This window comes from Arthrobacter sp. BL-252-APC-1A, assembly GCF_009696625.1.
Classification (GTDB): domain Bacteria; phylum Actinomycetota; class Actinomycetes; order Actinomycetales; family Micrococcaceae; genus Arthrobacter_B.
The window spans coordinates 222,839-279,687 of the sequence record NZ_VULS01000005.1 but is presented as its reverse complement, the minus strand read 5'-3'; the positions used below and the strand labels follow the sequence as shown (position 1 = coordinate 279,687).

Genomic DNA, 56,849 nt, shown 5'->3' with positions numbered 1-56,849 from the left:
CGATGTCCTCCGCAGCGCAGTACCTGGTCACCGCAGTGCCGGTTCTCCACGGACAGCAGGGCCTGCTGGCGGCAGCCGGGGTGATCATCCTGATGCTGGTCAACCTCCGGGGCGTGAAGGAAGCCGGTTCCCTTTTCGCTGTTCCCACATATCTCTTCCTGGTCTCGGTACTGGGAATGTGTGCCGTTGGATTGTTCCAGGCCGCAACCGGCAGCTTGGCACAGGCGCCCTCGGCGGGGTTTGAGCTGCGGCCGGAAGCGGGGCTCGACGCCGGCCTCACCGGCCTTGCCGGCGCCTTCCTGCTGCTGCGGGCTTTCTCCTCCGGAGCCGCCGCCCTTACCGGCGTGGAAGCGATCAGTAACGGGGTTCCGACCTTCCGCCAGCCCAAGAGCCGCAATGCCGCCACCACACTGCTGCTCCTTGGTGGCCTGGCGGCAGCCATGCTCGCCGGCATCCTGGCCCTGGCCAGTCTCACAAAGGTCCATTTTGTGCAGGATCCTGCAACGCAGCTGCTTCAAAACGGCGTTCCTGTGCAGGACTACATCCAGCATCCGGTCATCAGCCAGCTGGCCGAGACCGTCTTTGGTGACGGGTCTCTCTTCTTCTACGTGGTGATTGCCGCCACCGGGCTGATTCTGGTATTTGCTTCAAACACTGCCTTCAACGGTTTCCCCATCCTGGCGTCGGTCCTGGCAAAGGACGGCTATCTTCCCCGCCAAATGCGCACCCGCGGTGACCGGCTGGCTTTCAGCAACGGAATCATCGTGCTCGGCCTGGCGGCCCTGGCGCTGATCCTGGTCTTCAACGCCGATGTGACGCGGCTGATCCAGCTCTACATCGTGGGGGTCTTTGTTTCCTTCACGGCCAGCCAGCTGGGCATGATCCGGCACTGGACCGCGAAGCTGCGCACTGAGCGCAAGCCGGAGGTCCGCCGGCGAATGCAGCGGTCCCGGATCATCAATTCCTGCGGTTTTGGCATGACGGCACTGGTGCTGGTGATCGTAGTGGTCACCAAGTTTGAGCATGGTGCGTGGATCGCCCTGCTAGCCATGGCATTCCTGTACGTGGTGATGGACAGCATTCGCAGGCACTATGCCGCTGTGGCCGAGGAGCTGCAGGTGGAAGACAGCCCTGAGGCCCTCGCCCTGCCCAGCCGGGTCAACGCCGTCATCCTGGTCTCGAAAGTCCACAAGCCGGTGCTCCGGGCCCTGGCGTACGCGCGGGCCTCGCGTCCTTCCAGCCTCAACGCCATCATTGTCGACCTGGATCCCGAAGAGACCCAGAAGACGGTGGAGGACTGGGAACGGCTGCGCATCCCGGTCCCCCTGACGGTGCTCTCCTCCCCTTACCGCGAAACTGTGTCTCCCGTCCTGGCGTACCTGCGTGAGGCACGCCGCTCCTCCCCCCGCGAACTCTTCGTGGTCTACATCCCCGAGTACGTCGTCGGCCGCTGGTGGGAACAGCTGGTACACAACCAGACGGCCCTGCGCATCAAGGCCCGCCTGCACTTCGAGCCCGGAATCATGGTGGCGAGTGTGCCGTGGCAGCTGGCGTCGAGCAAGGATGCAGCAGCCGCGTCCCGCCAGGCTGCGCGGGATACCCAGGGTACGCAGCCCGGGCACGGCACGCAGGGGCCCGGCGCCTCGTAGCGCGCGTGCCGTGCAGCACCCGCGAGCCTCAGCTCTGCAGGATTCCGCCGCGCTGTGCGGCCGCAGCTACAGCGGCGGAGGTGTCCTCTTCGATCAGTTCCGCGTTGATGGCGGTGGCAGCAGCCAGTCCTGCGGACGCTGCACCGATGACCTGAGTCATGGGGGCTGTCAGGTTTCCTGCGGCAAAGATCCCCGGGACGGATGTCACGCCGCTGGAATCCGCTGCCACGGCAGTCCCGACGGCGAGGTCGCCAAAATGCTGTTCCTCCGCTTCCAGACCCACTCCGGAGAGGTAGTCCGCCCGGGCGCGCAGCCGCGTCAGCACCACCAGTGCCTGCCGGGACACAAACTTGCCGGAGGCCAGGCGCACGCCGGTCAGGCCGGCATCGCCCTCAACTGCGGCAACGGCACCGTCCACAACCCGGATGCCGCGGGCAGCCAGCTGCCGGGACTGCTCTGTATCCGGTTCACCCGCATCGTTGAGGAAAAGCACAATGTCTTCGCACCACTGCCGCCACATCAGCGCCTGGTGCACCGCGGTGTCCAGGTGCGTGGCCAGTACGCCAAGCCGCTTCCCCCCGGCTTCCCATCCGTGGCAATACGGGCAGTGCAGCACATCCGTGCCCCAGTGCGCCGCCAGGCCCGGAATGTCCGGCAGTTCGTCGGACGCTCCACTGGCGGCGAGGACACGCCGGCTGGTCAGCACAGTGCCGTCCTGCAGCCCAATCCTGAAGGAACCGTCCCCTGCACGCAGGACGGATTCCACGGTCCCGTCCACGATGGTCCCTCCGTAACCCTCAACCTCCCCGCGGCCCACCGCATACAGCTCTGCGGGAGAGGCACCTTCCCTGCCCAGGTAGTTGTGCACACCCGACGCCGGGGCGTTCCGCGGCTCGCCTGCATCCACGACCGCTACCCTCCTCCTGGCCCGGGACAGGGCCAGTGCGCCGCTCAGCCCGGCGGCGGAACCGCCCACCACAACGACGTCGTAATCCACCTTGCCGCCCCCGTTGCCGGTCATAGTCCCGTCCTTCACAATCTGCCTCCGAAAACCTGCCTCCGGCCCGGTGCCGGATCTCCTGCCTGCAAGTTTTCTGCGCCGCCGCCGGGGACACAACCGGTTTTGCTGTTATGGCAAGATCGGGTTTATGAACCAGGACGTAAGGACAGTCGTGGACGGGATCGGGCCACGGCTGCGTTCGCTGCGTACCTCACGCGGGCACACCCTCACTGCGGTGTCCTCGGCAACCGGCATTTCGCTGAGTACACTCTCCCGGCTGGAAAGCGGCCAGCGCCGGGCCACGCTGGAGCTGCTGCTCCCCCTCGCCGGAGCCTACGGCGTTTCCCTGGATGAGCTGGTGGGCGGTCCGCGGACCGGGGACCCGCGGGTCAATATGCGTACGACGCGTCACCGTGGCGCAACAGTGATCTCGCTAACGGAGAAGGCCAGCGGGATCGGTGCCTTCAAATACATCCTTCCGGCGGTGAAAAGGCCTGCCACACCTACTCCGCAGGCGCATGACGGTTACGAGTGGCTTTATGTTCTCAGCGGCCGGCTGCGCCTGGTGCTGGGCGCCACGGAACTGAGCCTGGGTGCGGGCGAAGCCGCTGAGTTCGACACCAGGGTTCCGCACTGGATGGGGAACGCAGGCCAGGACGCCGTCGAGTTCCTGGCGCTTTTCGGGCCGCAGGGCGAAAAAGCCCATGTTAGGGCCAGGCCGTCAGATCCGCGCCCGCGGCCGGAGCCTTCCTGACCCGCTACGCTCCGGGCGTTCCGCGGCCGGCCAGGACGGAGCGGTAGGCGTATTCGGTCAGACGGCCGTCCTGCACCGCCTGCTCAACCGCGGCGAAGGACCGCGGACCCTGATCAGTGCTGTACGGGAAATGAATCAGCTCGGCGATCAGTTCCCACTCCTCGCTGATGGAGTCGATGAGATCAGCCGGCGTTTCGTCCTCTCCGGCGGGCAGGGCCGTCCAGGAGTCAGCCGGAACCCGGTACGCCTGCAGCCGGTCAAGGTCTGCCTCCAGTTCCGCCAGGGACGCATATTCAGTCTGGGCCTCGGGCGGCACGGAGCCGTCCGGTGTTGCCAGCTGGCTGACGAACGTGGTCTCGGACGAAGGGTAGATGGAAGTCGGTACCGGTTCGCCCTCTTCCAGGTAGGCCGGCAGCTGGGACGGCATCCAGTACCAGGCATCGCCCTGGTCGGCTCCCCCGGGCTGGTCCCTTTCGCTGATCCAGCCGCGGCCGGCCAGCAGTGCCTCTGCCTCGTCGCTGAAGTATGCGGTCTCCCCGCGCAGCATGGCGTTGACCTCATGCTCGGCGCGGCGGGCCTGCTTCTTCTTGGAAACGGCCTTCTTGCGGGGCTTGGACTTGGGCACGGGAGCTCCTGGGGTGGTGGAAACGGGAAGGCGTACGCGGGCGGTGCAGGCTAGAAGCCGGAGCCGCCCTCGACCGCCATGTTGGAGAAGCGCGAGTAGTGGCCCTGGAAGCCGACCACGATGGTCTTCGTGGGGCCGTTACGGTGCTTGGCCACGATCACGTCGGCCTCACCGGCGCGTGGGGACTCCTTGTCGTAAATATCCTCACGGTGCAGCAGGATCACCATGTCGGCGTCCTGCTCGATGGAGCCGGATTCACGGAGGTCGGAGACCATGGGCTTCTTGTCGGTGCGCTGCTCAGAACCACGGTTCAGCTGCGAGAGGGCGATTACCGGAACTTCAAGCTCCTTGGCCAGCAGTTTCAGTGCACGGGAAAACTCGGAGACTTCCTGCTGGCGGGACTCCACGCGCTTGCCGGAGGACATCAGCTGCAGGTAGTCCAGGACCACGAGCTTGAGGTCATGCCGCTGCTTCAGTCGACGGCACTTGGCGCGGATTTCCATCAGGGACATGTTCGGGCTGTCGTCGATGAAGAGCGGCGCATCGTTCATGCGGCCCATTGTGGTGGCGATCTTGCCCCACTGCTCATCCTTGATGGTGCCCTTGCGCAGGTCCTGCAGACCAATTGTGGCCTCGGCTGAGAGCAGGCGCATGGCGATTTCGTTGCGGCCCATTTCCAGGGAGAAGAAGACCGTGGTCATGTTGTGCTTGATGGCCGCGGAGCGCGCAAAGTCCAAGGCGAACGTGGACTTGCCGACGGCGGGACGGGCGGCAATGACGATCATCTGGCCGCCGTGCAGGCCCTGGGTGAGTTCGTCCAGTTCATAGAAACCGGTGGGCACACCGGTCATGCCTTCACCGCGGTGGCCGGCGGACTCAATTTCGTCCACCGTTCCCTCAATAATGTCCTTCAGCGGTACGTAGTCTTCCGCAGTTCGGCGCTCAGCCACGGCGTAGACCTCAGCCTGGGCCGCATTGACCAGGTCGTCCACTTCTCCGTCATTGGAGTAGCCAAGCTGCACGATCTTGGTGCCAGCATCAACCAGGCGGCGGAGGACTGCGCGCTCCCGGACGATCTCGGCGTAGAAGCCGGCGTTGGCTGCGGTGGGCACCGACTGGATGAGCGTGTGCAGGTACGCGGGGCCGCCGATGCGGCTGATTTCTCCGCGCTTGGTGAGCTCATCGGAGACCGTCACGGCGTCGGCGGGCTCGCCGCGGCCGTAAAGGTCGATGATGGCTTCGTAGATGGCTTCGTGCGCCGGGCGGTAGAAGTCGACGCCGCGGAGGACTTCCACGCAGTCGGCGATCGCGTCCTTGGAGAGCATCATGCCGCCCAGCACCGACTGCTCGGCGACCAGATCCTGCGGCGGAGTCCGGCCGAAATCAGAGGTGCGGGTTGATTCAGCGGAATCCGCATGTGCAAGCGACACGGGGCCACCCTTTCCAAAAAACGTTCTATCTCCGGTCCCGTCAGGCAGATCCGGAGGTGTGTATGGCTGGCTACGTTCTAGCCGACGGCACTGACAATGGGGCTTCTGCCCGCCGTGCCCCCGCCGATACCATTCCCGGTGCGCCGATGAGGGAGTCCACCGCAACCGTAGCCCCGTGAGGCCCCCTCAACAAACGAGTTATCCACAGGCCTTGTGGATAGCCTGTTCATAAGTGGGCGTGTCTTGTGCACAGGCTGGGCATAAGGCTGTGGATAACAAATTAGTTTCTGCCATAATATGGCTCTGACTAGGCAAAACACCCGTCCACACCTGTGCACAGCGAACTATTTTCCCCAACATTCAGCCACAGCCTTCAGGTTGACAGATCACGGGAATGGGCATACGGAGACCATTATCCACAGCAGATATCCACATACCTGTGAACTACTGGGGACTACTTGTGTTGGTAAGCCCGCTTGGGATTATGAGACCCGAAAAATGTCCTTCACCAGGTCTAAAGGTGTGCCGAACGCAACAGCGCCCCCCGCCGGAAACGGCGGGGGGCGCTGTGTATCACGCAGTGCGCGGCGTACTAGCTGGCAACGACCTCGAGGTCGATGACGGCAGCGACGTCGTCGTGCAGGCGGACGTTGGCCTGGAAAGAACCAACCGACTTGATGTGAGTCGGCAGTTCAACCTTGCGCTTGTCGATGCTGCCGAGGCCGGCAGCTTCAACAGCAGCGGCAACGTCAGCGGGCTTGACCGTGCCGAAGAGGCGTCCGGACTCGCCGGCCTTGACGGTCAGCTTGACCGGCTTGGCGGAGAGTGCAGCAGCCTGCTTCTGGGCATCTTCCAGCGAAGCGTGCTCGCGCGCAGCGCGGGCAGCCTTGATGGACTCAACCTGCTTCTCGCCACCCTTGGTCCAGGTGAGAGCGAAGCCGCGGGGTACCAGGTAGTTACGTGCGTAACCGTCCTTCACCTCAACAACGTCGCCTGCAGCACCGAGACCGGTGACTTCGTGGGTCAGAATGAGCTTTGCCATGAGTTAGGTTCCTTTCCTTTAGCCGCGGCCAGCGCCGGAGTAAGGCAGGAGTGCAACTTCACGGGCGTTCTTGATTGCCTGTGCGATCTTGCGCTGTTCCTGCACGGTTACGCCAGTTACGCGACGAGCGCGGATCTTTCCGCGGTCGGAAATGAACTTGCGCAGCAATGCTACGTCCTTGTAGTCGATGACAGTGATGTCAGCGGCCTTCAAGGGATTGGACTTTGGTTTGGGCTTGCGAAGTTCAGCCTTAGCCATCGTGGAGCTCCTTATGTCTAGTGGAGCCCGTGGATCAATTCCACGGGATGGGCTCGACGGCGGTTGCCGTCAGAGGTTGTGCCTTGCGGCACAGGGGTATTGCTTAGAAGGGCGGATCGTTGGAATCCGGGCCGGCTCCCCAGCCGCCTGAGTTGCCGCCTGCAGGGGCACCCCAGGGATCGTCCGCAGGTGCGGACTGCTGCTGCTGGCCGCCCCAACCGGAGTTGGAGTTGCCGCCGAAGCCGCCGCCGGCGTTCCCGCCGAAGCCACCGCCGCCACCGCCGGAGCGCTGGGTGCGGGTGACCTTCGCGGACGCGTAACGAAGCGAGGGGCCGATTTCGTCGACCTCAAGCTCCATGACGGTACGCTTTTCGCCCTCTTTGGTCTCGTACGAACGTGACTTCAGGCGGCCCTGGCAGACGACTCGGGTTCCCTTGGTCAGGGACTCGGCGACGTTTTCCGCAGCTTCACGCCAAACCGACGCACGGAGGAACAGCGTTTCGCCGTCCTTCCATTCGTTGGACTGCCGGTCGAAGGTGCGCGGCGTCGAGGCAATGGTGAAGTTCGCCACTGCTGAACCGGACGGGGTGAACCGGAGTTCCGGATCATTCGTCAGGTTGCCGACCACGGTGATCGTTGTCTCGCCTGCCATTTATGCCTCCTGGTGTCTCGGCCCGTTTCCCCGGGCCTTTCGTTGACGAATAAAAGGTGGACCGAAATTACTCGGCAACAACCTTCTGGTCTTCGGGGCGGATGATCTTGGTGCGCAGGATGGTCTCGTTGAGACCAAGCTGGCGGTCAAGCTCAGCAGCAGCTGCAGGGCTGGCGGTGAAGTTAACCACCGCGTAGATGCCTTCGGACTTCTTCTTGATGTCGTAGGCCAGGCGGCGACGACCCCAGATGTCCACCTTGTCGATGGTTCCACCCTCGTTGCGGACAACGTTGAGGAACTTGTCGAGCGAAGGCTCCACGGTACGCTCTTCGACCTCGGGGTCGATGATTACCATCAGTTCATAAGCACGCATTTGTGAACCCACCTCCTTTGGGCTATACGGTCACGGTCTTTCCGTAACAGGAGGTTCTTTAGCGTTGTCTTTGCTCCGGCGCAGCGAGGGGAGTCCCCTCACGCCGAAAGCCTGCCAGCCGGAGCTGACAGCACAGACTCCACTATCCTATCCGATTTTTCCGTACCGCCCGGCCACTGTGGACAGCACCCCTTGTGTCAGCGGACGAAGAACACTTCCGCGGCACGGGACAGCCAGGCAGGATCCTGCACGCCGGCCATCTCGCGGGCGGAGTGCATCGAAAGCAGCGGAATGCCGACGTCGATGGTGCGGATTCCCAACCGGGTTGCCGTGAGCGGGCCAATGGTTGAACCGCAGGGAATTGCGTTGTTGGACACGAATTCCTGGTAGGGAACTTCGGCCTCCCGGCAAAGTCCTGCCCAGTACGCCGCCCCGGGAGCGTCGGTGGTGTAGCGCTGGTTGGCGTTGATCTTGAGCAGCGGCCCACCGTTCAGGACAGGCCGGTTGGCGGGGTCGTGCCGTTCGGCATAGTTGGGATGCACCGCGTGCCCGGCATCGGCAGAAATGCAGAAGGAAGCAGTAAAGGCCCGCTGTGCCTGCATTGCATCCGCTCCGAGTCCCGTGCTGACCCGGGCCAGCACGTCTTCAAGGAACGGGCCGGCCGCGCCGGAGCGCGATCCGCTGCCGACTTCCTCATGGTCGAAAGCGGCCAGGACGGCAATGGATCCGGCGGTCTTGGTTTCCGCAGCAGCTTCCAGGGCGCGCAGTCCGGCGTGGACGGATGACAGGTTGTCCAGCCGCCCCGAGGCCAGGAACTCACTGTCGGCGCCGAACACCCGTGCGGGCTGGGTGTCGGCGGCAACGACGTCGTACCCCCCGATTTCACCGCGGTCCACGCCTGCGCTGGCGGCGAGCAGGCCCAGCAGGTCAGCGGCAGACGGGTCACCGAGACCCCACACCGGGTTCATGTGCTGCTGCTTGTCCAGCTTCAGGCCTTCGTTCACGGCGCGGTCCAGGTGAATGGCCAGCTGCGGGAAACGCAGCAGCGGACCGGTGGCAACCAGGTGCTCGACGCCGTCGAGCGTCACCAGCCGTCCGGCGAGCTCCAGTTCACGGTCCAGCCAGGAGTTCAGCAGCGGTCCGCCGTAAACCTCCACGCCGGCCTGCAGCCAGCCGAACTTTCCGGTAGTCGGCGAAGGCTTGAGCTTGAAGGTTGGCGAGTCAGTGTGGGTGCCGAAGATGTTGAACCCCGTGCCGGCAGCGGCTCCTTCGGGAACGATCCAGGCGATGAACGCGCCGTCACGGACCACGACGTACCGGCCGGGGGCTGCGGGCCAGTCCTGGTCCTCGGACAGCTCCGTGAATCCGGCAGCTGCAAGCCGGTCTGCAGCGGTGCGCGCCGCGTGGAAGCTGGAGGGTGAAGCGGCAACATAATCGCCGAGGTCTTTTACGTGAGCCAGTGCGTCAGACATGCTCTGATTCAACCAGAGCCGGCGGCGGGCGCGTAACCGCTGCCTCGCACAAAAAAGGATCCCCCGGGCAGTGCTGCCCGGGGGATCCTGCGGGAGGTGTTCGGTGAAGGCGTCCGCGGCCGTTCTTCCGCTTCTGCCTTCACCGAAGTGTGGGGGTGCTACACGTCGCGGCGCTTGGTGACGATCAGCGCCACGATCAGGAGCAGGACGGCCCAGCCGCCCAGGACCAGTCCGCCTTCGAGCTGGTTCAGCGCGCCGTCAGCAATATTCGTTGCCACCAGCTGGGAACCGGCGCTGCTCGGCAGGAACCGCGCGGCGTCCGGAATCCAGTCCGCCAGGCCGGAGATCAGCTGGATGATCACCGGCAGCACGAACAGCACGCCAATAATGGTGACGACCCCGCCGGCTGTGCTGCGAAGCAGCGACCCGGTGGCTACACCCATGATCGCGATGCCGGCCAGGAGTGTTCCGGTGTTGATGATGCTGGGCAGCACCCACGGAGCGTCCAGGCCGAAGTCCAGGTTTTCCGGTGCCAGCAGCGGCTGGCTGATCAGGAAACTGGCAAAGGCTCCGGCGACTCCGATGACGAAGGCAACGAGTGCGGTGATGATCGCCTTGGCGAGCAGCGCCGGCGTGCGGGTGGGAACAGCCACCATGGTGGAGCGGATCATTCCGGTGCTGTACTCGGAGGCCACGAGGACCACGGCGAGGGCAGCGATCAGCAGCTGGCCGAAGAGCGCACCCGATGCAGGGGTGTCATAGACCATGGCCTGCAGGTCCATGCCGTTCCCAACACCCATGGCCGGTCCCATGCTGGGATCATCCGCGAGCATCTGGGCGGTTGTGGCCCAGCTCCAAGCCACCAGCGCGGCCAGGCCGACCATGACCACGAGGGTGACGGAGAGCAGGATGACGGTGGAGGGCAGGGTGGTTACCTTGATCCATTCCGAGCGCATGACCCTGGCAAAGTTGACGCCGCTGCCGTCAGTGCGGACCGCCCGGCGGGAGGTCGCGGGTGCGGATGTGGTGCTCATGCTCGGGTTCCTTCCACAACAGGCTCGGCGGAAGCCGGTTCCTGGCTAAATCCGTGTGACTTGTATTCGACGTCGTCCCTGGTGAGTTCCATGTAGGCGTCCTCAAGGGAAACCTGGATGGGCGTCAGTTCGGTGAGCAGGATCCTGCGGTCCAGCGCGATTTCGGCAATGGACCGTGAATCGGCGCCGCTGACTTCAAACAGTCCGTCTTCAACGCGGGTGATTTCAGCACCCCGCCCTTCCAGGACGGGCAGGAGGTCCGCAGCGTGGTCGGTGCGCACCCGGGTGCGCTGCCGTCCGCCGCCGTCGATGATGTCCTGAATCGGCGCGTTGGCGATGATGCGGCCGCGGCCAATCACGATCAGGTGATCCGCTGTAACAGCCATTTCACTCATCAGGTGTGAGGAAAGGAAAACCGTCCGGCCCTCGGAAGCGAGCCCCCGGGCAAGATTCCTGACCCAGAGCACGCCCTCGGGATCCAGGCCGTTGACCGGCTCGTCCAGGATCAGCGTATTGGGGTCCCCCAGCAGCGCAACGGCGATGCCCAGGCGCTGGCCCATACCCAGCGAGAACCCGCCGACGCGCTTCCTGGCAACCGGTTCCAGACCGGTTAGCTCAATGACTTCGTTGACGCGCTTGTTGGAGATGCCGTGCGTAGCGGCCATGGCCCGCAGGTGGTTGTAGGCCGACCGGCGGGTGTGCACTGCCTTTGCGTCCAGCAGCGCACCTGCCTCGTGGAGCGGAGCCTTGTGCTTGGCATAGGGCTTGCCGTTGATGGTGACGGTTCCGGCAGTGGGACGGTCAAGTCCCACAATCATCCGCATGGTGGTGGACTTGCCGGCGCCGTTCGGACCCAGGAACCCGGTCACTTTCCCGGGTTCGACAGTAAAGGAAACGTTGTCGACCGCGGTCTTGCTGCCGTAGCGCTTGGAGAGGCCGTGTGCCTCGATCATGGTGATCCTCATCTAGGAGCGTACAAATTCGTGGGGGTGACTCCACACTATGCGCACCATGTGCTGCAGCGGACCGTTCCTAGGGATGATTCAGGCTAATTCAGGAGTCCCCCTTAGGGATGACTCAGGGATTTCCCTGACGCCAAAGGGGATGAGGCCCTAAACATCGCGCTTCCTGAGGACGAGGATGGCCGCGGCCAGGAGCACCACTGCCCATCCCGCGAGGATCAGTCCGCCCTCCACCTGATTGAACTGACCGGGCTGGACCTGCGTGGCTACCAGCTGGCCCGCGGCGCTGCTTGGCAGGAAACGGGCGGCGTCTTCCACCCAGTCCGCCAGGCCGGTGAGCAGGCCGGCGATGATGGGCAGGACAAACAGCGCGCCCACCAGGGTCACCACTCCCCCGGCCGTGTTGCGCAGGAGTGCGCCAATACCCACTCCCATGATGGCAATCAGGGCCAGGACCGTCCCTGTGTTGATGATGGAGGGCAGCACCCCGTCTGCTTCCAGACCGAAGTCCAAATCGGAGCCCCCAAGGATTGGCTGCGCCAGCAGATAGGTGGTGAAGGCCGCCAGCACACCGACCAGGAAGGAGATGACGGCTATCACCAGCGTCTTGGCCAGCAGTGCGGGAATACGGGTGGGCACCGCCACCATGGTGGACCGGATCATTCCGGTGGTGTATTCGGACCCGATCAGCACCACCGCCAGTGCAGCGATCAGCAGCTGACCGAATGGAAGGCCCGCGGATGGAACGTCATACGCAGCGGTCTGCAGAGACTGGCCGATTCCCTCGGGCGGGCCTGACTCCGGATCGCTGGCCAGCTGGACTATCCCCCAGGCGACCAGTGCACCCAGGCCGACCATCACTGCGAAACTCACCGCCAGGAGGATGACGGTCGAAGGCACGGTCGCCGTCTTGATCCACTCAGAGCGCAGCACACGGCCAAAGGTGACCGGACGGCCGGCCCAGGATCGCTGTGACCGGGACCCAGGGGCTGCAGCTGTGCTCATTCGCTTTGTCCTTCGTTGGCCGGGAACGCCTGCGCGCCGATCTGCTGCGACTGGTATTCGACCTCGCCGCCGGTTAGTTCCATGTAGGCATCTTCAAGGGTTTCCTGCTGCGGGATCAGGCCGGTGATAAGGATCCCCCGGGCGAAGGCCGCCTCAGCGATGCTCCGGGCGGACAGCCCGAGGACCGTCACCTCGTCCGCCGCCTCCCGGCGTATTTCCACCCCCGCAGCGGCTACAGCGGCTGCCAGGCCGTCGGCGTCGTCCGTTCGCACCAGGACGCGTTCGGCCTGGCCGCCGGTGAGGACTGTCTCGATGGGCGCGTCGGCCAGGATACGGCCGCGGCCGATCACGATCAGGTGATCAGCCGTGACGGCCATCTCGCTCATCAGGTGGGAGGAGATGAACACCGTACGGCCTTCGGCGGCGAGGCCCTTGACCAGGTAGCGCACCCACTTCACGCCTTCCGGGTCCAGGCCGTTGACCGGCTCATCCAGGATCAGGGTCTGCGGGTCCCCCAGCAGGGCCGCGGCAATGCCGAGGCGCTGTCCCATACCGAGTGAGAAACCGCCCACCCGCTTCCTGGCCACCGGACCCAGGCCGGTCAGCTCGATGACCTCGTTGACGCGTTTGGTGGAAATGCCTTCGGTCGCGGCCAGGGCGCGCAGATGGTTGTATGCCGACCGTCTCGGGTGCACGGCCTTTGCCTCCAGCAGCGCACCGACCTCGTGCAGCGGCATCCGGTGCCTGGCGTACGGTTTCCCGTTGACCGTCACTGTTCCTGAAGTCGGATGGTCCAGACCGACAATAAGCCGCATGGTGGTCGATTTTCCGGCACCGTTGGGCCCGAGGAACCCGGTCACCCTTCCCGGCTGGACCGAAAAGCTCACCCCGTCCACGGCAGTCTTGCCGCCGTACCGCTTGGCGAGTTCGCGCGCCTCGATCATTGGGTTTCCTTACGTTCGCGGGCGGGGTCCTACCGTGAGCTCACTGCCTCAAACTTCCGCACGGCAAGGGGAACAAAAACAAGAAGCAGGGCCGCAGATCCGATCAGCACGGTCGCAATTGCGTGCTGCATGGGCCACGTGTCTGGGACCGGAGCCGAACCCAGGTTGCCGAACAGCTGCCGCACAGCCTGCACCAGGGCCGAAACAGGGTTCCATTCAGCGAAGATCCGCAGCGGCTCGGGCAGGGTGGAACTCTGCACGAACGCGTTGGAAATGAACGTGATGGGGAACAGGATGATGAACGAGGCGTTGTTGATCGCTTCCGGTGAACGGACGGACATGCCCAGCAGCGCCATGACCCAGCTGAAGGCATAGGAGAAAAGCAGCAGCAGTCCGACGCCGGCGAGGAAGCTCGCAAACGACGTGTTGACCCGCCAGCCCACCAGCAGGCCCGTGGCCATCATGATCGTCACCGAAATCGTGTTGAGCACCAGGTCGGAATTGGTGCGTCCGATCAGGACGGCGGACGGGCTCATGGGAAGGGTGCGGAACCTGTCGATGATGCCTTCCTTGAGGTCCTGGGCCATCGCGGACCCGGAAAAGGTGGACCCGAAGACCACGGTCTGGGCGAAAATCCCGGCCATCAGGTACTGGGTGTAATCCGTTCCCTGAACCTGGATGGATCCGCCGTAGACCTGGCTGAACAGCAGGACGAACATGATGGGCTGTAGCACTGCGAAGGCGAGCATGTCCGGTGAGCGGCGGATCTTTATCAGGTTCCGCTTGGTGACTGTCCAGCCGTCCGAAGCCCAGCGTCCAATGGCGGATCCCTCGGTGGGGGCCAGATCCAGGGCCCCGGCTGCGGCGGTCACTGTGCGCTCCCTGCGTCTGCTTTTTCCTGGTCCGCTTCGGCCATGTGTCCGGTGAGCTTGAGGAACACGTCGTCGAGGGTGGGGCGGCGGATCCCGGCGTCGTGCAGTTCGATGCCTGCAGCGGCCAGGTCTGCCAGAACGTGCTGCAGTGCCGAGGGACCTTCAGTCACTGCCACCTCCAGGCTGCGTCCGTCACTGGCGGTCTGGACTTCTCCGCTGCCGTACCGGGCAAGCACGTCACGGGCCACACCGGCGTCGAATCCTTCAACCAGTGCCACTGCCACACGGTGTCCGCCGATCATGGCCTTGAGCTGGTCGGATGTTCCCTCGGCGATGACTTTGCCGCCGTCGATCACCGCGACGCTGTCTGCCAGCTGGTCGGCTTCTTCCAGGTACTGGGTGGTCAGCAGCAGGGTGGTTCCGGCGGCAACCAGGGATTTGATGACATCCCAGAGCGCCAGCCGGCTGCGGGGGTCCAGCCCTGTGGTCGGTTCGTCCAGGAACAGCACCCGGGGTTCGTTGACCAGGGCACCGGCGAGGTCCAGCCGGCGCCGCATACCGCCGGAGTACCCCTTGACGGGGCGGTTGCCGGCATCGGCCAGGTCGAACTGTTCAATCAGCTCAGCCGCCCGGCGGCGGGCTGCCGGGGCCGGCAGGTGGTAGAGCCTGCCCACCATGCGCAGATTCTCAATACCGGTCAGGTTCTCATCCACGGCCGAGTACTGTCCGGAAACGCCAATGATCCGGCGCACGTCCTTGGGACGCTGCAGGACATCGAACCGGTCGATCACGGCTGTGCCGGCATCGGGTCTGATCAGGGTGGTCAGGACCTTTACCGCGGTGGTCTTGCCGGCTCCGTTAGGACCCAGCAGGGCTTTGACGGTGCCTTGGGGAACTGCGATGTCCAGTCCGTCCAGGGCATACACCGGACCGGACTTTGACTTGTAAACCTTGGTCAGGCCGCGGGCCTGGATCAGGGGATCCCTGCGGCCTTCGGACACAGGATTAAGCGGGGAAGAATTGTTGGGGGGAAAGGACATGCGCTCAGGTTAGGACTGAGCGGACGCGCTGGATAGGCCTTTTCCGGACAGCTTCAGTCCGCAACTGTGCGGGGAGGAGGAACTTGGCTGGAATTGCCCGCTAGGCGGCAGGATTCCCTGTACCCAGGTCCTCCGGCTTCCGCTCGGCGGCGACCGGCGCAAAAAGGATGGACATGAGCATTGCCGCGCCCACAACCAGCAGCGCGTTGCGCAGGCCCCACTGCTCACCAAGGAAACCAAGCAGCGGAGGGCCGACGAAGAACGCCGTGTAGCCAAGGGTGGAAACAACCGAAACCCGGCCCGCAGCATGGGCCGGATCGTCACCGGCGGCGGACATGCCCATAGGGAAGCCCAGTGCGGCGCCAATCCCCCACAGGATGACGCCGATCCCGGCGAGCCAGAGGCTGGGCGCAAACACAAAGAGAATCAGACCCGCCAGTGAAGCGCCCATGCACAGCCGAAGCGCCCGCACCCGGCCCATCCGGTCGATCAGCCTGGCGCCGAACCAGCGCGTAGCGGTCATGGCTGCCACGAAGGTCCCGAACATCACCGCACCAGCGGTTTCAGAGGCGTCCAGCCCATCCACCGTTGCCTTCGCCACCCAGTCGTTGGCGGCACCTTCAGTGAGGGCGGCACCTAGAACAACGACGCCGATCAGCAGCGTGCGTCCTTCCTTCCAGGCTCCGAAGCTGGAGGGCTTGGGGGCGCCGTCGTCGTCGTGGGCGTGCAGCATCTCCGGGGAATCCGGCAGGAAGGCCTTCGGCACCAGGATTACGAGCACAACTGCCAGCACCACAATTCCGAGCAGGTGGACTGGGAGGCTGACTCCCAGTGCGGAAAGCCCGGCGCCAATCATGGCTCCGATGAAGGCTCCGCCGCTGAAGGCTCCGTGGAACTTTGGCATCAGCGTCCGCCTCAGCCCGCGTTCAACCTCTGTCCCTTCCAGGTTCATGGCAACGTCCCACAACCCGATTCCGGCGCCAAAGAGCAGCAGGCCGCCGGCTGTGAGGGGAATCGATGCCCAGGCCAGCCCGGCAGCGATCACAAGGGCAGCGGCGGATGCCAGCAGTCCCCCGGTGCGGACGGCATTTGCTGTCCCCACCCGCTGTGCCAGGGCACCTGCCAGGGGAAGGGCCGCAACTGATCCAACGGCTGAGAAGAGGAGCAGCAGCCCTACACCGGCGGAGCCGATGTCCAGGGCCTGCGCTGCTGCCGGGATCCGCGCTGCCCAGCTGGCAAAGATCAGGCCGTTCAGGGCGAAGATGGCGAAGACAGCCAGCAGGGCCCGGTCCAGGGTTTTCGTGTTCACTCCCTCATTCTGGAGCCCCGGGGCCGCCGGAGGGAAATGCCGTCCGGCGTGGCGCCTAGCGTGCCCGTTCGACCCGCTTTTCGTCCCAGACGGGTTCTTCGGACTCATAGACGCGCCCGTCGGAGCCGAACACCAGGAACCGGTCAAAGCTGCGGGCGAACCAGCGGTCGTGCGTCACGGCCAGCACGGTTCCCTCGAATGCCTCGATGGCCTTCTCCAGCGCCTCGGCAGAGTGCAGGTCAAGGTTGTCCGTCGGTTCGTCGAGCAGCAGCAGGGTGGCACCCGAGAGTTCCAGCAGCAGGATCTGCAGGCGGGCCTGCTGTCCGCCGGAGAGCGAGTCGTACTTCTGTTCCCCTGAGGAGGCCAGGCCGTAGCGGTCCAGTGCCCCCGCAGCCGCCTCCCGGCCCAGGCCGGAGCGGTGCTCGTCGCCGCGGTGCAGGATGTCCAGCAGCGTCTTGCCCAGCAGGTCAGGGCGAAGCATGGTCTGCGCGAAAAAGCCGGGACGGATCCGGGCACCGAGCTTGACCGAACCCTCATGGGGCACCGGAGCGATCTCCACCTCGGAAACCGGCTCGTGTTCCTTGTCCGGATCGCTGCCGCCGAGGGCCAGGAGGCGCAGGAAGTGTGACTTGCCGGAGCCGTTGGATCCCAGAACGCCAACCCGGTCGCCAAACCAGATTTCGGTGCTGAACGGCTTCATCAGGCCGGTCAGCTCCAGCTTCTGGGCCACGACGGCGCGCTTGGCGGTGCGGCCGCCGCGCAGCCGCATCTTGACGTTCTGCTCGATCGGCAGCGCTTCGGGCGGTCCGGCTTCCAGGAACTTGGCGAGCCGGGTCTGGGCTGCGTGGTACCGGTTGGCCATGTCGGACCGGAACGCCGCCTTGTTCTTGTACATGTTGACGAGTTCCTTGAGCTTTACGTGCTCCTCGTCCCAGCGGCGGCGCAGTTCTTCAAAGCGTGCATTGCGGTCTTCCCGGGCCTTGATGTAGCTGCCGAATCCGCCGCCGTGGATCCAGGCAGACGCCCCGTTGATCCCCGGTTCAAGGGTGACGATGCGGGTCGCAGCGTTGGCGAGCAGCTCCCGGTCGTGGGAAACGAACAGGACGGAGTTTCTGGATTCGGCGAGCTTGGCCTCGAGCCAGCGCTTGCCTGGCACGTCCAGGTAGTTGTCCGGCTCATCGAGCAGCAGCAGCTCGTCAGGTCCGGAGAACAGCGCTTCCAGGACCAGGCGTTTCTGCTCACCGCCGGAGAGCGTGCTGGCCTGGCGGTACTGGGCAGCGTCAAAGGGCATGCCCAGGGCGGCGGTGGTCACTTCGTCCCAGACCGTCTCCTGCTCGTAGCCGCCTACGTCGCCCCAGTCCGCAATGGCCTGGGCATAACGCATCTGGGTGGGCTCGTCGTCGTTCTCCATCATGGCCTCTTCGGCCTCATCCACGGCCCTGGCAGCGGCCGCGATGGCCGGCGGAGCGGCAGAGACCAGCAGGTCCCGCACGGTGCTCCCGTCCCGGACCTGGCCGACGAACTGGCGCATGATCCCCATGTTCCCCGACCGGGAAACGGTGCCCTCATCCGGCTTAATATCCTCGGCGATGATGCGCAGCAAAGTGGTCTTACCCGTGCCGTTCGGTCCGATCAGGGCCGTTTTATGGCCCTCGCCCACCTTGAAGCTGACGCCGCTGAGCAGCTGCCTGCCGTCGGAGAGGAAGTAGTCGATGCCGGATACGTCTAAATGAGCCACGCTTCCATCCTCCCATCGCGGGGATGGACTTCCGCCGGCGTGACGGCGGTCCGCCGCGGGCATAGGCTTTTGTGTTGGCAATTACCGCAGAAATACCGCAGAAAACCAGGAGAAAAAGATGATCTTCATCGTCGTTAAGTTCAAGGTCAAGCCTGAGTGGACCGATCGGTGGCCCGAGCTCACCCCGGCCTTCACCGCTGCCACCCGCGCGGAAGACGGCAACCTCTGGTTCGACTGGTCCCGGAGCCTGGAAGATCCGAACGAGTTTGTGCTCGTGGAAGCGTTCAAGGACGACGCCGCGGCTGCCCACGTCAACAGCGACCACTTCCAGCAGGCCATGAAGGACATGCAGCCCGCCCTGGTCGAGACCCCGCGCATCATCAATACGCTCATCGACGGCCAGGAATGGTCACGGATGGGCGAACTGGAAGTTAAGTAACACCAGCCGGAGCGCGCCCGTTATTCCTCGAGGGAGAATCCGGCGCGCTCCAGCAGTTCGCGCAGGTCCACGACGGTCTGTTCGTCGATGTCCTTGCCGCGCGGCGGAGTCAGGTAGTCCGTTTGGCCGGCGATGGTCACCTCGTATTTACCGTTGTGCTCACGGGTGGTGTCGGCGACGGTGTCCAGCAGTGAACGGACCCGCTTCCATTCGATGTTGTGGGAGACGGGGTGGCGCAGGATCTGGTTCAGTGTGTCCCGGTGGTGGTTGTTCAGGTGTTCTGGTGTGTCCGTCATGGGAACCTCCTCCTTCAAGTTCCCCATGGCGTGCGCTTCAGTGCAAGGGTTCAGGGCCGGAAGTCCAGCCCTGGGGTGTCCCCGGCCAGTTCGAGTTCCGAACCGAAGCTGATGCTCACCAGGTCAATGCGGTTCTCCCAGCGCCCTGCTCCGCTGACGTCCTCCTGATACACCGCACGGGCCTTGCCACCGGTCGCATACACCGCGAGTCCGGTTTCGGGCGTTCCAACGATCCGGTACTGCGGCGCCTTCTCCAGGCTCCATTCCAGGTTCCGGTACCGCTCCGGCCCGAAAGCGGTATAGGCGGCATTGGGGCAGGCAGCGGGCGCTGCTTCGTGCCCTGCAAGGCAATCCGAGAGATAAGCCTCTGCCTGCAGCTGTACTTCGGGCGCCAGCTCACCCGTAACTGCGGGCCGGAGGCGCACACCTTCCGGGCCGCCCGCCATTCCCGGCTCCACGGTCACCGTCTGGCCCGGTCCATAGCTGAGATAACGCTGCGGCGGGCCCTGGATGAGGTAGGAACCCGGCAGCAGCAGCACTTCGGCATGGCTGGTGTCCGGCGGGAGTGCAAGCTCTGCACCGTTGATCAGGATTGTTTCCGTCCCGGCGGGAACGTCCACCTGCACCGTCCGCGCGGCGGTCGGTTCAAGCTGCCAGACGGTGAAGATCCAGGCTCGGATCCCGGTATCCCTGAGCCGGAACTCAACGGGTTTGGTCTCGCCGTTCTGCACCACAGCCGCCTGCACGACGGCGCGGCCGTCGCGGATTTCCTGTCCCAGGATCGAGAACCCTGTGATCCTGTGGCCGGCTTCGCGGTACACCGCTTCTTCCTGCGGCACGAGCGCCTCAACAGCCGGCAGCAGGGAGTGGGCGGCGGAGTGGTCCCCCGATGCCAAAGCAGCCAAATAGTCTTCGACTTTTGCCTTGGGGCCCAGGACGTCCTCGCTGACAAACCGGTAGCCCAGTGCGGCTGCCGCCGCGAGCACCGCTGCCCCGGCCGCTGCCAGAAACGCTGCCCTGCGGCCGCGCGGTGATCCAACGCTCCGACGACGGCGGCCGCGGCCGCGCCCTGCGCCTGGGCGGACAGGCCCGGGCGCCGCGCCGGCAGGCGGCGTGGCAGAGCCTGGACGTCCCGGACGTGGTTGGACTGTAACCGTCATGAAAGATCCCCCGGTCGTGCTGTGGCGGGACGTTTCCATGCCACTGTCTTTGGATGCCGAGTCCCAAGATACAGTTCTCTTCCCCTCCGGGCCGTTGGTGACGCCGTGCGGCGCGGACCCGGAACCAACCCGTAACCTCGCAGCAAACCGCCGGCGGGCCTCCCGCTCAGGAGGATCCCGCAGCGGGTCCCAGCGCGGGGACCTGGAGGCCAAAGACATCCTTCAGCGCCAGGCGCGCAGCGTGGTACCCACCCATCCCGTGGACGCCGGGGCCGGGCGGGGTGGAGGCTGAGCACAGGTAGACGCCGGGCAGGGGGGTTTGCCAGGGGCTGGGCGAGAGGACCGGCCGGCGAAGCATTTGCCCCAGTGTGACGGCCCCGGCACCAAAATCCCCGCCCACATAGTTTTCGTTGTACGCGGCGAGGCCCTGCGCCGTCGTAGTCCGGGTCTCAAGGACCACGTCCCGGAACCCGGGAGCGAAGCGCTCAATCTGGGCTGTGATTTCGCCGGCCATGTCCCGGTTGGAGCCCGCCGGAACATGGCAGTACGTCCAGAGGATGTGATGCCCCGCCGGTGCGCGGGTTGAATCAAAGCTGCTGGGCTGGGAAAGAAGCACGTAGGGCTCCCCGGGATGCCGGCCGGCTGCCACCTCCGCCTCGGCCGCAGCAGTTTCGGTCCGTGTTCCGCCCAGGTGCACTGTTCCTGCAGCGGCGACCGCGGGGTTCTTCCACGGAACCGGCCCGGACAGGATGAAGTCCACCTTGCAGGCCGCGTTGCCGTACCGGAACTGGCGCAGCGTCTTTTCATAGCGTGCCGGCAGCCGCCCCCCGGCCATGCGCAGCAGACCGGCAGGGGCGGTATCGAGAATCACCGCGCGTGAGCCGGAGACCTCGGCCAGGGAATCCACTCTCACCCCGGTCTCGAGCTCTCCGCCGTGGGCGAGGAGGTCCTCAACCATCGCATCCGCAATCGCCTGCGAGCCGCCAACCGGAACCGGCCAGCCAACGGTGTGGGCCAGCAGGGCAAGCAGCAGTCCCCCGCCGGCTGAAGGCAGCGAGGGCAGCTGCCCCACCGGGTGGGCCATCACCCCGGTCAGCAGGGCAGGGGCGGCCTCCCCGCTGAACCTGCGGTTCCAGGCCGCGGTTCCCTGGTCCAGTGCTGCCAGTCCAAAACGCAGCGCTGAGAGAGGTTCCCGCGGAACCTTCAGCAGCGGGTCCATCAGCGTCCGGGTGATCGCTTCGCTGTGCCGGACCAGCGGGCCCATGAGCCTTTTATAGGCGTTGCCGTCGGGGCCAAGGTCCTGGATGGTTCGTTCCAGGCTCCGGTAGGCAACCGCAGCCTGCCCGCCGTCCAGCGGCTGCGCGTACGACGCTTCGGGGACCTCCAACCGGATCCGGTCAGCCAGGCCGAAATCCCGGAAGAAGGGCGATGCCAGTCCCATTGGATGGACTGCGGAGCAAATGTCATGCCGGTAACCGGGACGCATCAGTTCGCTGGTGCGGGATCCCCCGCCCGCGGTGGGTGCAGCTTCCAGGACGCGCACGGACAACCCGGCGCGGGCCATGGTGACGGCTGCAGCCAGGCCGTTCGGCCCGGAACCCACCACGGTTACGTCAGTCACGGCCGGCCTTGGCATCCGGACGCCGAATCCGCGCTGCGGCGCGGCGGAGGAGACCGGGGGCGTCCCGGCGTACCCGAAGGGCTGTTGCGAGTGCGCGGTAGCGGAGCGGATGCAGCGGAATGTCGTAGGTCGTGGGAACCGTGACCACGGTCTTCGAGAAATTGCGTTTGAACGTGGTGACGTTCGCCAGCGAGGGATAGTTCTCGCTCTCAATGCCGGTCAGGCCGCAGGCTGTGTTCCCCGCGTCCTTGAGGATCTTGAACGCTTCCCAGAGAAGCAGGTAAGGCGCGTTGGTCTTCCGGGCATCGCGTGAGCTGGCAGCGAAGTAGTACACCGCGTAGCCGCGGTATTCCGTGGTGATCAGCCAGGAGACCGGCTTGCCGTCCACATAGGCCACCATGAGGCGCAGATGGTCTCCGAGTTCGGTGAGCAGGGTTTCATAGAACGCGGAATCGAAGCTGGAGAACCCGTCGCGGGCTGCAGTCTCCTGCATGATCGGGAAGAGCTCGGTGCGGAAAACGTCCGCCCACTGCTCCCGCTCCACAGCGCGCACTTCCACGCCCAGCTTCTCCGCCTTGCGGATAAGGTTCCGGGCATTAGGCCGGAACGCCGCGAAAATCTTGTCCGTATCCGGCGTCAGGTCCACTACGATTTCGCGCTCGTACCAGCCGTGTTCCAGCGGCCCGGCGACCGGCGGCTGGACATGCTCCACCTGCATCCGGACGTACAGCGGATCCACGGCGGGGTCGGCCCTGAACTGCTCCTGCACGGTGGCGACCAGCCGGGCTTCCGCCTCGGGCGTCCGTTCGGTAAACCAGGTGGGTCCGTTTACCACTACGAGGGACGGGCGCAGGCGCCGCCGTGAACGCAGGTAACTGGCGGTCGCAACCAGCTTGCCGCCGTCGTAATAGGCCCAGATTCCGTAGGGATCGCGGCCCAGTCTGGTCTCGAAATCCGCCCAGTAGGGCGTTTGTTCCAGCGGAATGACGACGCCGGGGTGCCCGGCGGCGAGGGACTCAAAGTCCTCGCGCGACAGCTGCTGAAAACGGTAGGGAGCGGGGGTCACTGTGCTTCTTTCGCCGGGGCTGCGTCCGTTTCCAAGGGTACCCGAGGGCGGCGGCCGAGCCTGAGCCGCCAGCGGTCTGGCGCCTGGTTGAACGGTCCGCCCTGCGGATCGTCGATGCCCATGCGGCGGACCGGATCGGTGCGGGGGTCCCAGATATCCAGGGCCACCCTGAACATCAGGTACATGGTTGCGCCCATGTGCCCCGCTACTGACAACACGAACCAGCCTGAATCAAGGTTGTTCTCCGGGGGTCCGCCGCCAAGGATTGCGGCGAGGTAGAGCCAGATTGCCCACCAGTGCATTACCTCGAAGAACTGCCAGATCAGAAAGTCCCGCCAGCGCGGCCGGGCCAGTGCCAGCAGCGGCACGAGCCAGAGCACGAACTGCGGTGAGTAGACCTTATTGGTGAGGATGAACGCGGCCACGATCAGGAAGACCAGCTGGGCCATTCGCGGACGGCGGGGCGCCGCGAGGGCCAGCAGGGCAATCCCGGCGCAGGCCAGGGCGAAGAGGAAGTACGCCCAAAAGCCGATGAATGCGGCATCTGCCTCAAATTCCGGGAAGGTAATGTTCCAGGCTTGCCAGACACTTGAATTCCCCGCGCCCCGGTCCCGGGAAAACTCGTAAAAGTACTTCCAGCCCTCGAAGTCGCGGAGCGCAAAGGGAACATTCACCGCCAGCCAGGTCAGGGCAGTGGCTGCGAACGTGACGACGGCGGGACGCCACTTGAAGGTTCGGATCGCCAGGACGAGCACGGCACCGAGGATCAGCACTGGATAGAGTTTCAGCGCCGTTCCCAGGCCTATCAGCACCCCGGCCAGTGCCGGTTTGCTGCGGGCGAAGGCCAGCATGCCCAGGGCAGCGAGCATCACGGCCCAGATGTCCCAGTTGATGAACATGGACAGGATCATTGCCGGTGCCACGGCCACCATGGCCGCATCCCAGGGGCGGCGGTTGGCCATCCGCATGGTGGCGATCACCGTGACGATCCAGGCCGCGGTGGCAAACACTGCATTGAGGTCGAAGTAGAGCAGCCAGCGGGATTCCGCCTCCGCGGGGACCAGCCAGGCCACAAACCCGGCGAGCAGTCCCAGCAGCACCGGGTACTCGAATTCAGATCCGGCGCTGATGAAGGGATAGATCCCCTCTCCCAGCCCCCGGGCACCGAACAGGGCCGGCCAGTCCGAATAGCACGCCTGGTAGAACTGGTTGGACCAGCCGTTTGCCCGGCAGGGGGTCTTCGCCAGCAGCGCCAGCAGGGCCGCCCCCGTGGTCATCAGGATCAGAACGCGTTCCACCGTGAAGAAACCCGGGGACACCATTCCCGGGGCCGTGAACTTCCCCATGGGACCGCCGAGTCCCTCCGTGAAGCGGCTCAGCAGCCGGTCGTTTCGGCTTGGCACAACAATCCGCATCGGCCGGCGGCGGGGCGTGGAATCCATGCCTACCAGTATGCCGGTGGGCCCCCGCGCGGCCACGTCCGACTGGCTGAAACTGTGCTCAGGATGCCTGCAGGGTGCCGCCGCCGGCCAGCTGGTAGTCCTGTCCGTTGAGGTAGCCGTTTCCATCTGCCCCGGGATCGTAGGTGAGGGTGTGGCCGTTGCCCGTGATGTTGGTGATCTCGTTGCCCGTAACCAGCGCACCCTGCACCGAAGTGGCGGAGGAATCCGCGGCGAGTTCCACCATGCTGGTGTTGTCCAGTTCCAGGCCCACGTTGCTCAGCGTCCCGGTGACCCGGCTGTTGGCTGTCAGTGACACGGACAACGTGCTCCCGGCGTCGGCGGTCAACTGTCCTTCCAGCACCGTTTCCTGCAGCGAGGCCGAAGCACTGCCGTTGCTGGACACGCTGATCAACGCACCGGATCCGGGGTCCAGTTTGGGTGCATTGCTGAGGTTGATGGTGGCACTCACTCCGTCTACGAAAACGGCGTTGCCGTCCTTGGCGGTCAGTGTTCCGCCGGACATGGTGAAAGTTCCGCCTCCGGTGCTGCCCGGCGTACTGGAGTACAGATAGGCACCGTGCGTGCCGCCGGTCAGATCGGAACTGGTGGTGCGCACCGAGTTGGCGCCCTCCACAACGGCAGCCTCCGCCAGCGCCGAAGATCCGGTCAGGCCGCACACGGAGATGATCCCCGTGGAGTAGATGACGGCGGACAGATCACCGCTTGCCGTGGCGTTCCCTCCGCTGACCTGGATGTCTCCCCCGCCGCGGTCAGTGGCGATCACGCTGGAGTGGTCACTGGCGGTGGACAGCTGCGGGCTCACGGCCGTGAGGCTCCCGCCGTCGGTAACATCCAGGGCGTGGGAGAAACTGCCCTGGGTCTTCACGCTCACGTCCTGCAGGGACGCCGAGGAACCCGTGCCGGTCGCAAACACCCCGTTGGCGCCGCTGCCGGCGGTTTCGACGGTGGTCCCGTTCATGGCCAGGGATCCGCCCCCGGAGATGAGCACGGCGGCATTGAGCCCGGAAAAGCTGGATGAATCGGTGCTGGAGCTGTCCCCCGACTTGCTGATGGTGGACGCACCCACTGCGCGCTGCTGCCCGCTGCCCACCTCGAGGGCGGACTTGTCCGGGTCCGCGGCGGAGAAATCACCGCTTTCCGGACTGGGTGTGGCAGAGGGCTCCGGCAGCTCACACTCGTCGGCGAGCTGTGATGCAGAGCCGGATTCCGCCGTCGGGCTCGGGGATGAGCTTTCCGTACCGCTGTCCTGGGTGCAGGCCGTGAGTCCTCCGCCCACAAGAAGCCCGGCTGCTGCCAGGGCGGCGGCAGCTCGGCCGCGGAAGGTTGCTGGCAGGGATTTCATGGCGCACTCCTAGCGGAGGGTCGGGCTCCGGCACTGTCTTTCCAGCGTAGGCACCGTGGCCCGCCCTGCCATCTGCCTGCCGGGAAAACCCGCTGCCGCAGGGCCAGTCTGGCCGGTGTCTGCACTGCGCCGCGCAACTGCGGACGGTGCCTGAGCATTGACGGCCGGACAAAGTAGACTAGGTCAGTTGCCTGCGCCGCCTGCGGCGGCACACTGACGCGTCAGCGGCGGGCGGCGGCACAGGAATGTCTTCAAAGGAGAACCGTGGCAAATAACCCGATCCGGGTAGCAATCGTTGGTGTTGGTAACTGCGCTGCATCGCTGGTGCAGGGCGTCCACTACTACCGCGACGCAGACCCGACAGCAACCGTCCCAGGCCTGATGCACGTCCAGTTCGGCGACTACCACGTCAATGACGTGCAGTTCGCGGCCGCATTCGATGTCGACGCCAAGAAAGTTGGCCTCGACCTTGCCGACGCCATTGGTGCCAGCGAGAACAACACCATCAAGATTGCCGACGTCCCCGCGACCGGTATCAAGGTGCTGCGCGGCCACACCCTGGACGGACTCGGCAAGTACTACCGCGAGACGATCAGCGAGTCCGATGAGGCTCCGGTGGACGTGGTTGCCGAGCTCAAGGCTGCAAAGATCGACGTCATGGTCTGCTACCTGCCCGTTGGCTCCGAACAGGCCGCAAAGTTCTACGCCCAGTGCGCCATCGACGCGGGCGTGGCTTTCGTCAACGCACTGCCCGTCTTCATTGCCGGTACCAAGGAGTGGGCGGACAAGTTCACCGCGGCCGGTGTGCCGATTGTTGGTGACGACATCAAGAGCCAGATCGGTGCCACCATTACCCACCGTGTGATGGCGAAGCTGTTCGAAGACCGCGGCGTCACACTGGACCGCACCTACCAGCTGAACGTCGGCGGCAACATGGACTTCAAGAACATGCTGGAGCGTGAGCGGCTGGAGTCGAAGAAGATCTCCAAGACCCAGGCTGTGACGTCGAACGTTACCGCCGAGCTGGCTGCCAACGACGTCCACATTGGCCCGTCCGACTACGTCGCCTGGCTGGATGACCGCAAGTGGGCCTTCGTCCGCCTGGAGGGCCGCAACTTCGGTGATGCTCCGGTGTCCCTCGAGTACAAGCTTGAAGTCTGGGACTCCCCCAACTCCGCGGGTGTGATCATCGATGCCGTCCGTGCAGCGAAGATCGCCCTGGACCGCGGCGTCGGCGGCCCTATCCTGTCGGCCTCCAGCTACTTCATGAAGTCCCCGCCGGAGCAGTACAACGATGACATCGCCCACGAAAAGGTGGAGCAGTTCATCCGCGGAGAAGTCGAGCGCTAAGCCCTTCCCTTCCCCCAAGAATCGAGATAGCAGAAAGTGCACGTCCCAGCGCTGGGACGTGCACTTTCTGCTATCTCGTTGGGGCAGGCAGGCTAGAAGAGGCCCGACGGCGTGCCGTCCGGCGCGACTCCCATGCGGAGCGCAGCGGGTTCCTTCGGCAGCCCCGGCATCGTCATCACCGCACCGGTCAGCGCCACGATGAAGCCGGCGCCAGTCTTCGGCACCAGGTCCCTCACATGGACGGTGAACCCTTCCGGCGCCCCCAGCTTCGCGGCGTCGTCGGAAAACGAGTACTGGGTCTTGGCCATGCAGACCGGGAAGTTCTCCCACCCGTTTGCCTTGATTTCCTCCAGCCTGCGCAGCGCTGGCACGGAGAACTCGACGTCGTCGGCTCCGTAGATCTCCCGGACCACCGTGCGGATCTTGTCCTCCACACTCATTTGCAGCGGGTACAGCGGCCGGACGTCCACAGGCTTCTTCAGCGCTGAGAGCACCTTTGCTGCCAGGTCATCGCCCCCGGGGCCTCCCCCGCCGTGCGCCCAGACGTCCGCTACAGCGGCGTCCACTCCTTCGCGGGCGCACCACTGCAGCAGCCAGTCGATTTCCTCTTCCGTGTCCGTGGTGAAGCGGTTGATCGCGACGACCGGTGAGAAACCGAATTTACCGAGGTTCCGCACGTGCCGCCGAAGGTTCGCCGTGCCGGCTTCCAGTCCGGTCAGGTTTGGTTCATCCAGCCGCTCCCGGGGCACCCCGCCGTGCATTTTCAGCGCACGGACGGTTGCGACCACCACGACGGCGTCCGGGGCCACATCTGCCACCCGCGACTTAATGTCCAGGTACTTCTCCGCCCCAAGGTCGGCACCGAATCCGGCCTCGGTAACAACGACGTCGGCCAGGTTCCGGCCCAGCGTGGTCGCTATCACCGAGTTGCAGCCGTGGGCGATGTTTGCGAAGGGGCCGCCGTGGACCAGCGCCGGGGTTCCCGCGATGGTCTGCACCAGGTTCGGCTTGAGGGCATCCTTCAGCAGCAGTGCCAGCGCCCCCTGGACACCCAGATCCGCTACGGTCACCGGCTGCCGCTCCCACGTGTAACCGACGGTGATCTGCGCCAGCCTGGTGGTGAGGTCCTCTATGTCCGTGGCCAGGCAGAAGATTGCCATGATTTCCGAAGCCACGGTGATGTCGAAGCCATCTTCGCGGACAGTTCCCTGGCCCGGCCCGCCAAGGCCCACCACAATGTGCCGCAGCGAGCGGTCGTTCATGTCCATGACCCGCCGGAAGGTGATGCGGCGGGGGTCGATACCCAGTGCGTTTCCCTGGAAAATGTGGTTGTCCGTCAGCGCGGCCAGGGCATTGTTGGCGGACGTGATGGCATGGAAATCCCCGGTGAAGTGGAGGTTGATTTCTTCCATCGGGATCACCTGCGAGTAGCCGCCGCCGGTGGCGCCCCCCTTCATGCCAAGCACGGGACCCAGGGATGGCTCACGCAGGGCAATGACCGTCTTCTGCCCGGCACGCGCCAGCGCGTCCCCCAGCCCAACGGTCACCGTTGACTTGCCTTCGCCGGCAGGCGTCGGGCTCATGGCGGTCACCAGCACCACCTTGCCCGGCTTCGAACTCTTAGGCACCAGAGCCGGGTTTACCTTCGCCTTGTAGCGGCCGTAGAGTTCCAGCGCGTCTTCAGGGATGCCTGCAGAATGCGCAATGTCGGTGATGGGCTGCAGCGTCGCAGCCCGGGAAATGTCGAGGTCATTGGCCATAGCTCCACGCTGGCACCACCCCCGGCCCCCGTCAATCCGGCACACCCGCCTTACGGCAGCGAGTTTTTAGTTGCCGACGGGGTGGACCGCCGGCTGCTCCGCTGCGTGGCGGTAGGTCTGCGTGGTGAGGGTGGCGGTGCGCTCCCAGCCGAAGGAACGGGCCTGCGCTGCGGCGTTTCGACCCAGGTCGCTGCGCCAGGCGCGGTGATCGAAGAGTGTTTCGAGTTCAGCGGCCCACAGGGACGGATCGTGCCCCTGGACGAGCACACCGGTGCGCCCGGAGCTGACTGCCTTGGGCAGCCCGCCGACGTCGGCTGCCAGGACAGGGGTTCCGCATGCCTGTGCTTCCAGGGCTACAAGTCCGAAGGACTCACTGAAGGAAGGAACTGCCACTACGTCCGCTGACCGGAACCAGCCGGCAAGTCCGTTAGCTTCCACCGGCGGGTGCAGCTGGACGGTGCCGCGCAGTCCCAGCTCGCGGACCGAGGCATCCAGGTCCAGGATCTCGGAGCCGCTGGGCGCACCAAGAATACTCACCCGCAAGGGGATGTCGGGACGGGAGGCACGAAGGCGCGCAGCGGCTTCGACAAGCACCTGGGGACCTTTCATCCACTGGATCCGCCCGGCAAAAACCACGTGGAACTCCCCGCGGCGGACGCCGTGCCGTGCCCTGGCCTCAGTGCGGCCTGCGGGCGAGAAGATGTCAAGGTCCACACCGGGGGCGACTACGTCAATCGACTGGGGATCGGCCCCGTACCAAGCCACGAGCTCATCGGCCTCGGTGGTGGTGTTTGCGATGAGGCGGGCCGCCGCGTGCACAACGTCCTGTTCGCCCTGGATCCGGACCTGGGGTTCGGGAGCCTGGCCGGGCTGAAGCTGAAGGTTCTTGACCCGCGCCATGGTGTGCATGGTGTGAACCAGCGGAACGTCCCAGTGGCGCGCCAGGCTAGTGCCGGCAACGCCGGAAACCCAGTAGTGCGAATGGATCACGTCATACCGGATCCCGCCGTGCAGGGCTGAGCGTGCCACTCCCTCGGCCAGTTCGCCGGCCAGTCGGGGAAGCCGTTCCTTGGCCACCTTTCGACGGGGACCGGCGACTACATGGTGGACGGTGACGCCTGGAGCCAGTTCGACGGCGCGGGGCTGGTCCGGTGCGCAGGCACGCGTGAAGATGTCCACTTCAACGCCCATTTTTGCCATTTGGACGGCTACGGATCGGACGTACACGTTCATGCCGCCCGCGTCGCCGGAACCAGGCTGTTCGAGCGGCGAGGTATGCAGCGAGAGCATGGCCACCCGGTTGACCTGGGGCACAGCACTCCCTTCGTCGCTGGCCTGTGTTCCCTACCTATCGACCATACAACGCGAACGGGGCCCGCTTTGTTTCCTTATCCCCGGTCTGCTGCGGAAATCCGCGGCAGACCGGGGAAGGGTGTGCAGTCTCTCACTGCCCTTTGCCCGGGGGAAAGGAGTAATGGCTCAGCAGGCTCAGCTGGCGCTGCTCCTGCTCGTCAACCAGGGCACCGCTGGAGGCCACCCTGGCAGCCAGGGCCCGGCGCAGCAGCTGGAATGCTCCGGAGGCCAGGGTCCGAACGGATACGCCTCCGCGTGAGTTGGTGGAAGACGCCGTGGACTCCCTGTCCGGAGATGACGGCGGTTCCCTCTCGGCTGAGGAAGAAGGTGGTGCGTACGCGCCCACGGAGGGCAGCTTGAAAGAAGGCATGACAAAACTCCTGGAATGGATGTCTGAAAAAGCACAGGGAAAAGGCGGCAACTGTGCTGATAAATGGGGTGCCTAATGGCAATAAATAGAAACCGGTGACCAGACCGTCCACGAATGCTGAATTATGCCCGTGGAATTAATGGGCAGGCATCGCGGGTTAGGCGCCAAAGGGAATCAGTTAGATGCCGGTGTGGTCCGCAGCGGGCCACGGCAGCTTCGAGGCGTGCACTGGCCCAGGGCTCGCGAATGAATCCGGGAACCTGAGCCGGCTGCGTCCCCTAGATGCTCCGTGGTGGACGGAAGCAAAGAATCCTAGGCCTGAAGGCCTGTTCCACCCGGGAACCGTCGAAGGGAGATGGCTGCGGGGACCACTGTCCACCGGATCATATCCGTGTTATCACACACCACAGTCCACCTCCTGGTTCGTTTAGCTCTAATCCCCGGGGTTGGAGTCATCCAAGTCCGCAGGGGCTGTGAGCGCCGCAACTTTGCGCGCTAAAAAAATATAACCCGAACTGCCAGCTGCTGCCAAGCCTTTTCCGGAACTACTTTAAAAAACCTGCTACATATTCCATTTCAGTATGGCCGGCGTGTGCTTGTCCCAGCCCAGGACGCACACAGCTGCTGTCCCAAGCACCAGGTGGCGTCCGGCGTCGGGGGCCAGCCCAAGCCAACGGGCCGCGAGTATCCGCAGGAAGTGTCCGTGCGCGACCAGGAGCGCACGCTCCAGCGGCACCGCATCGGGATCGCGGTCCATGGCAGTTCCGCAGCCTGCCTGCACGCTGGAAATAATGCGGTCTGCGCGGGCAGCTACTTGGGCAAGGGTTTCGCCGCCCGGAACGCCGTCGTTCCAGATGATGTACCCGGGGTTCTCTTCCCGGACTTCGGTGCTGCGCCGGCCCTCGTTCTTGCCGTAGTCCCATTCATGGGCGTGCGGGAGGACTTCAGGGCTGGGGTGTCCCAGCAGCTCCGCAGTGCGCCTGGCACGGATGAGGGGTGAACTGAATACGCGGTCGAACCGGACGTCGCCGATCTTTTCCCGTGCCGCGGTGGCCTGGGCTTCGCCCTCCATGGTCAGCGGAATGTCGGTGAGGCCGGTGTAGTTGCCCTCCCTGGACCACTCGGTCTCACCGTGGCGGACCAGCCAAAACGTGGGCAGCCGCGTTCCGGCCGGCGTCAGGTCAGGTACTGCCGGGCCCAGATTCTCCGTGCTCATGAACATCCCTTCTTTAGCGGAGCGGACTTAGGGAAGCTCTTCGGCTTCACGGCTTTCAGGCTGCTGCTGCCACCATTCGCGCAGTTTCGCCTCGGCCTCACCGGGAGTCCCGGGTCCGTTCTCCATTCGTTCTTCGAGCAGGAAACGGTAGGCACGTCCCACCACCGGACCGGGACGGATCCCCAGCAAAGCCATTATCTGGCTGCCGTCGAGGTCCGGGCGGATCGAGGCCAGCTCTTCCTGCTCTGCCAGTTTCTCAATCCGCGCTTCGAGGTCATCGTAGGCGAAGGCCAGCCGCTCAGCCTTGCGCCGGTTGCGGGTTGTAACGTCCGACCGGGTCAGGCGGTGAAGGCGCTGAAGCAGCGGTCCGGCGTCCGTAACGTAGCGGCGGACGGCAGAATCACTCCACCCGGCATCGCCGTAACCGTAGAACCGCATGTGCAGCTCCACCAGCCTGGACACAGCCTTGATCGTGTCATTGTCGAAACGCAGCGCCTTCATGCGCTTGGCGGTGAGCTTGGCCCCAACCACGTCATGGTGCAGGAAGCTGACCGCCCCGGTCCCTTCGAAGCGCCGCGTGGCGGGCTTTCCGACGTCGTGCATCAGTGCCGCGAAGCGGAGCACAAAGTCAGGGGAAGGCACAGGTCCGTCCGGGCCGGTCTCCAGGCCGCAGGCCTGCCTGAGCACGGTCAGCGAGTGCTGGTAGACGTCCTTGTGCCGGTGGTGTTCGTCGATTTCCAGGCGCAGGGCAGCAACCTCAGGCAGAACGTAGTCCGCCAGGCCGCTTTCCACGAGCAGGTCAACGCCGTCTGCCGGAGACTTGCCGTTGATGAGCTTTACCAGCTCATCCCGGACGCGCTCTGCGGAGATAATCTCAATCCGCCCCGCCATGTCCTTCATGGCCGCGAAGACTTCGGGGGCCACCGTGACACCCAGCTGGGAAGCGAACCGCGCAGCCCGCATCATCCGCAGCGGGTCATCCGAGAAGGATGACGCCGGTGCCCCGGGGGTGCGCACCATTCCCGCGTTCAGGTCCCGCAGGCCGCCGAATGGGTCAACGAGCTCCATTTGCGGCAGGCGCAGGGCCATGGCGTTCATGGTGAAGTCACGCCGGTAGAGGTCATCCTCCAGCCGTTCGCCAAAGGCGACGGCCGGCTTCCGGGAGTCCGGGTCGTACGCGTCAGCACGGTAGGTCGTGATCTCGATCTGGAATCCGTCCTTGCGCATTCCGATCGTGCCGAACTCCCTGCCTATCTCCCAGTATGTGTCGCACCAGCGGCGAACCACGGAGATGATGTCGTCCGGACGGGCATTGGTGGTGAAGTCCAGGTCCGGAGAGACCCGGCCCAGGAACAGGTCGCGCACGGGTCCGCCCACCAGGGAGAGTTCAAAACCGGCAGCTTGGAAGAGCTCTCCCAGCTGCGGGATCACGTCAGGAAGCTTGGTGGTGGGGAATGAACTGTCGGAAAGGTGCGCCATAGTGCTTTAAGCGTGCCAGATAAACCAGCCCCCGCGGACAATACGTCCCCTCCGGCGCACGGACACGCCGGGGTTGCCGCGGCACTGCGGGCTACAGCTCCCGCCGGTCATCATCGGCTGGCAAAGATAGTTACAGTGGGGGTATGGCCCATCCCGTCCCGAGTGCGCCCAAGCGGACCCCATTGACAGCGTCAATGGGCAGCTCGGCCGCGCATTCGGCGCACGCCGCCCTGCCCACGGTGGAAGAGGTCTCCGCCGGCGGAATTGTGGTCAACTGCACTGATCCGGAACTGCCCGTGGCCATCATCGCCCGCTTCAACCGGGGCGGCCGCCTGGAATGGTGCCTCCCGAAGGGCCACCCGGAGCACGCAGAGGACAATGAGCAGGCAGCTGTCCGCGAGATCGCCGAGGAAACCGGAATCGACGGCAGGATCCTGGCTCCGCTGGGAAGTATTGACTACTGGTTTACGGTCAGCGGACACCGGGTACACAAGACAGTGCACCACTACCTGCTGGAGGCAGTGGGCGGGGAGCTCACGATCGAAAACGATCCGGACCACGAAGCCGTGGACGTTGCCTGGGTTCCGCTGGCGGTCCTGGGCAGGCGCCTGTCATTCCCGAACGAACGCCGCATAGCGGACCTGGCCCGCGAAGTCCTCCCGAAATACCGCTGAGCCCCTGCGGCGCCCGGTGCTGCGGTTTCAAGGAAATGGGTCCTTAGGTGAGAGCATAAGGACATAATGGCCGTCCAGAATCCTGCTCCCAGTACTGCCCGCTCAAGCGCCGTCATGGCAGCGGGAACCATGGTTTCCCGTGTGCTCGGGCTGGTCCGCACCTCCCTCCTGGCCGTTGCGATCGGCGGCTCGTTCGGGGTCACTGACCTCTTCGGCATCGCGAACGTCCTGCCCAACTTCATTTACCTCCTGGTGGCAGGCGGCGTCTTTAACGCGGTACTGGTCCCGCAGATCATCAAGGCCAGCAAGCGTGAAGACCGCGGCGCGGAATACGTGTCCCGAATCATGACTCTGAGCCTCGTCTTCCTGGCTGTCATAGCCCTGGTAGTCACTGTGGCGGCACCGCTGATCCTGTCCGTCGTCGTCGAGCTGGACGAGCAGCAGCTGGCGCTCACCACAGTTTTTGCCTACTGGCTTTTTCCGCAGATTTTCTTCTACGGCGCGTATGCGGTGATTGGCCAGGTCCTGAACGCCAACGGGCGGTTTGGTGCCTATATGTGGGCGCCTGTGGTCAACAACGTCGTCGCCATCAGCGGGCTCATCCTGTTCATCAACCTGATCGGCAGGGAGAGCACCGAGAGGTTTTCACCTGACAACTGGACGAACTCGGCTACCGTCATCCTCGCGGGCAGCACCACCCTGGGCGTGGCGCTGCAGGCTCTGGTCCTGCTGTTCCCGCTGAAGAAACTCGGACTGGGGCTGCGGCCCACGTTTGGGTTCCGCGGAGTGGGCCTCGGAGAGACTGCCCGGGTAGCCAAGTGGACCATCATCACCATGCTGGTGGGCAACGGCGCCTACCTCGTCTACACAAACGTCGCGTCCATTGCCACCAAAGCCCGCCCGGCCTACCTGGCAATGGATCCGCCCCAGCTCATCGCCGGCCAGGTCAACCTGGAAACCGCCGCAATGCTGTACATCATTCCGCATTCGGTAATCACGCTTTCACTCGCCACCGTCCTCTTTAACCGCATGTCCCATGCGTACGTGGAGAGGAACCTCGACGCCGTTCGGGCCACCATTTCGCGCGGGCTGCGTGTCATTGGTGTGGCCACTGTGTTCTCAGCTGCCGTGATGGTTGTCCTGGCCGGCCCGATTGGCATGTGGTTCGGGGGCGGGTCCAACGCCACGGCAGCAATCCAGGGGCAGGTACTGATCCTGCTCGCGGTCAGTTCACCGTTCCTCAGCGCCACGTTCCTGATGAACCGTGCGTTCTATGCCAGCGAAGATGCAAAGACCCCCATGGTCATGCAGCTCATCCTCGCTGCCCTGGGAATCAGCCTTGCACTGGTCGCATCGTCGCTGCCGGCGAACCACATCGTGTATGGCCTGGCTGTGGCCTACTCGATTGGGAACATCGCCGCCGTAGTGCTCAGCCATATTTTCCTCACCCGTAAACTTGGCCACTACGGAGCGGCCAGGGTGTTTGATGTCCACGTCCGGCTCACTGTGGCGGCACTTGCCGCGGCCGCCGCCGGTGCGGCCGCGCTGGCTGTGCTGGGCGGCTACAGCCCGGACGGCTTTGCCTGGAGTTCCCTCATCAGCGCCACGGTAGTGCTGGTTGTCTGCGCTGCCCTGATGGCCGGGGTCTATTTTGTAATGCTGCGACTGCTCAAAGTGCGCGAACTCGACGAGCTGCTTGAACCCGTCCTGGCGAAGCTTGCGCGCCGGGCCTAACACGACCAACTCAGGTTTTGCCGCCCGCCGCGGGTAGCATGGGTACAAAGTGGGCAGTACTGGGTGGGTCTCGGCCTGCGGGTACTGTTTAACCGCACCGGCCGCCCTACCGGCGCCGGTAGCAACATTTCGTTTGCAGTCATAGCCGTTTCCACGGGAGGAACACGTGCCACAGCCGGTAAATGCTGGTTCAGTGCTGGGCGGCCGCTACAAGGTCACCGCCCAGGTCCTGGCTTCAGCAGAGAATGACCTCGTCCTCGACGGCGTGGACCAGGTACTCAACCGTGCCGTGAGCATCCTTGTCGCCGCACCGCAGAACGCCAGCCAGGTAAGCGCCAGCGCGCGCGAAATTGCCATTGGCGAACGCCATTCGACCGTGCAGATCCTTGATCTGGGCGTCAGCGACGGCCGTACCTACCTCGTCACCTCCAATGGCAACGCCGCGGACCTGCTCGACCTGGTGATCGAGCGGGACGCCCCCTACGTGGAACCGTTCTTCACGGACACGCTGGGCTCGGAGATTTTCGGAGAACCCCGTTCCCGCGAGCCTGAGACGGTCCAGGAAGACCGTTACGTGGAAGAGTACGAACCGCGCGAACGCAAGCCGCTGCTCTCCAACCTTCCCAAGCCGCACCTGCCGCGCTTCGGCCGCGGTGCTGCCGCCGGTGCCGCCGGTGCCGCCGGTGCCGCCGGTGCCGCCGGTGCTGCCGGTGCTGCCGGTGCAACTGCCACCGGTGAACGTGAGCTTGAATTCGGCGGACCGCAGGAAGCACCCGCGGAAGCTGCGACCGGTGCCGCCGCTGTGCCTCCCCCTCCCAGCCAGAGCCCCCGGTCGGCCCAGTATTCCGCGCCGACCCGCGATACCCCGGCCCAGTCACCCAAGGTCACGCGCTGGGAGGAAGAAGACGACTTCCCGGCAGAAGGTTACGCAACTGCCGGTCAAAATGATCGCAAGGCGTCGAATTTCCCCCGCACTGCCCTGGGCGCAGAGTACGAAAATGAAGAGGAGTACGACGGCTACGAGGAAGACCAGCCGGACCGGGGAGATAACCGCAAGTTCGGCCGCATACTGGTAGGCGGAATCCTCAGCGTTGTTCTGCTGGTAGCCGTGGTCCTGGCCTTCACGGGTCTGGGCGGCGTGCGGGATATGTTCCCGGCCGAGGAAGCAACCACACCCGTCGCTGAGGCACCTGAGACGTCCGCAGGCGCCGCAGAGGAGACCGGCGCAGCACTTCCGGATCCGCTGACAGCCGGGATCAGCAGGCTCGTTCCCGGCAACCAGGAACTCGATTCCGTAAACGACGCCGCATTGCCGCAGATCATCGACGGCAACGATGCCAGCTACTGGTCCAGCTACGTATATGCCTCGGATACGTTCGGCGGCCTGGCACCGAGCCTGGCACTCGTGGTGGAACTGGAAGAAGAGTCCGCCATCAGCAAGGTGGACATCACCCAGCTCAACGGCAGCGGCGGCAACTTCTCCGTGATGCTCAACGATTCACCGTCTCTTGACGGCGCCACCACCGTGGCCCAGAGCGGTTTCACGGGGCCCACCACGTCCATCACGGTACCCAAGGGTCCGGACGGCGAGCCGGCGTCCGCCAGCTATGTGATCATCAACTTCACCCAGCTCCCCCGCCTCAGCGGAGTACAGGCTGAGTACCCGTGGGGGCTTCGCATCGCTGAGATCGAAGTCTCCTGATTCACGCCCATTTCGGCCACCGGGAACCGGCCCGGCAGCTGATCATGTGACGCAGCAGGCATTCGGAATAAGCTGTTCCGTGTCAGTGTTGTGAGGTGTGGTTAGCGGTTCGAAGTGCTCCGCCAACCGGTCAGTACCCGTTCTCCCCGGAACTCCAAGGAAAGAGGTTCACAGCACGTGAGCACAGAAATTCGCCCCGACGCCGCTGGATCCGTCCCGGAAATCCGTGACGTCATCATCGTTGGATCCGGTCCTTCCGGATACACCGCGGCCATCTACACGGCCCGTGCGAACCTCAAGCCGCTGCTGATCGCCAGCTCGGTTACCGCCGGCGGCGAGCTGATGAACACCACTGACGTGGAGAACTTCCCGGGCTTCCCCGAAGGCATCATGGGCCCGGACCTGATGGCAGGCCTCGAGAAGCAGGCAGACCGCTTCGGCACCGAAATCCTCTTCGAGGACGTCACCTCGGTGGACCTGACCGGAGATATCAAGAAGGTCACCATCGGCACCGGGGAGACCTTCCTGGCCCGCTCCGTGATCATCTCCACCGGTTCTGCGTACCGCGAGTTGGGACTTGAAGACGAAAAGCGGCTGTCCGGCCGCGGCGTGAGCTGGTGCGCAACCTGCGACGGCTTCTTCTTCAAGGGCCAGGACATTGCAGTCATCGGCGGCGGCGATTCGGCGCTGGAAGAAGCACTGTTCCTGACCAAGTTCGCTGCCTCGGTAACAATCGTGCACCGCCGTAACACCCTTCGCGCCTCCAAGATCATGCAGGATCGTGCCCTGGCAAACGAAAAGATCCGCTTCGTCTGGGACTCCGAGGTTATTGGAATCCACGGCGAAGACAAGGTCACCGGCGTGCGCCTGCGCAACACGGTTGACGGGGCCGAGTCCGACCTGGCCGTTACCGGCATCTTCGTAGCGATCGGCAACGATCCCCGCGTGGACCTGGTCCGCGAACAGCTGGAGCTGACCGAGGCCGGCACCATCGCCGTCCAGGGGCGCACCTCGAAGACCTCCCTGCCGGGTGTCTTCGCCGCAGGAGACGTCATCGACCCGACTTACCGCCAGGCCATCACCGCCGCCGGTTCCGGCTGCGTGGCTGCGCTCGACGTCGAGCACTACCTGGCAGACGTCGCCTCCGCCGCAACCGCTGCCACCGTTCCCACCCCGGCGTCGGAAACCGTTTCCGAAAACGCTTCCGTCTAGAGATCCACAAGGAGCAAGAACTATGAGCAACGCCAAAGACGTAACGGATTCCTCGTTCAGCACCGATGTGCTGGCTGCCGACAAGCCGGTAATCGTGGATTTCTGGGCCGAATGGTGCGGTCCGTGCCGCATGCTTTCCCCCATCCTGGACGACATCGCCGCCGAGTACTCGGACAAGGTCGACGTCGTGAAGGTCAATGTTGACGACAACCCCGCTATCGCGGCCAAGTACGGCATCACCTCTATCCCCGCTGTTTACGTCTTCAAGGGCGGTGAGGTTGCGGCCACGTCTATCGGCGCGAAGCCGAAGCAGGTCCTTGAGCAGGAATTCGCGGCCTACCTGAAGTAGGTCCCCACTATGCATCCGACGGACGAGAGTCTGCGGAGGCTGGACTCCAGCCGGCGCGTGGTGGCGCTTCGTGAAGCGCTGCTGCGGGCCGGCATTTCCATGTCCTACCTCGCTCCCGATTCAGTAAATAACGCCGCGTTCTTTGACGACCATGTGGATGCGGCAGTCCGTGCTTTCCAGCAAAGCCGGGGCCTGATTGTCGACGGGGTGGCGGGTCCCGATACCCAGCGTGCTCTGGCAGAGGCGCAGTTCCGGTTCGGTGACCGCGTTCTTGAGTTCGTGGAAGACCAGCCGGCAGTACGCGGAGACGACGTCGCCGAACTCCAGCGGCACCTCTCCCATCTGGGCTTTTACTACGGCCATATCGACGGCGAGTTTGGCATCCGGACACGGTATGCCGTGGCAGAGCTGCAGGAGAACCTCGGCATTCCGGGCACCGGCGTGTGCGACGGGGACACCATGACGGCCATGTCGCGGGTCAACCGGGCCATCTCCCCCAGCCAGGCCTTCGCGCTTCGTGACTACGAGCGCCTTGACCGTTCCACGGCCGCCCTGCGCGGCCGCACCATCACACTTAACACGGGCCGGTCGGAGATTTCCTCGGCCCACGTCACCGAACGCCTCACCGGCCAGCCGTTGACCGAGCTGCTGGTGGCTTCCGATGTCCGGGCCCGCGTGGAACGGATCCTCGGTGAATTCGGAGCTGAGGTTGTGGAGTACGACGCCGCTGCCGCCTCTGTCTCCGGCCGCTCTCCCAGCCTGAACGTAAACATCCATTGCGACTGGCTGGACCAGCCCGCCGCGTCGGGCATGGCGGCATACTACTGGGGCCTTCCGGTTACGGGAGAACCCCGCTCCCCCATCGGGCAGCGAGCAGCGATCCTCATGATGAAGGAACTCGCAGCCCGTACGGATATGGCCAACCTGGGGGTTCACGCCCGCACCTGGGACACCCTGAAGCTGCCCGGTATCCCCTCCGTGGGAATTGATCTGGGTTATCTGAGCAATTTCCATGACGCCCACCGGCTGGCTGATCCGGTGTTCCGCCAAACACTCGCGGATTCGATCGTCATTGCCATTCAGCGGCTATATCTCCTCGAAGAGGAAGACCAGCCCACCGGAACGCTGGCCTTGGACGACGTGAGCCGTTTCAACCCCGTAGAAGACCGCCGCCGGGTTTCCGGGCTCTAGCACCCGGGCCCGCAGACGGCCTTCGGCCCACTGGTCTGGTCCCGCTGGCGTCTCCAGCGCATCACTGCCGACGTTTCATGCGTCCAATGGTTTCCATGGCGGAAACTTTGCCGTATGGTTTCCGCCATGGAAACTAATGCGCCGATCCCGAACCGTAGCCAGGCATCCGCCGCGCTGGCGGCGGCGCAGAGTGCACAGGACTCAATCCGCAGCCAGCCCTGGCCGTGGTGGCTGTACGTCTCCAACGGCCTTTTCCTGGGCGTCTCTGCATTGCTCCCGCTCCTGGGCAGGCCCGGCAGTGGACTCCTGGCTGTTCTGGTCGTTGCCTCCTGCGCCTTCAATTACTGGGCGGGGTCCAGGATGGGCCTGCCGTTCGCTGTCCCGCGCTGCCGGGTATTTATCGTGGCTGTGGTGCTCTCCACGTTGTTCGTGGTTGCCTCCCTCGCGGCGTCCTGGGCGGGAATGTGGGGGCTTGTCTGGGTCTGTGCTGCAGGCACTGTGCTGAGTTTCGGAACGGGTTCCGTTTTCCACTATCGGGCGACCCTCCGATGAACCCTGTGCTTGATCCGGTCATACACCCGCTCTACCGGTTGCAGCTGTGCGCGATGCTCGACGCAGGTACGGCGGTGGAGTCATCCGTACTGCGAGCTCACCTGGGGTTGTCCCCTTCAGCCTTCAGCAAGCAGGTAGCCGCACTGGTCGAAGCCGGTTATGTGCGGCAGGAACGTGGGGAACTGGATTCCAGGAAGACGTGGTTGAGCCTGACCAAGGCCGGATCACGGGCATACCGCGGCCACATTCGCGCCCTCGAAACAATCGTGTCCGGAACCTTCCAGGAAGAGTCCTGAGCCAAACCGAATGGGCTCCTGCGTCACCGCCTCAGCGAACCATTGACGGGCGCAGCATTGACGGGCGCAGCATCCGGCACTCTACCAGTCCCGGTGCCGCTGGGTCTGACCTTACCGTTCCGTCGAACTCAAACCCGTTCCGCCGGTAGAAAGCCACCGCCCGCGGGTTGTCCTTTGCCACCCAAAGCACGGCGGGCTCCTTGCCCAGCACTTCATCGAGCAGTGTCTGCCCTACTCCGGTGCCGTGAAGCCGGCGCAGCACATAGAGGCTAAACAGTTGACGATTGTCTTTGCCGTCACCTGACTCGGTGTCCGGCCCGGCTACTGCGAAGCCGACAATCTTGTGGAGGTATTCCTCCCCCACCGCGCCGGTATTTCCTTCGGCGACCTCGGCGAGGCGGACTAAGCGGGCGCCTCCCGTCGCCGATGTCAGGTGTTGCCATAACCTCAACCTGTCGTCCAGGAATTCGGATGTGAAGAAACCGGCGGGAAGAAGATGGTCGTAGGTTTCCTGCCAGGTTTGCACGTGCAGGGCAGCCAGCTCATGGGCATCGTCGGGTTCGGGACGGCGGAGAACGAAGGCCGCAGCGCTGACTTCTTTGCGGGACATGAACTGCCTTCCTGTCGGCGTTCCGTTCGGAAAGGAGGCTTCCGGCGATAAGTCAGTCTGCCTTTGGAGCGCTGGATTCTGACACTGGCTGGACCTTAGTCGAAGCTTTCGCTGCGGTCCACAGGTGGCAGAGCCGCCATGTAGGTTCGTTCGATCAGTGTTTTTGGTTTCAGCACTTCGGCGGTCCGTCTCTTTGCCAGAGCAGGACCAAGCTCATGGCCTGTCGCCTCCACGCCGCCGGCTTGCGCGGTTTCACGTGAAACAGCGTGCGAACTCCGCAAGGAGAGTCCCTGGGCAATCTCCGTTTGTTTCGGCCGGACTATACCGGCAACAGCACGCGGCGTCGCGACCATCAGATGGCAGTCCGTGACAACGCAATAACAGCGAACTTGCTCACGCTTCGTCGGAGTCTCGGGCGAGTCGGGCTCGGCTCACGCGCTGCACTCGGAAGGGAGCAGGATACTCGGCGCCCACAAGTAGATCGCTTTATGAATGATCCCGCTTCCTTGAACCGCGAGCGAATACACCCCCCAAAGAAAATACATTGCGGACGCCGATGACCTTCTGATCCCATAGAGACGCCCAGACGTGAATCTCTCGTCCGCCCTCGAGACAAAGCACGGCCGCATGCGGAGGGTCCAAGCAGACACGCGGTTGCTCTATGCCGCGGTCTGCAACATACCGAAGGTCTGGTAGCGCAGGTACGGATCCAACCGGCTGCGGTAGCAGGCAATAGGCAACACCATCCGCGGAGATTCGCTCTGAACCCGCGCAGTCAACAACGTCGTGCAGGTCCTGGCCAAAAACCGCGGCGAGCTGGTTTCGTCATCGTTGGTCCCACGCGGGGATAGTTCCACGAAACCGGGAAGGAGCGGTTTCTACGGGTACGCCGGCATGACACTGAATTCCCGTATGCGACGTTCCTGGCGTGTACGAAGCAGTCGAGTTGTGTTGTCCCGTTTCTAATCGGGAACACAAAGTGTTTCGTCGCCGCCCATTCGACAGCGCGGGTTTCCGCCCTTGAGTACGTCGTGGTTTGTCAGGGCAAGCTAGGTCGTTGGAGCAGGGTGGACGATAAGACAGCTGCCCTCCGGTCGACGCTTCCGCCTCCTGGGGAGTCGTCATCCCAGCGGTGCGGTTAGGGCTAGAGGCGTTCAGAGCCACTGCCCATGGCGTACAGGGTCTTCGATTCCAGACCAGGCTTCCCGGTCCGGTCGGACTGTCATCGGGCTTCTGTGGCTGAGGCGTGGAGAATACTAGTTCCGACAAGTGTGGGGACACGTACATGTTCCTGGCGTCCGGGCACCCGTCGTCTCTAAGTTACCCTTCAGCGAGTTCGTCACCTTGCGGTTATGCTGCGCAGAACGCGAGACGTGAGCTCCGCCCTCATCCCGATCCCGATCGCGGCCGTCCCGTTTCACGTGAAACACATTCCTTAAAAGCAGGTGGTCACGGGTATCCCTCGTAGTTGAAGCAGCAACGCCGTCCCCACCGACCACTTCGTGTGCGTAGCCCGATATCAGGCGGCTCATTCCCTTCGTAGATGCAGGCATAGGGGCCTTTGGACCACATAGGCAACGGGCTTGAAGGCTAGCGTCCACCCAACCCCGACCTTGAGGATCTCGTTCAAGTGGATTACTGAACGGTGCGCAGAGCGTCGAACTCGCTGGGGAGGAGTGATAGCAGCCCTGGAGGAGACCACAGTGGATCGTGTTTCACGTGAAACAGGGACGGCCTTCCGTCACAGACCGTGCCTCGGTCCAAAGGATAAAGCCGACGAAAGTGTTCTGCGAGAGCACCAGGATTGAGCACCTTCCGGAGGAGTGCAGCCTAGACGTGGGCGACGAATATGAAAGTCGGAAGGACATTCTCACGCCCAGGTCCTGTTGATCTTCGGCAGCTATCGCCTCTGCCCAGCCAGCTAGCCCAGCCGCCGCAATGCCCGGACTCACAGTCAAAGTCAGTCTCCATGCGAGTCACATGGAGCTCCAACTTCTATCCGTAGCAGGCACAATGGGGACTATCGGATCTCAGCGTACAGGCATGCCGATACGAGCCTCGGCGCAGACGTACGTCCCGGCTGTATAACACCCTGCCCGTGTGGGTACTCACAGGTTTCAGTTCCATCCGAGACAGCGACTAACAGAGAACAGGAGACTTGAAAGGGCCGTACCCTCGTCGATCAGCACAGGCCCATTAACGTTTCACGTGAAACGTCTGTCCACAGGCCGGCGGAGACGCCCCGACCAATAGAGAACAAACCCAGTATTGCGACATGTAGTTCTACCAGGTGAGGTCGAGCCGCCCGGCGGTCGCTTAGCTGCGTCCTATGGCCGCGTAAACCACTCCGATCGACACTTCTGACCGCCTCATCACACACCCGCAAACGATTGTTACACGAGTTGTCGGTGCATTCGGCTACTTCTGTCCTCCCAGAGGACACGGACCAGGCGAGTTCTCAGCGTGGCGGAAGCGCCGATGGTGCGTTTGTTAGAGACGACGTAGCAAAGTTTGCTGACCCGCAGAACCGGGAGTTTGCAGCGGCCTATCCTCGATTGCCGGTCGGTGTGTAGTGGCGCTGAGGGCCGTAATAGACGCCGGAGGCGCGGGACGTGCCATTCCCTGCTGAATTGACGCTGTTTCACGTGAAACCTCAAGGCCACCTTGGGGCCAAACAAGTCACATCATCGAGAGACAACTCCAAACTGTTCGGCCACCATGTATCGCCTCGGAGGTATCAGGCGGCTGCTCCAGGGTGTTTGGCATACGCCCAGGACAGTCTTGTGATCGAATGAGCGGCCATGTGATGGACCGTAAGCCGCTTGAATGCGCTCCGAGAAAGCGATCCATCCAAAACCGAGCCGCTTTATCCAGCCAGGATTGGTGAGCGGGAGATAAAGCGAGGGCCGTCCGAAGCGTATGAAGGGACTCAACACGACTGTCTTGCTCACCCCCCCTCGTAGATAGGCTCTATCGTGTTTCACGTGAAACATGAGACTTCTATCCCCGTTGACGGTAAACGTTCGAGTAGCAGCAGTGATTCAGTCTCGGGAGTCACCAGTCGTGCCTCACCCACGCTAGCGACGTTAAAAGAAGTTGGGCGGCCGTTTCACGTGAAACAGCCGCCCAACCCTTGGTTCAATCTACTGCGCCTGCCCATCCGAGGGGTTCAGGACAGACATTATGCGATTGAGATCATCGACGCTGGCAAATTCAATGCTGACCTTGCCTTTGCGAGCACCAAGGGTGATCTTCACATTCGTATCCAGCCGGTCCGAGAGAGAGTTCGCCAGATAATCCAGGCGCTCATGCCGAGCACCGACCTTCGGCTTCGACTCCTTGGCCGGACGTCGAATACCATCCGATAGCGCAACGACTTCCTCAGTCGCGCGGACGGACATACCCTCGGCAACGATCTTCTGGGCGAGCTTTTCCATCTCGGCGGGATCGTTCAGGCCGAGAAGTGCCCGCGCGTGACCCGCGGAGAGAACTCCAGCTGCCAGTCGACGCTGGACCAGCGGCGGCAGCTTCATCAACCGCAGTGTGTTGGAAATCTGAGGACGGGAACGACCAATGCGTTCGGCGAGTTCCTCATGCGAGCACTCGAAGTCGTCTAGAAGCTGCTGGTAAGCGGCCGCCTCTTCAAGCGGATTCAACTGACTACGGTGGAGGTTCTCCAGGAGTGCGTCCCGAAGCAGGTCTACATCCTGCGTCGACCGGACGATTGCCGGAACAGCCGTCAGTCCTGCCTCGCGGCTGGCGCGCCAACGGCGTTCGCCCATAACCAGTTCGTAGGGGTGCTCGTCGTCCCCTTCAGCAGAAGGACGAACCACGATCGGCTGGAGAACACCGATCTCCCTGATGGAGTGCACAAGTTCCGACATATCGTCTTCATCGAAGACGCTGCGTGGCTGTTTGCGGTTGGGGTGGATCGAGTCGATAGGGAGCTCCGCAAACCGGGCTCCTGGAACTTCCATCAGCGTTTCACGTGAAACGTCCTCCGACCCGGCGTCGTCGACGGGGAGCTCAGTCTGAACTTCATCCGCAGCGGAAGGCTGGATCATCTCGTCCTCGACGGCCGTCTCCGGTGCCTCCAGTGCGGGCCTGGAGGCCTTCTGCGAGGATGTGGCTGCCGGCTTCCTGGTCCGGGCCTTGGACGGCGCCGCATCCTGTTTCAGGGCCTCTGAAGGCTCCGTGGCTGCCGCCTTGGAAGCTGCCGACGCGGAGGGTTCTGCAGACGTGCCGGTAGAGGACTTTGCTGCACGAGTGGATGCTGTACGGGTTGCCGGCTTCTTCTTAGCCGGGGCACGCAACGCATCCTTGTTGATACCGGCGCCTCGGCGCGGTCCTGCCGTACGCCCCGGTCCGGCCTCATCCCCAACCGAGGTAAAGAAAAGATCTACAGGACGGCCAGGACGCGTACCCTGCCCCGTCTCGCTAGCTTCAACGGACTCAGCAGTACTGGGGATCAGCGCGCCCAGCCCACGGCCCAAACCACGACGCTTTTCGGTCATGGATAAGTCCTTCCCTTATGCACACAGCAAGCGGCATGGATTGATTGTGAGAGTATTCTACGGTTCGGCTTCATGAACGGCCGGGATCCCAGAGGGAGTGTCTAGACAGACCGCTGTGCGATCTCAGCCGCTGCTTCCAGGTAAGACAACGCACCCGTGGACGAAGGATCGTAGGTCATGACCGTCTGCTGGTAACTCGGCGCCTCGGAAATGCGGACAGAACGCGGAACCACGGCCGAGAGAACCTGCTGTGGGAAGTGCTCCCGGACTTCAGCGGCCACCTGAGCAGCAAGATTGGTCCTGCCGTCGTACATGGTCAGCAGAATCGTTGAGACAACCAGGTCAGCATTCAGGTGCTTCTGGATCATCTCGATGTTCTTGAGCAGCTGGCTGAGGCCCTCGAGGGCGTAGTACTCGCACTGGATGGGAATGAGGACTTCCCGGGCGGCAACGAAAGCGTTGACGGTGAGCAGGCCCAAGCTCGGCGGGCAGTCGATGAAGATGTAGTCGAGCCGCTCCTCTCCCGCCTCCTTGCGCTCTGCGGCATAGACATCTATTGCCCGGCGGAGCCGCTGTTCACGTGCGACGAGGGAAACGAGCTCAATTTCGGCGCCGGCAAGATGGATGGTGGCGGGAGCGCAGATCAGGTTCTTGATATCGGGGCACTGGGCCACAACTTTTCCCAGCGGCAGATCCTCGATGAGCACATCGTAAATGCTCTCGACGTCCGCCCGGTGGTCAATTCCCAGTGCCGTCGATGCGTTGCCCTGGGGATCAATGTCGATCACCATGACATTCAGGCCGGCTGTCGCCAGGGCCGCCGCCAGGTTGACGGTCGTTGTGGTCTTCCCGACTCCGCCCTTCTGGTTGCTCACCGTCATGATCCGGGTTTCAGCGGGGCGTGGCAGGACGCGGCCGCGGAGTTTCTCGCGGCGGCGGGTCTCGCTGGCCAGTTCGCGGGCCAGGGGTGTGCTCTCGTCCATCAGGTCCATAACGTCTACCGACTCGGACGGGAGGACCGCCTGGCCGGCTACACCACCTTCGCTGGTCTCGGAATCAGGCACATCGAATGCGCCGGCAGACTGTGTTGCAACAGCATCTCCTGTTTCACGTGAAACAGGCAAGTGGCCCGCTGCTTCAACAACCTCCTGAGGTTGAGACCTCGAGAAAGGCGACGAGAAGGCAGAGCCGAGCGCGGCAAAGGGGGGAATTCGTTTTGCGGCAGAATCGCGCACACTCACCGGGACATGCTCACTTTCACAACATAAGGCATTACTGCCTCTAGCCTATCGGCTGCCCCGCAATATGCCGGGATCGGTTCGGGTGTGTGCACAACGGATAACCGCTGTGCAGACCTAGACCACAATACGTACGACTGTGGTGTGTTCCTCGAGGACATCTTCCCCGGCGGTGACTACGGTGGTCTCTTTGCCGCCAAGACGCCGGATCTGCTTGGCTGCCTTCTCGATTTCCTCAGCAGCGCTGCGTCCCTTGATGGCCAGGACCTCTCCTGAGCCGGCGAGAAGCGGAATGGTAAGGCCGGCAAGCCCGGACAGTGCCGAGACAGCCCGGGCAGTTACGACGTCAACGTCCACTTTGCCGATTACCTGTTCAGCGCGGCCGCGAATCACTTCGACGTTATCCAGACCAAGGTCATCAATGACTTCGTTCAGCCAGGTAACACGCCGTTCCAAGGGCTCGATGAGGGTCATTGACAGGTCCGGGCGCGCGATCGCCAGGCACAGCCCGGGCAGCCCTGCCCCGGACCCGACATCCGCTACCCTGCTTGAGGCAGGAATGAGGTCTGCAACCACCGCACAGTTGAGCACATGCCTGCTCCAAAGCCGGGGAACCTCGCGCGGGCCCAGCAGGCCCCGTTCCATCCCGGAGGTGGCCAGGTGTTCAACGTAGCGCTCTGCCAGCGGCAGCCGCTCCCCGAATACCTTGACCGCCGCCGTATGCTCGGCAGGCGTAATTTCAACCACGGAAAACTGATCCTTGTCGTAGAACTCTTGGCGTGCGATCGGTGCCGGCGGGCGGTTAAGCGTCGGGGAGGGACACCACGATGTGGCGGCCTGCCCCTTCACCCTCGGACTCGCTGACCAGACCGAGGTCCGCGACGGCGTCGTGCACGATCTTGCGCTCGTAGGCACTCATCGGAGCCAGGGCAATGTCCTTGCCCGATGTCTTGGCACGGGATACCGCGTCTTCGGCAATCCGGTGGAGCTCCTCGCTGCGTTCCTGCCGGTAGCCGGAGATGTCCAGGACCAGCCGCGAGCGGCTATCCGTGGCCGTCAACACTGAAAGCCGGGTCAGCTCCTGAAGCGCTTCGAGGACCTCTCCGTCCTCGCCCACCAGGGACTGCAGGCCGGAGTCGTCTCCCTCTTCGGAAACAACTGAAATGTAAGTGCGCCCGCTGCGAACCTCGATGTCGATATCACCATCGATATCGGCAATGTCGAGCAGTTCCTCGAGGTAGTCGGCTGCTACGTCGCCCTCTTCCTCGAGGCGGCTGGCGGTGCCGCTTTCTCCCGGCTCAGGCAGTTCTTCAACGGTTTCATCGACGTGCTCAGTGCTCATCTTTTCTTCCTGTTCTTGCGCTGGGGCTGCTGGCGCTGGCCTTTGACGGGGACGGGTACTTCTTCAGCCGGCTCGGCCTTCTTTTCGCCCAGCAGCGGCACCATGGGCAGGCCCTTGCGCGCACGGCGCTCAGCCAGGGCCTTTGCAGCCGGGGATCCGGGGGTGGGCATGCGGCGGATGACGAAGAACTGCTGCGCCATGGTCCACAGGTTGGTGGTGGTCCAGTAGATGAGGACACCGATCGGGAAGTTGATGCCGCCGACGCCGAACACGAGCGGCAGTACGTAGAGCATCATCTTCTGCTGGCGCATGAACGGGCTCTGCAGCGCTTCTTCAGACATGTTCTTGGACATGATCTGCTTCTGCGTAATGAACTGCGAAGCCGTCATTGCGATGATCATGATGATCGAAAGGACGACGACGGAGGTGTGGCCCTCGGTGCCGAAACCGTGAAGCAGCGAAGAGGAAAGCGGAGCTCCAAGGATGGTGGCTTCGTCGAACTGGGTGATCGCCGCGGGTGTCAGGGCGCCAATGCCCTCACCGCCGGCGCTGGCGTTGGAAACGCCGTTGAGGACCTGGAACAGCGCGAAGAAGAACGGCATCTGGATCAGCATCGGCAGGCAGGCCGCGAAGGGGTTCGTGCCGTGCTTCTTGTAAAGCGCCATCTGCTCCTGCGTCATTGCCTGACGGGAGAGCTGGTCGGTTTTGCCCTTGTATTTCTGCTGGAGCTTGCGCAGGTCCGGCTGCAGCGACTGCATACCGCGCTGGGCCTTGATCTGCTTGACGAAGACGGGAATCAGCGCAGCCCGGATCACGATCACGAGGCCGATGATGGACAGTGTCCAGGTCCAACCGGATGCGGCATCCATTCCGAGGAAGACGAATCCCTCGTGGAAGATCCACATGATCCATGACACCACCCACTTGAAGGGGAACAGTATCGTGTCGAAGAAACCCATTTACACTCCTCAAGCCGCCGAGCGGCTGTCTTCGTCTGCCGGAATCACGGGATGATTCAGCACAATAATCTTGGGGACTGAGTCCTGGGGCCAGGTCCGGCGGCCAGCAGGCACATGATCCACTCCGCCGTCATTCCACGGATGGCAGCGAACCAGCCTCCGGGCAGCCAGCCAGGTTCCTTTGACCGCTCCGTGAACGGTTATCGCCTCAAGGGCATAAGCCGAACAGGATGGAAAGAATCGGCACACTGGCCCGTAAAGCGGGGAAACTACCTTGCGGTAGGCGATGAGGAAACCGATGAGAAAGTTCCGGGGAAGGTTCCAGAAAAACGTCAGGACCGGACGGATCGCCCGGAAAATGGCAGCACCAACAGAGGCCTTCGCCGGATTACGTCCGGTGCGGCCCATTGTCTGCCCCTCCCTCATGGTTTTGGATCTTGCCGGGAAAGCTTGTTCAAGCATGTTGAGAGGGCACCGGCGTAGTCAGCGCTAAGCTGCGCCCACGACGCTGATGCTGCCGGCGGCAGCGCTCTGACGACTATGTCCAACCCGGTGGGGTTTTCTGCCAGGCTTTGCGCTGCTGCTTCTCTCAGTCTTCTCTTAACGAGGTTGCGTGTCACGGCGTTCCCAACCGCCTTCGACACAATGAACCCGACGCGCGTGGGCGCGGCCGGGTTTGGCACTGCATATAAGACTACGTTCCGGCGCCCACTTCGGGCACCGGAACGTACGGTATGGGAAAAATCCGCCGACGACCGTACCCGGTTCCTTGCGCCCAGCATTCAGGACGCCAAGGTGGTGGGACTGAGCTGCTGATGCAGCATCGGCAAACCTAAGGCTGTTTTATGCCGACAGTTCGGTGCGGCCCTTGGAACGGCGTGCAGAAAGGATGGCACGGCCGGCACGGGTACGCATGCGAAGGCGGAAGCCGTGCTTCTTGGCACGACGGCGGTTATTCGGCTGAAAAGTCCGCTTGCTCACGGTGGTTACTCCAAGACAATATGCGCTGCGCCTGCTGCATCAAGGGGGAAGCACAAGCGGCGCTAAGTTTTCATGTGTCTGACTACGCTCAACCCGGACCTGGACCCTGATTCCCAGAACCCTGATGGGCATGAATGAGTGCAGATAGCAGACACAAAGGACTACTCAACGTTAGGTGAGACCCCGATTCCAGTCAAACCGGGGGTCCGCACCCCTGTGGGGACCGGACTATCAACACCTGTGGACAAGTGGTTCGGTGTGCTTTAGTACATGGCATTGTGAGTGATGTCCCAAGTGGCGCCTGGCCGCAGGAATCCAGCTACCGACTGTGTAAATCTTGATCTAGGCTTGCCCCGGGGCGTTTTATCCACGGCTGTGCATAACTCTGTGGATGAGCCCTTCGGAATCCAGGCCTGGCTTCCGGTTTCTTAGACCGCCCTCCGCGGGCGTCACGAGAGGTTTTTGTGGGTACGGACGAAATCAACGATGTCGGCAGCTCCTGGCGGAAGGTCATCCGCACACTGGAGTCCGATGACAGGGTCTCGCCCCGCCAGCGCGGATTTGTTGTCCTGGCCCAGGCCCAGGGACTGATTGGAACCACCCTTCTGGTCGCAGTGCCCAACGAACTGACGCGCGAAGTCCTGCAGACCCAGCTCAAGAACATCCTCGATGAAGTCCTAAAGACTGTTTTCCAGGCTGACATCCAGTGTGCCTTCGTCATTGACGCTGACCTCACACCTGCTGTGCAGGCCGAGCCGGAGCCCGAGCCCGAAGAAAGCACTCCGTCCCCCGTTCCCACGGGTGAGAGCGCACCGTCGCCTACTCCGCCAAGCACCTCGCAGGAGTTTGGCCGGCTGAATCCCAAGTACGTATTCGAGACATTCGTGATCGGTTCTTCCAACCGGTTCGCCCATGCAGCAGCTGTGGCCGTGGCCGAAGCTCCCGCCAAGGCTTACAACCCGCTCTTCATCTACGGGGACTCCGGACTCGGCAAGACTCACCTGCTCCATGCCATCGGGCACTACGCCAGGCACCTCTACACCGGCATCCGCGTCCGGTACGTGAATTCCGAAGAGTTCACCAACGATTTCATCAACTCGATCCGGTACGACGAGGGTGCCAGCTTCAAACAGCTGTACCGCAACGTGGACATCCTCCTCATTGACGACATCCAGTTCCTCGCCAACAAGGATGCAACCCAGGAAGAGTTCTTCCATACGTTCAACGCACTCCACAACCACAACAAGCAGGTTGTGATTACTTCCGACCTGCCGCCCAAGCAGCTCTCCGGATTTGAGGAACGGATGCGCTCCAGGTTCGAGTGGGGCCTCCTGACCGATGTTCAGCCCCCTGAACTGGAAACCCGCATCGCCATTCTCCGCAAGAAGGCCATCGGGGACTCGCTCAGCGCTCCGGATGATGTCCTGGAGTACATTGCTTCCAAAATCTCCACGAATATCCGCGAACTTGAGGGCGCACTTATCCGTGTCACGGCCTTCGCCAGCCTGAACCGCCAGCAGGTGGACGTGGGGCTCGCCGAGATTGTGCTCAAAGACCTCATCACTGACGACGGCGCCCAGGAGATTACTGCGGCGTCAATCCTGGGCCAGACCGCAGCGTACTTCCAGATCAGCCTTGAGGAACTCTGCAGCAAGTCCCGGACCCGGACCCTGGTCACTGCCCGGCAGATCGCAATGTACCTGTGCCGGGAACTTACCGACATGTCCCTTCCCAAGATCGGCCAGGAGCTTGGGGGGCGCGACCACACGACCGTCATCCATGCCGACCGGAAGATCCGCGAACTCATGGCGGAACGGCGGGCGATCTACAACCAGGTCACTGAGCTCACAAACCGGATCAAGCAGCAGCAGCGCGAAGCCTAGGAAAATCCGCGCCAGTACAGGGATGTAAGGGCCCCGAAGGGGCTCGAAATTAACAGATGTGGACAAGGGTGTGGATAACTCGGTGGACAACCCGGCACAGCGTGCACTTCCCTGTGGATACGCGGAACCGAAAAATAGTTTCCAACACCCGGCCTCAGCGCGTAGGCTGGCCATCCACAAGTTATCAACAGCCTTAAAGCGCCGATTCGGGCGAGTGGAGCGAGTTGTCCACAGTATCCACAGGAGTTATTAACACTACGAATCTTAAGAATTTGGGTTCCACCAAATAACATCTGACCTTCCGGGCCAAACATCCGACGTTCTCCGGGAACGCCAGATTCGGGAGGGAAGTGGTGATTCGCAGGCCTTTGGGCGATTGCACAACCCTTCAAACGACCCTGCTGCGCCGGTGCAGGGTAAACCCGCCTGGCGGTAAGCTTGCACAGGGTATTGTTGTGATTCCCTGGCGGACAGCCGGGCGGCCTTGTCTTTTGAGGGAGCACGATTGCTCCCTTGCGTGTTCATGAAAGTTCAGTAGTACTGATAAGTACGTTGTGAAAGGCGGCACCCTGCAGTGAAGTTCAGAGTTGAGCGGGATGTCCTGGCTGAGGCGGTTACGTGGACGGCACGGTCCCTCTCCCCCCGCCCGCCGGTTCCGGTACTTTCGGGTCTCCTGATCAAGGCCGAATCCGGTTCCCTGAGCATCGCAAGCTTCGATTACGAGATCTCGGCACGGCTCCAGATTCCTGCAGACATCTCCGAAGAAGGAACCATTCTGGTTTCCGGACGCCTGCTGGCGGAGATTTGCCGCAGCCTTCCCTCAGCGCCGGTCGACGTCGAGACTGACGGCTCCAAGGTCACGCTCACCTGCCGGAACAGCCGCTTCAACCTGGCCACCATGCCGGTCTCCGAATACCCGGAGCTGCCCGCCCTTCCCGACGTCAGCGGTGTCGTGGACGGCGACGTGTTCGCGCAGGCTGTCTCCCAGGTGATCATCGCTGCAAGCCGTGATGACACCCTGCCCATCCTGACCGGTGTCCGGATGGAGATCGAAGACGATCTCATCACTTTCCTTGCCACCGACCGCTACCGGCTCGCGCTGCGGGAACTCCAGTGGAAGCCGGCTACACCGGGAATCTCAACTTCCGCGCTGGTCAAGGCCAAAACACTGAATGAAGTTGCCAAGACCCTTGGCGGAGGAGGCGACCTGAACATCGCCCTTTCCGGAGACAGCGAACTGATCGGTTTTGAAAGCGGCGGACGGCGCACCACTTCGCTGCTCGTTGACGGCGACTACCCCAAGATTCGGTCGCTTTTCCCGGAGAACACTCCGATCCACGCCACCGTGGAGACCCACGCCCTGGTTGAAGCGGTCCGCCGCGTCTCCCTGGTGGCAGAACGCAACACTCCGGTACGCCTTGCCTTCACAGACGGCCAGGTCACCCTTGACGCCGGCACCGGTGAAGATGCCCAGGCATCCGAAGCCCTGGAAGCTTCCCTGATCGGTGACGAAATTACCGTTGCCTTCAACCCGCACTACCTCAGTGAAGGCCTGGGTGCTTTCCCGAGCAAGTACGTGCGTTTCTCCTTCACAACGCCGCCGAAGCCTGCTGTCATTTCCGCCCAGGAAGAACTCACCGGAGATGACCAGGAAGACTACCGGTACCTGCTGATGCCGGTCCGGCTGCCGAACCAGTAAGGCTTTCGCCAGCGTTTCGAGAGCCTTTCCGTCCACTGACGTGGACCTGAGAAGGAAGGAACCGAAATGCACATTGGCCTGATTGGACTCGGGAAAATGGGCTTCAGCATGCGTGAGCGGCTGCGGTCCAAAGGAATCCAGGTATCCGGTTTTGACCGGGACCCGGTTCGTTCCGATGCCGGGTCGCTTGCAGAGCTGGCATCCATGCTCCCCGTTCCCCGCATCGTCTGGGTCATGGTGCCCAGCGGTGCCGTGACATCCGCGGTGATTACGGACCTGTCCGAAGTCCTGACCGAGGGAGACCTGGTCATCGACGGGGGCAATTCACGGTTCACGGAAGACGGGAAACACGCCGCGCTGCTGGCCGCCAAGGGAATTAGATACCTGGACTGCGGAGTCTCCGGCGGTGTCTGGGGCAGGGAAAACGGCTATGGGCTTATGGTCGGAGGCGATCCAGCGGACGTCGCGGAGGCAATGCCGGTTTTTGATGCCCTTCGCCCGGAAGGTGCGCGGGCGGACAGCTTTGTCCATGCCGGGGCCACCGGCGCCGGCCACTACGCCAAGATGGTCCACAACGGCATCGAATACGGACTGATGCAGGCATATGCCGAAGGATATGAGCTCCTTGAAGCCCAGGACATCATTACGGATGTGCCTGGCATCTTCGGGGCCTGGCAAAACGGAACGGTGATCCGTTCATGGCTCCTGGAACTCGCTGTCAAAGCTGTACAGGAAGACCCCGGGCTAAGCCGTGTCGCAGGCTTCGTGGAGGATTCCGGCGAGGGCCGCTGGACTGTGGAAGAAGCCCTCGCAGCCGAAGTCCCGGTCCCGGTGATCTCCGCAGCCATCTTCGCCCGTTTCGCCTCCCGGCAGGATGATTCCGCTGCCATGAAACTGGTCGCTGCCCTGCGGAACCAGTTCGGCGGCCACGCCGTGAAGGAGGCTGCCGGCGACGGAAACGGATCAGCCGGAACCCGGGCGCGGACGCCGGCTGAAGAGGCAATCGGTGAAGCCGGAGCTCCGGAATAACCGGCGGTAGTCTGGAGAGGACCCGGCACTACAGCACAGACGCAGGAACAGGAAGGTAACAGCAGGTGGAGCAGCGTGTACGTTGATTACCTTTCACTAACCGGATTTCGAAGCTACGCGCAGCTGGACCTCAGCCTCACTCCCGGCGTCAGCGTTTTTGTCGGCCCCAACGGCACGGGCAAGACCAACATCGTCGAGTCAATCGGCTACCTTGCTTCGCTTTCTTCCCACCGGGTCAGTTCCGATGCCCCGCTGGTCGGATTCGACGCCGGGCAGGCCCTGGTGCGCGCCCGCATCGTCCGTGGATCACAGGCCACCGCCCTGGAAGTTGAAATCAATCCGGGACGGGCCAACCGTGCACGGATCAACCGGGCCAACCCGGTGCGTGCGCGCGACATCCTCGGCATCTGCCGCACGGTGCTCTTCGCTCCGGAAGACCTGGCCCTGGTCAAGGGCGATCCCTCTGCACGCCGCCGTTTCCTGGACGACCTCATTGTTTCCCTGGTCCCGCGGCACGCAGCGACCCGGGCGGATTATGAGCGTGTGCTCAAGCAGCGCAATGCCCTGCTGAAGTCCGCCCGCGTGAGCGGGCGGTTTACCTCCGCCCACGAGGCCACACTGGAGGTCTGGGACCACCACATGGCTGAAGCAGGCGCCCAGCTTCTTGCTGCCCGCCTGCAGGCGCTGGACCGGCTTACCCCCCACCTTCAGGGCGCCTACGAGGACCTGACAGACGGATCCAAGAAGGCCTGCAGCACGTACCGCTCAACGCTTGTCGGCGAGGTGGATGACGACGGCGCCGCCCCGGGAGGCGCTGATTCGGCCGAGCTGCTGGGACTGACGCAGGAGGAACTGCGTGCCCGGTTCCTGCAGGCATTCGCAGCAAACCGCAAGCGGGAGATTGACCGAGGGATTTCCCTGGTTGGCCCGCACCGGGACGACGTTGAGCTGATTCTTGGCCAGGCTCCGGCAAAGGGGTACGCCTCGCACGGAGAGACCTGGTCACTTGCCCTGGCAATGCGGCTTGGGTCCTACTACCTGCTTCGCGACGACGACCCAACACCCGGTTCAGGTCCCATCCTGATCCTCGATGATGTTTTTGCGGAGCTGGATGCCGGACGCCGGGGCCGGCTGGCCTCGATTGTTGCCGGCGCCGAGCAGGTCCTCGTTACCGCCGCCGTCGGGGAGGACATACCCGAAGCCCTTGCGGGAGAACAGATCCATGTTGTGCCAGGAGGAATCCGTGCAGCCTCCAGCTGAGAACCAGGGGCCGGATGACCCGGCCGCCGACGGCAGCGACCTTCCGGACGCGGCCCGAGAACAGCTCAACCGGATGCGCCAGGCTGCCCAGGCGCGCGGCAATCAGCGGGTTCCGGCCAGCCAGCGGAAGCAGGGTGCACGCAGAACTCCCCGGTTCGTTCCGGGGGAGTACACCGGAAGGGACCCCCAGGGGCTGGGCAAGGTATTTAGCCGGTTCGTGAATGAGCGGGGCTGGAATTCACCCGTGGCCGTAGGGTCCGTGATCTCCCGGTGGGAGGAACTCGTAGGCCCGGAGGTCAGCGCCCACTGCAAACCCGAATCGTTTTCCGACACCACCGTCCAGGTCCGCTGCGACTCCACTGCCTGGGCCACCCAGCTTCGGCTGCTGCGCCAGACGCTGATTGAACGGTTCGACGCCGAACTCGGCTCCGGCGTCGTGACGCGGATCGAAGTTATTGGGCCGGCGGCACCAAACTGGCGCAAGGGACTCAGGAGCGTAAAGGGCCGGGGCCCCCGGGACACGTACGGATAGCACCGCGTGTGAAAGGAG

Annotated in this window: 54 protein-coding genes (1 of these 54 cut by a window edge); 18 read left to right on the top strand and 36 right to left on the bottom strand. The window is 63.6% G+C overall.

Annotated elements, in window-relative coordinates:
* A protein-coding gene (locus FYJ28_RS10270) for an APC family permease (protein ID WP_055242882.1) crosses the window boundary here: on the top strand, positions 1-1,649 show its 3' portion. 382 nt of this gene lie to the left of the window's left edge; only the last 1,649 of its 2,031 coding nucleotides appear in the window; the start codon falls outside the window, past its left edge; its stop codon occupies positions 1,647-1,649.
* Between the two features lie 28 nt (positions 1,650-1,677).
* Here the strand turns inward: FYJ28_RS10270 and FYJ28_RS10265 are convergent, their stop codons facing one another.
* Positions 1,678-2,670, bottom strand: a complete 993-nt coding sequence (locus FYJ28_RS10265) for an NAD(P)/FAD-dependent oxidoreductase (protein WP_154579187.1) — start codon at positions 2,668-2,670, stop codon at positions 1,678-1,680.
* Between the two features lie 127 nt (positions 2,671-2,797).
* Between FYJ28_RS10265 and FYJ28_RS10260 the strand changes: the two genes are divergently transcribed.
* Positions 2,798-3,403 (top strand): helix-turn-helix domain-containing protein, encoded by a 606-nt coding sequence (locus tag FYJ28_RS10260; protein WP_154579186.1) that lies wholly within the window; start codon positions 2,798-2,800, stop codon positions 3,401-3,403.
* 4 nt (positions 3,404-3,407) lie between these two features.
* Here the strand turns inward: FYJ28_RS10260 and FYJ28_RS10255 are convergent, their stop codons facing one another.
* From FYJ28_RS10255 to FYJ28_RS10185, 15 genes are all read right to left on the bottom strand, one after another.
* Complete coding sequence (locus FYJ28_RS10255; RefSeq protein WP_055242876.1) at positions 3,408-4,028, bottom strand: hypothetical protein; 621 nt, start codon at positions 4,026-4,028, stop codon at positions 3,408-3,410.
* Between the two features lie 50 nt (positions 4,029-4,078).
* Complete coding sequence (gene dnaB / locus FYJ28_RS10250; RefSeq protein WP_055242874.1) at positions 4,079-5,458, bottom strand: replicative DNA helicase; 1,380 nt, start codon at positions 5,456-5,458, stop codon at positions 4,079-4,081.
* 592 nt (positions 5,459-6,050) lie between these two features.
* Complete coding sequence (rplI, locus tag FYJ28_RS10245) at positions 6,051-6,500, bottom strand: 50S ribosomal protein L9 (RefSeq protein WP_055242872.1); 450 nt, start codon at positions 6,498-6,500, stop codon at positions 6,051-6,053.
* Between the two features lie 18 nt (positions 6,501-6,518).
* Positions 6,519-6,758 (bottom strand): 30S ribosomal protein S18, encoded by a 240-nt coding sequence (gene rpsR / locus FYJ28_RS10240; protein ID WP_003800144.1) that lies wholly within the window; start codon positions 6,756-6,758, stop codon positions 6,519-6,521.
* 103 nt (positions 6,759-6,861) lie between these two features.
* Positions 6,862-7,410 (bottom strand): single-stranded DNA-binding protein, encoded by a 549-nt coding sequence (locus FYJ28_RS10235; protein WP_154579185.1) that lies wholly within the window; start codon positions 7,408-7,410, stop codon positions 6,862-6,864.
* 67 nt (positions 7,411-7,477) lie between these two features.
* Positions 7,478-7,783, bottom strand: a complete 306-nt coding sequence (gene rpsF / locus FYJ28_RS10230) for a 30S ribosomal protein S6 (RefSeq protein ID WP_055242868.1) — start codon at positions 7,781-7,783, stop codon at positions 7,478-7,480.
* A 197-nt stretch (positions 7,784-7,980) separates the two neighbouring features.
* On the bottom strand, positions 7,981-9,255 hold the full coding sequence (locus tag FYJ28_RS10225) for a M18 family aminopeptidase (protein ID WP_195840648.1): 1,275 nt from the start codon (positions 9,253-9,255) through the stop codon (positions 7,981-7,983).
* Between the two features lie 158 nt (positions 9,256-9,413).
* Positions 9,414-10,289, bottom strand: a complete 876-nt coding sequence (locus FYJ28_RS10220; protein ID WP_055242865.1) for an ABC transporter permease — start codon at positions 10,287-10,289, stop codon at positions 9,414-9,416.
* Positions 10,286-11,242, bottom strand: a complete 957-nt coding sequence (locus tag FYJ28_RS10215) for an ABC transporter ATP-binding protein (RefSeq protein WP_055243028.1) — start codon at positions 11,240-11,242, stop codon at positions 10,286-10,288. The genes FYJ28_RS10220 and FYJ28_RS10215 overlap by 4 nt, the downstream gene beginning before the upstream one ends.
* A 159-nt stretch (positions 11,243-11,401) precedes the next feature.
* The gene (locus FYJ28_RS10210) at positions 11,402-12,256 is read right to left on the bottom strand and encodes an ABC transporter permease subunit (protein ID WP_055242863.1); all 855 of its coding nucleotides are present in this window, start codon (positions 12,254-12,256) and stop codon (positions 11,402-11,404) included.
* Positions 12,253-13,200 (bottom strand): ABC transporter ATP-binding protein, encoded by a 948-nt coding sequence (locus tag FYJ28_RS10205; protein WP_154579183.1) that lies wholly within the window; start codon positions 13,198-13,200, stop codon positions 12,253-12,255. Before FYJ28_RS10205 ends, FYJ28_RS10210 begins: the two co-directional genes overlap by 4 nt.
* A gap of 29 nt (positions 13,201-13,229) precedes the next feature.
* The gene (locus FYJ28_RS10200; protein WP_326831647.1) at positions 13,230-14,072 is read right to left on the bottom strand and encodes an ABC transporter permease; all 843 of its coding nucleotides are present in this window, start codon (positions 14,070-14,072) and stop codon (positions 13,230-13,232) included.
* A complete protein-coding gene (locus FYJ28_RS10195; RefSeq protein ID WP_154579182.1) occupies positions 14,069-15,112 on the bottom strand; it encodes an ATP-binding cassette domain-containing protein in 1,044 nt (347 codons plus the stop codon). The genes FYJ28_RS10200 and FYJ28_RS10195 overlap by 4 nt, the downstream gene beginning before the upstream one ends.
* 100 nt (positions 15,113-15,212) lie before the next feature.
* The gene (locus FYJ28_RS10190; protein WP_326831646.1) at positions 15,213-16,421 is read right to left on the bottom strand and encodes an MFS transporter; all 1,209 of its coding nucleotides are present in this window, start codon (positions 16,419-16,421) and stop codon (positions 15,213-15,215) included.
* Between the two features lie 55 nt (positions 16,422-16,476).
* Positions 16,477-18,159, bottom strand: coding sequence for an ABC-F family ATP-binding cassette domain-containing protein (locus tag FYJ28_RS10185; RefSeq protein ID WP_326831645.1), 1,683 nt, complete (start codon positions 18,157-18,159; stop codon positions 16,477-16,479).
* Between the two features lie 118 nt (positions 18,160-18,277).
* Between FYJ28_RS10185 and FYJ28_RS10180 the strand changes: the two genes are divergently transcribed.
* Positions 18,278-18,598, top strand: coding sequence for a putative quinol monooxygenase (locus tag FYJ28_RS10180; protein ID WP_154579179.1), 321 nt, complete (start codon positions 18,278-18,280; stop codon positions 18,596-18,598).
* 20 nt (positions 18,599-18,618) lie between these two features.
* Here FYJ28_RS10180 and FYJ28_RS10175 read toward each other — a convergent pair whose 3' ends face one another.
* Both FYJ28_RS10175 and FYJ28_RS10170 read right to left on the bottom strand, forming a co-directional pair.
* A complete protein-coding gene (locus tag FYJ28_RS10175; protein WP_055242853.1) occupies positions 18,619-18,894 on the bottom strand; it encodes a hypothetical protein in 276 nt (91 codons plus the stop codon).
* A 50-nt stretch (positions 18,895-18,944) separates the two neighbouring features.
* Positions 18,945-19,880, bottom strand: coding sequence for a hypothetical protein (locus FYJ28_RS10170; protein ID WP_154579178.1), 936 nt, complete (start codon positions 19,878-19,880; stop codon positions 18,945-18,947).
* A gap of 44 nt (positions 19,881-19,924) precedes the next feature.
* Here FYJ28_RS10170 and FYJ28_RS17540 point away from each other — a divergent pair, with 44 nt between their 5' ends.
* On the top strand, positions 19,925-20,047 hold the full coding sequence (locus FYJ28_RS17540) for a hypothetical protein (protein WP_268235006.1): 123 nt from the start codon (positions 19,925-19,927) through the stop codon (positions 20,045-20,047).
* A 173-nt stretch (positions 20,048-20,220) separates the two neighbouring features.
* Here FYJ28_RS17540 and FYJ28_RS10165 read toward each other — a convergent pair whose 3' ends face one another.
* From FYJ28_RS10165 to FYJ28_RS10150, 4 genes are read right to left on the bottom strand one after another with little or no spacing between them, the layout of a single operon-like run.
* Positions 20,221-21,675, bottom strand: a complete 1,455-nt coding sequence (locus FYJ28_RS10165; protein WP_326831644.1) for a phytoene desaturase family protein — start codon at positions 21,673-21,675, stop codon at positions 20,221-20,223.
* Entirely contained in the window at positions 21,668-22,741 is a 1,074-nt protein-coding gene (locus FYJ28_RS10160) for a lipid II:glycine glycyltransferase FemX (RefSeq protein ID WP_055242847.1), read from the bottom strand. The genes FYJ28_RS10165 and FYJ28_RS10160 overlap by 8 nt, the downstream gene beginning before the upstream one ends.
* Positions 22,738-24,183: a glycosyltransferase family 87 protein gene (locus FYJ28_RS10155; protein WP_055242846.1), complete on the bottom strand. Its 1,446-nt coding sequence runs from the start codon at positions 24,181-24,183 to the stop codon at positions 22,738-22,740. Before FYJ28_RS10155 ends, FYJ28_RS10160 begins: the two co-directional genes overlap by 4 nt.
* A 58-nt stretch (positions 24,184-24,241) precedes the next feature.
* Entirely contained in the window at positions 24,242-25,546 is a 1,305-nt protein-coding gene (locus FYJ28_RS10150) for a hypothetical protein (protein ID WP_154579176.1), read from the bottom strand.
* 264 nt (positions 25,547-25,810) lie between these two features.
* On the opposite strand from FYJ28_RS10150, the gene FYJ28_RS10145 reads away from it, so the two are divergent.
* Positions 25,811-26,896 (top strand): inositol-3-phosphate synthase, encoded by a 1,086-nt coding sequence (locus FYJ28_RS10145; protein ID WP_055242842.1) that lies wholly within the window; start codon positions 25,811-25,813, stop codon positions 26,894-26,896.
* A 92-nt stretch (positions 26,897-26,988) separates the two neighbouring features.
* On the opposite strand, the gene FYJ28_RS10140 is transcribed toward FYJ28_RS10145, so the two are convergent.
* The 5 genes from FYJ28_RS10140 to FYJ28_RS10120 form a co-directional block, all read right to left on the bottom strand.
* Positions 26,989-28,656, bottom strand: a complete 1,668-nt coding sequence (locus FYJ28_RS10140; RefSeq protein ID WP_055242840.1) for a formate--tetrahydrofolate ligase — start codon at positions 28,654-28,656, stop codon at positions 26,989-26,991.
* A gap of 66 nt (positions 28,657-28,722) precedes the next feature.
* Positions 28,723-29,970: a D-inositol-3-phosphate glycosyltransferase gene (mshA, locus tag FYJ28_RS10135; protein WP_326831643.1), complete on the bottom strand. Its 1,248-nt coding sequence runs from the start codon at positions 29,968-29,970 to the stop codon at positions 28,723-28,725.
* Positions 29,971-30,100: 130 nt separating this feature from the next.
* On the bottom strand, positions 30,101-30,379 hold the full coding sequence (locus FYJ28_RS10130; protein WP_055242838.1) for a hypothetical protein: 279 nt from the start codon (positions 30,377-30,379) through the stop codon (positions 30,101-30,103).
* A 562-nt stretch (positions 30,380-30,941) separates the two neighbouring features.
* Positions 30,942-31,595, bottom strand: a complete 654-nt coding sequence (locus FYJ28_RS10125; RefSeq protein WP_154579174.1) for a histidine phosphatase family protein — start codon at positions 31,593-31,595, stop codon at positions 30,942-30,944.
* 27 nt (positions 31,596-31,622) lie between these two features.
* Positions 31,623-33,074, bottom strand: coding sequence for a CCA tRNA nucleotidyltransferase (locus FYJ28_RS10120; protein WP_154579173.1), 1,452 nt, complete (start codon positions 33,072-33,074; stop codon positions 31,623-31,625).
* Between the two features lie 194 nt (positions 33,075-33,268).
* Here FYJ28_RS10120 and FYJ28_RS10115 point away from each other — a divergent pair, with 194 nt between their 5' ends.
* The 8 genes from FYJ28_RS10115 to FYJ28_RS10080 all read left to right on the top strand — a co-directional run bounded on the left by FYJ28_RS10115 (position 33,269) and on the right by FYJ28_RS10080 (position 40,784).
* Positions 33,269-33,748: an NUDIX hydrolase gene (locus FYJ28_RS10115; protein ID WP_404322245.1), complete on the top strand. Its 480-nt coding sequence runs from the start codon at positions 33,269-33,271 to the stop codon at positions 33,746-33,748.
* Between the two features lie 66 nt (positions 33,749-33,814).
* Positions 33,815-35,482: a murein biosynthesis integral membrane protein MurJ gene (murJ, locus tag FYJ28_RS10110; RefSeq protein ID WP_154579172.1), complete on the top strand. Its 1,668-nt coding sequence runs from the start codon at positions 33,815-33,817 to the stop codon at positions 35,480-35,482.
* 166 nt (positions 35,483-35,648) lie between these two features.
* Positions 35,649-37,184, top strand: a complete 1,536-nt coding sequence (locus FYJ28_RS10105) for an ABC transporter substrate-binding protein (RefSeq protein WP_154579171.1) — start codon at positions 35,649-35,651, stop codon at positions 37,182-37,184.
* A gap of 222 nt (positions 37,185-37,406) precedes the next feature.
* A complete protein-coding gene (gene trxB, locus FYJ28_RS10100; RefSeq protein ID WP_442778583.1) occupies positions 37,407-38,396 on the top strand; it encodes a thioredoxin-disulfide reductase in 990 nt (329 codons plus the stop codon).
* 22 nt (positions 38,397-38,418) lie between these two features.
* Complete coding sequence (gene trxA / locus FYJ28_RS10095; RefSeq protein ID WP_055242830.1) at positions 38,419-38,745, top strand: thioredoxin; 327 nt, start codon at positions 38,419-38,421, stop codon at positions 38,743-38,745.
* Positions 38,746-38,754: 9 nt separating this feature from the next.
* Complete coding sequence (locus tag FYJ28_RS10090) at positions 38,755-39,936, top strand: peptidoglycan-binding protein (protein ID WP_055242828.1); 1,182 nt, start codon at positions 38,755-38,757, stop codon at positions 39,934-39,936.
* 126 nt (positions 39,937-40,062) lie between these two features.
* Positions 40,063-40,488 (top strand): hypothetical protein, encoded by a 426-nt coding sequence (locus tag FYJ28_RS10085; protein ID WP_154579170.1) that lies wholly within the window; start codon positions 40,063-40,065, stop codon positions 40,486-40,488.
* Entirely contained in the window at positions 40,485-40,784 is a 300-nt protein-coding gene (locus FYJ28_RS10080; protein WP_055242825.1) for a MarR family winged helix-turn-helix transcriptional regulator, read from the top strand. Before FYJ28_RS10085 ends, FYJ28_RS10080 begins: the two co-directional genes overlap by 4 nt.
* A gap of 31 nt (positions 40,785-40,815) precedes the next feature.
* On the opposite strand, the gene FYJ28_RS10075 is transcribed toward FYJ28_RS10080, so the two are convergent.
* The 9 genes from FYJ28_RS10075 to rpmH form a co-directional block, all read right to left on the bottom strand.
* The gene (locus FYJ28_RS10075; RefSeq protein WP_154579169.1) at positions 40,816-41,394 is read right to left on the bottom strand and encodes a GNAT family N-acetyltransferase; all 579 of its coding nucleotides are present in this window, start codon (positions 41,392-41,394) and stop codon (positions 40,816-40,818) included.
* Between the two features lie 3,143 nt (positions 41,395-44,537).
* Positions 44,538-45,908, bottom strand: coding sequence for a ParB/RepB/Spo0J family partition protein (locus FYJ28_RS10070; RefSeq protein ID WP_154579168.1), 1,371 nt, complete (start codon positions 45,906-45,908; stop codon positions 44,538-44,540).
* 101 nt (positions 45,909-46,009) lie between these two features.
* Positions 46,010-46,900 carry a ParA family protein gene (locus FYJ28_RS10065; RefSeq protein ID WP_082413679.1) on the bottom strand — a complete coding sequence of 297 codons (891 nt, stop codon included), beginning with the start codon at positions 46,898-46,900 and terminating at the stop codon, positions 46,010-46,012.
* A gap of 363 nt (positions 46,901-47,263) precedes the next feature.
* Positions 47,264-47,893: a 16S rRNA (guanine(527)-N(7))-methyltransferase RsmG gene (gene rsmG, locus FYJ28_RS10060; protein WP_055242817.1), complete on the bottom strand. Its 630-nt coding sequence runs from the start codon at positions 47,891-47,893 to the stop codon at positions 47,264-47,266.
* Between the two features lie 55 nt (positions 47,894-47,948).
* Positions 47,949-48,488: a Jag family protein gene (locus tag FYJ28_RS10055; RefSeq protein WP_055242816.1), complete on the bottom strand. Its 540-nt coding sequence runs from the start codon at positions 48,486-48,488 to the stop codon at positions 47,949-47,951.
* Complete coding sequence (gene yidC, locus FYJ28_RS10050; RefSeq protein WP_055242814.1) at positions 48,485-49,447, bottom strand: membrane protein insertase YidC; 963 nt, start codon at positions 49,445-49,447, stop codon at positions 48,485-48,487. The genes FYJ28_RS10055 and yidC overlap by 4 nt, the downstream gene beginning before the upstream one ends.
* Before the next feature lie 9 nt (positions 49,448-49,456).
* Complete coding sequence (gene yidD, locus FYJ28_RS10045; RefSeq protein ID WP_195840646.1) at positions 49,457-49,855, bottom strand: membrane protein insertion efficiency factor YidD; 399 nt, start codon at positions 49,853-49,855, stop codon at positions 49,457-49,459.
* Between the two features lie 14 nt (positions 49,856-49,869).
* Positions 49,870-50,229, bottom strand: a complete 360-nt coding sequence (gene rnpA / locus FYJ28_RS10040; protein ID WP_082413658.1) for a ribonuclease P protein component — start codon at positions 50,227-50,229, stop codon at positions 49,870-49,872.
* A gap of 61 nt (positions 50,230-50,290) precedes the next feature.
* Positions 50,291-50,428, bottom strand: coding sequence for a 50S ribosomal protein L34 (rpmH, locus tag FYJ28_RS10035; RefSeq protein WP_055854070.1), 138 nt, complete (start codon positions 50,426-50,428; stop codon positions 50,291-50,293).
* Positions 50,429-50,892: 464 nt separating this feature from the next.
* Between rpmH and dnaA the strand changes: the two genes are divergently transcribed.
* From dnaA to FYJ28_RS10010, 5 genes are all read left to right on the top strand, one after another.
* Positions 50,893-52,311 carry a chromosomal replication initiator protein DnaA gene (dnaA, locus tag FYJ28_RS10030; protein WP_055242813.1) on the top strand — a complete coding sequence of 473 codons (1,419 nt, stop codon included), beginning with the start codon at positions 50,893-50,895 and terminating at the stop codon, positions 52,309-52,311.
* A gap of 574 nt (positions 52,312-52,885) precedes the next feature.
* Positions 52,886-54,010, top strand: a complete 1,125-nt coding sequence (dnaN, locus tag FYJ28_RS10025; RefSeq protein ID WP_326831641.1) for a DNA polymerase III subunit beta — start codon at positions 52,886-52,888, stop codon at positions 54,008-54,010.
* Positions 54,011-54,076: 66 nt separating this feature from the next.
* Positions 54,077-55,039, top strand: a complete 963-nt coding sequence (gene gnd, locus FYJ28_RS10020) for a phosphogluconate dehydrogenase (NAD(+)-dependent, decarboxylating) (RefSeq protein WP_154579166.1) — start codon at positions 54,077-54,079, stop codon at positions 55,037-55,039.
* Between the two features lie 75 nt (positions 55,040-55,114).
* Positions 55,115-56,299 (top strand): DNA replication/repair protein RecF, encoded by a 1,185-nt coding sequence (gene recF / locus FYJ28_RS10015; RefSeq protein ID WP_055242808.1) that lies wholly within the window; start codon positions 55,115-55,117, stop codon positions 56,297-56,299.
* The gene (locus tag FYJ28_RS10010) at positions 56,262-56,831 is read left to right on the top strand and encodes a DUF721 domain-containing protein (RefSeq protein WP_082413657.1); all 570 of its coding nucleotides are present in this window, start codon (positions 56,262-56,264) and stop codon (positions 56,829-56,831) included. Before recF ends, FYJ28_RS10010 begins: the two co-directional genes overlap by 38 nt.
* Positions 56,832-56,849 lie beyond the last annotated feature (18 nt).

Excerpts from the sequence above, each read along its gene's own strand:
- FYJ28_RS10265 (WP_154579187.1), bottom strand. The coding sequence starts at position 2,670 with ATGACCGGCAACGGGGGCGGCAAGGTGGATTACGACGTCGTTGTGGTG.
- FYJ28_RS10260 (WP_154579186.1), top strand. The coding sequence starts at position 2,798 with ATGAACCAGGACGTAAGGACAGTCGTGGACGGGATCGGGCCACGGCTG.
- rplI (WP_055242872.1), bottom strand. The coding sequence starts at position 6,500 with ATGGCAAAGCTCATTCTGACCCACGAAGTCACCGGTCTCGGTGCTGCA.
- rpsR (WP_003800144.1), bottom strand. The coding sequence starts at position 6,758 with ATGGCTAAGGCTGAACTTCGCAAGCCCAAACCAAAGTCCAATCCCTTG.
- FYJ28_RS10235 (WP_154579185.1), bottom strand. The coding sequence starts at position 7,410 with ATGGCAGGCGAGACAACGATCACCGTGGTCGGCAACCTGACGAATGAT.
- rpsF (WP_055242868.1), bottom strand. The coding sequence starts at position 7,783 with ATGCGTGCTTATGAACTGATGGTAATCATCGACCCCGAGGTCGAAGAG.
- FYJ28_RS10225 (WP_195840648.1), bottom strand. The coding sequence starts at position 9,255 with ATGTCTGACGCACTGGCTCACGTAAAAGACCTCGGCGATTATGTTGCC.
- FYJ28_RS10220 (WP_055242865.1), bottom strand. The coding sequence starts at position 10,289 with ATGAGCACCACATCCGCACCCGCGACCTCCCGCCGGGCGGTCCGCACT.
- FYJ28_RS10215 (WP_055243028.1), bottom strand. The coding sequence starts at position 11,242 with ATGATCGAGGCACACGGCCTCTCCAAGCGCTACGGCAGCAAGACCGCG.
- FYJ28_RS10210 (WP_055242863.1), bottom strand. The coding sequence starts at position 12,256 with ATGAGCACAGCTGCAGCCCCTGGGTCCCGGTCACAGCGATCCTGGGCC.
- FYJ28_RS10205 (WP_154579183.1), bottom strand. The coding sequence starts at position 13,200 with ATGATCGAGGCGCGCGAACTCGCCAAGCGGTACGGCGGCAAGACTGCC.
- FYJ28_RS10195 (WP_154579182.1), bottom strand. The coding sequence starts at position 15,112 with ATGTCCTTTCCCCCCAACAATTCTTCCCCGCTTAATCCTGTGTCCGAA.
- FYJ28_RS10180 (WP_154579179.1), top strand. The coding sequence starts at position 18,278 with ATGATCTTCATCGTCGTTAAGTTCAAGGTCAAGCCTGAGTGGACCGAT.
- FYJ28_RS10175 (WP_055242853.1), bottom strand. The coding sequence starts at position 18,894 with ATGACGGACACACCAGAACACCTGAACAACCACCACCGGGACACACTG.
- FYJ28_RS10155 (WP_055242846.1), bottom strand. The coding sequence starts at position 24,183 with ATGGATTCCACGCCCCGCCGCCGGCCGATGCGGATTGTTGTGCCAAGC.
- FYJ28_RS10150 (WP_154579176.1), bottom strand. The coding sequence starts at position 25,546 with ATGAAATCCCTGCCAGCAACCTTCCGCGGCCGAGCTGCCGCCGCCCTG.
- FYJ28_RS10140 (WP_055242840.1), bottom strand. The coding sequence starts at position 28,656 with ATGGCCAATGACCTCGACATTTCCCGGGCTGCGACGCTGCAGCCCATC.
- FYJ28_RS10130 (WP_055242838.1), bottom strand. The coding sequence starts at position 30,379 with ATGCCTTCTTTCAAGCTGCCCTCCGTGGGCGCGTACGCACCACCTTCT.
- FYJ28_RS10125 (WP_154579174.1), bottom strand. The coding sequence starts at position 31,595 with ATGAGCACGGAGAATCTGGGCCCGGCAGTACCTGACCTGACGCCGGCC.
- FYJ28_RS10120 (WP_154579173.1), bottom strand. The coding sequence starts at position 33,074 with ATGGCGCACCTTTCCGACAGTTCATTCCCCACCACCAAGCTTCCTGAC.
- FYJ28_RS10115 (WP_404322245.1), top strand. The coding sequence starts at position 33,269 with ATGGGCAGCTCGGCCGCGCATTCGGCGCACGCCGCCCTGCCCACGGTG.
- murJ (WP_154579172.1), top strand. The coding sequence starts at position 33,815 with ATGGCCGTCCAGAATCCTGCTCCCAGTACTGCCCGCTCAAGCGCCGTC.
- trxA (WP_055242830.1), top strand. The coding sequence starts at position 38,419 with ATGAGCAACGCCAAAGACGTAACGGATTCCTCGTTCAGCACCGATGTG.
- FYJ28_RS10090 (WP_055242828.1), top strand. The coding sequence starts at position 38,755 with ATGCATCCGACGGACGAGAGTCTGCGGAGGCTGGACTCCAGCCGGCGC.
- FYJ28_RS10085 (WP_154579170.1), top strand. The coding sequence starts at position 40,063 with ATGGAAACTAATGCGCCGATCCCGAACCGTAGCCAGGCATCCGCCGCG.
- FYJ28_RS10080 (WP_055242825.1), top strand. The coding sequence starts at position 40,485 with ATGAACCCTGTGCTTGATCCGGTCATACACCCGCTCTACCGGTTGCAG.
- FYJ28_RS10075 (WP_154579169.1), bottom strand. The coding sequence starts at position 41,394 with ATGTCCCGCAAAGAAGTCAGCGCTGCGGCCTTCGTTCTCCGCCGTCCC.
- FYJ28_RS10070 (WP_154579168.1), bottom strand. The coding sequence starts at position 45,908 with ATGACCGAAAAGCGTCGTGGTTTGGGCCGTGGGCTGGGCGCGCTGATC.
- FYJ28_RS10065 (WP_082413679.1), bottom strand. The coding sequence starts at position 46,900 with ATGGACCTGATGGACGAGAGCACACCCCTGGCCCGCGAACTGGCCAGC.
- FYJ28_RS10055 (WP_055242816.1), bottom strand. The coding sequence starts at position 48,488 with ATGAGCACTGAGCACGTCGATGAAACCGTTGAAGAACTGCCTGAGCCG.
- yidC (WP_055242814.1), bottom strand. The coding sequence starts at position 49,447 with ATGGGTTTCTTCGACACGATACTGTTCCCCTTCAAGTGGGTGGTGTCA.
- yidD (WP_195840646.1), bottom strand. The coding sequence starts at position 49,855 with ATGGGCCGCACCGGACGTAATCCGGCGAAGGCCTCTGTTGGTGCTGCC.
- rnpA (WP_082413658.1), bottom strand. The coding sequence starts at position 50,229 with ATGCTGGGCGCAAGGAACCGGGTACGGTCGTCGGCGGATTTTTCCCAT.
- gnd (WP_154579166.1), top strand. The coding sequence starts at position 54,077 with ATGCACATTGGCCTGATTGGACTCGGGAAAATGGGCTTCAGCATGCGT.
- FYJ28_RS10010 (WP_082413657.1), top strand. The coding sequence starts at position 56,262 with ATGTTGTGCCAGGAGGAATCCGTGCAGCCTCCAGCTGAGAACCAGGGG.